A 42,240-nucleotide genomic window follows, 5' to 3' on the forward strand; every position below is an offset into this window, starting at 1 on the left:
GAGGTCGCCGGCCCCGGCTGGTCGCGGACGGGCGCGGGCGCGGGGCCCGCGTCCCGGGCCGGGGGCTCGTCCGCGGCCGGCGCCCCGAGGGGTGCCTGGTCCGGCCGGGCCGGGTCCGCCGGCTTGTCCAGGGAGACCCGGGGTATCCCGGACCGGTGACCGGCGGTCCGCTCCCCCGGTGTGGACTGCGGCACCTCGTCGGACATGGTGAAAGGCCCCCTCTGCTGGACGTCCCGTCATGCTACGGGCACGCCGGGACCGCGCGGCGCGGGGCCTACGATGAAGCCGCGCCACCGATCAGCCGATCACCGGCGCCCCGGCCGCGGACCGCGGACCGCGGGCGCCCTTCCCGGGGAGGACCCCTTGACCGACACCGCCGTACCCGCCACCGGCACCGCCGACCGCGATCTGCGCGCCTTCATCGCCGGACTGCCCAAGGCCGAACTGCACGTCCACCACGTCGGCTCCGCCTCCCCCCGCATCGTCTCCGAGCTGGCCGCCCGGCACCGCGACTCCAAGGTGCCCACCGACCCCGAGGCCCTGGCCGACTACTTCACCTTCACCGACTTCGCGCACTTCATCGAGGTCTACCTGTCGGTCGTGGACCTCATCCGCACCCCGGAGGACGTCCGGCTGCTCACCTACGAGGTGGCCCGCGACCTGGCCCGGCAGCAGGTGCGGTACGCCGAGCTGACCATCACCCCGTTCTCCTCCACCCGGCGCGGCATCGACGAGCGGGCCTTCATGGACGCGATCGAGGACGCCCGCAAGTCCGCCGAGGCCGAGTTCGGGACCGTACTGCGCTGGTGCTTCGACATCCCCGGCGAGGCCGGTCTGGAGGCGGCCGAGGTGACGGCGCGGCTGGCCACCGAGGACCGGGTCCGCCCGGAGGGCCTGGTGTCGTTCGGGCTCGGCGGGCCGGAGATCGGCGTACCCCGGCCGCAGTTCAAGCCGTACTTCGACCGGGCCATCGCCGCGGGCCTGCGCTCCGTCCCGCACGCCGGGGAGACGACCGGCCCGGAGACGGTGTGGGACGCGCTGACCGAACTGCGCGCCGAGCGCATCGGACACGGCACCAGCGCGGCGCGGGACCCGAAGCTGCTCGCCCACCTCGCCGAGCACCGCATCCCGCTGGAGGTGTGCCCGACCTCGAACATCGCCACCCGCGCGGTGCGCACCCTGGAGGAGCACCCGCTCAGGGAGTTCACCCGGGCCGGGGTGCTGGTGACGATCAACTCCGACGACCCGCCGATGTTCGGCACCGACCTGAACAACGAGTACGCGGTGGCCGCCCGCCTGCTGGAGCTGGACGAGCACGGTCTGGCCGGGCTCGCGAAGAACGCCGTCGAAGCCTCCTTCCTGGACGCGGCGGGCAAGGCGCGCATCGCCGGGGAGATCGACGCCTACACCGCCGCCTGGCTCGCCGGCTGAGCCCACGCGGCCCCGCGGACCCGGGGGAGCCGCCGCGGCGGCCACAATGGGGGCCATGCAGACCGTGACCGCCGTGGCCCACCGCGGCGACCCCTACCGCTTCCGTGAGAACACCCTCGACTCGCTGCGTTCCGCGCTCGGCCGGGGCGCGGACGCCGTCGAGATCGACGTACGGCTCACCCGCGACGGCGTGCCCGTGCTGCTGCACGACGAGAGCCCGCACCGGCTGTGGGGGGTGGACAGACCGCTGCGCGCGCTGTCCGCCGAGGAGTTGCGCGGGCTGACGGCCGGCGGTGTGCCGACGCTGGCGGAGGCCCTGGCCGCGACCGGGGAGAGCCGGGTGATGGTGGACCTGTGCGGTCCGGTCGGCCGCCGGACGGTGCAGCGGATCATGGACGTGGTCCGGCGGAGCGACGCCCGGGAGCGCGTCTACTACAGCGCGGGCGCCGAGGCGATGCTCGCCGTCCGCGCCGCCGACCCGGCCGCCGAGATCGCGCTGACCTGGACGAGCCTGGCCCCGCCCCGCCCCGCGCTGCTCGCCGCGATCCGTCCGCGCTGGCTCAACTACCGCTTCTCGCTGGTGAGCCGGGAGCTGGCCGCCCGCGTCCACCGGGACGGCTGCCTGCTCTCCGTGTGGACCCCGGACACCCGCCGCTCCATGGACCGCCTGCTGGACCTGGGCGTCGACTCCATCACGACGAACCGGATCGACGTCCTGCACGCCCTGCGCTCCCGGTAGCCGCCGAGGGCGGGGCGGCCGGGGAGCGGGAGCGCCGCGCCGCGGGCGCCCCGATGCGTGCCCGTAGGGGCGATCCCGTACAACGCCCCGAGCGGGAAGGCCCGTTGGTCGGGGACGAGCAAGGGTCGAAAGCCCTCCTCGGTGAGGATCCGGGCGGCGGCGCACCGCCGGAGGATGGTCACGCGACTTCACCCGATCCTCCCGAGGAGCCCGTCATGCGCCGTACCGCCCGCTCCGCCCTGGTGGCCGCCGGTCTCGTGGCCGCGCTGGCCGCCGGCCCGCTGGCGGCCGTGCCCGCGTTCGCCGCGTCCGTGCCCCCCGCGTCCACCGCGCCCCGCGCGTCCGCCGCCGAGGGGCCCGACGCCGAGGCCCTCGCCGCCGCGCTCTCCGGGCTGCCCGACCACGACGCCACCGCCGCGCTGCTCCGGGTCGGCGGCGACGGCACCTGGCGTGGGACGGCCGGGGTGCGGGACGTCCGTACCGGGGCGCCCGCCCTGGAGAACGCGCGGTTCCGGGCCGGGTCGGTGACGAAGGTGGTCACCGCGTCGATCGTGCTGCAACTGGCCGCGGAGGGCCGCGTCGACCTCGACGGCACCGTGCAGCACTATCTGCCGGGGCTGCTCACCGGGGACTTCGCACCGGTCACCGTGCGGCAGTTGCTGAACTACACCAGCGGCCTCCGGCCGGGGGCGTCGCTCGGTGACACGGTCGAGGACGGTTACGCCCACCGGTTCGAGACCCTGACGCCCCGTGAGGTGGTGGCGGCGGCCGTCGCGCAGGGCCCCGCGTACCCGCCGGGCACGCGGCAGACGTACGGCAACATCCACTACACGGTGCTCGGCATGCTCATCGAGAAGGTGACCGGCGACTCCTACGCGCACCAGGCGCGGGTGCGGGTCTTCCGGCCGCTGGGCATGCGGCACAGCTCGTTCCCGGCCGGGGCGGACCCCCGCGTCCACGGGCCGCACAACCGGGGTTACGACTGGATCGACGGCAGGCTGGTCGACGTCACCGACTGGAACATGACCGACCGTTTCGCGGCCGGCGACCTGATATCGACCACCGCCGACCTGGAGCGGCTGCTGGTCGGGGTGTTCCGCGGCCGGGTGGTGCCGGAGCCGCAGCTGAGGGAGATGTTCACCCTGCCGGACGTGCCCGGCGCGCGGTACGGGGCGGCGCTGGAGCGGTTCGAGGTCGACGGCAAGGTGATCTGGGGCAAGACCGGCTCGCGGCCGGGGTACGCCACGGCGATCGCGGCGACCTCGGACCTGTCCCGCACCCTGGTCTACTCGGTCAACTCCGCGGACGCCAAGGGTGACGGACTGGGCGTCGCCCAGCGCTTCGCGTTCCCCGCCTTCAACCGCTGACGTACGGCGGCGGGGCGCGGCTTCAGCGGGCCGGTACGGGGGCCGGGGGCACGGTCGGTGCGCCGAGCGCCTCCAGCCGCTTGATCTTCTTCCGTACGAGGTACAGGGGGACGATGCCGAAGACCCCGAACGCGATGTCGATCAGGCTCCACCAGAACGGGATGCCGCGGACGGGTCCGCAGACGAGGGCGAGCGGGATGATCCCGGCGCACGCGATCATCCCGAACTCGACGACCCAGACGTTGCGGACGGGGTCGCGGTACGGGCCGTGGAACGCGACCGCGATGACGAGGTGGGCGAAGGCCAGCCAGTCGGTGCCGTACAGGAGGAAGGGGTAGTCGGCGTCGGCGGTGTCCAGCCCCTCGCGCACCCGGGAGATCCACGCGGCCGGTCCGGGCAGGTGCTCCGGCACGGACAGCGCGCGCAACGCGCCCTCGGTCCAGCGCAGTTCGTGCACCAGCGGAAAGGCGGTGGCCCCGCTGAGGACGAGGCACACCACGAAGCAGACCAGCCAGACGCGGATGCCCTTGAGCAGGGCGGCTCTGTCGCTCATGACAGCAGCCTACGCCTGGAATTGAACATGTTCAAAACTGGTTCCAGTGCAGCACCCTCTCCCGTGGGATGCGCCGCGCCGGCCGGAAGTCGGTGCCGATGGTGTACGCGACGGGGAGGAGCGCCGCCTGCATCACGTCGTCGTACGGGATGCCGAGCACCCGGGCCGACTCCCGCTCGTCGACGAGGTTGCCGGTGGTCCAGCAGGTGCCGAGACCCCGGGCGCGGGCGGCGAGCATGAAGCTCCACACGGCGGGCAGGATGGAGCCCCAGGTACCGGCCTGGCGTAGCACGGGCGCGTCGTCGGTACGCCCTTCCACGCACGGGACGACGAGTGCCGGCACCTCGTGGAGGTGCGCGTACAGATGCGCGGCGCCGGAGTAGACCCGGTCCATCCGCGCCACGTCCGCCCGGCGCACGTCCCGCTGCGGCAGCGGGTCACTCGCGCCGGGCGTGCTCACCCCGGCCCGCCACACCTCGGCCAGGGCGGCCCGCCGATCCGGGTCGGTGACGACGACGAAGTGCCAGCGCTGCCGGTTGCGTCCGCTGGGCGCCTGGACGGCCAGGTCCACGCACTCCTCCAGCAGCCGTCGCGGCACCGGGCGGGTGAGGTCGAGACGGTGGCGGACGGCACGGGTGGTGGACAGGAGCTGGTCGGAAGTAAGCCCGAGAGTCATGCGTTGACCCTGGCGGGCGGTGCCGGCCGGTGCCAAGGCCCGGCTTTCACTGAGCGAAAACCGCGCGGGAAGTGTGGAGGAACGGATGGCCGAGAGCGTCGCCGGGCGGGTCTTCTCCGTGCTGGACGCGTTCGTGGACGCGCCCGGCACACTGCGCCTGACGGAGATCGCCCGCCGCACGGGGCTGCCCGTGCCGACCGCGCTGCGCCTGGTGCGGGAACTGGTGGCCTGGGGCGGGCTGGAGCGGGCGGCCGACGGTTCCTACCGCCTCGGGACCCGTGTCCGCACCCTCGGCGCCGCGGCCCCCTGCCCCCGCGGCCTGCTGAGCACAGCGCTGCCGGCCCTCACCGTCCTCACCGCGCGTACCGGCGGACACGCGGACGTGGCGATCCCGGCCGACGGCACGGCGCTGTGCCTGGTCACCGGCGAACGGCTCCCGCTGCACGCCACGGCGGCCGGCAAGGTGCTGCTGGCCCACGGCCTCGGCACCCCCCGGACCGACGGCGACCCCACCGGAACGGACACCGTCACCGGCACCGACTCCGGCAGCAGGACCGGCAGCGGCCGGGGCGTCGGCGTCCGGCACACGCCCTACACCGTCACCGCCCCGGGCGTGCTCGGCGCCCAGCTGGCCCGTGTCCGAGCGACCGGGCTGGCCGAGGCGCACGAGGAGTACCGCCTCGGCGAACTCTCTCTGGCCGCCCCCGTGTTCCGCGACGGCACCGCGCTGGGGGCGCTGTCGCTGACGGCGCCGACGGCCGCCCGCCCCGGCCGCCTGGCACCGGCCGTGCGCGAGGCGGCGGCGACGGTGAGCCGGGCACTGGCCGGCTGACGGGAGGCGCCGCGGCGCTAGAGGCCCGCGATCCGGTTCCACCGCTGGGCGAACTCCGGGCGTTCGCCGGGCGTGATGTCCCGGGCGACGGCCAGGCGGCGGCGCATGACGGGGTCCGGGAAGATCAGGGGGTTGTCGGCGAGGGCGGCGGTGTCCTTGTCCCGGGACGCGGCCAGGACCTCCCGCGCCGCCGGGACCGGGCAGACGTAGTTGACCCAGGCGGCGAGTTCCGCGGCGACCTCGGGTTCGTAGTAGTAGTCGATCAGCCGCTCGGCGTTGGCCTTGTGGCGGGCCCGGTTGGGGATCATCAGGGAGTCCGACCACAGCTCGGCGCCCTCCTCGGGGACGACGAAGCGGATGTCGGGGTTGTCCGCCTGGAGCTGGATGACGTCGCCGGAGTACGCCTGGCAGGCCAGGACGTCCCCGCTGACCAGGTCCTTGGTGTAGTCGTTGCCGGTGAAGCGGCGGATCTGGCCCCGGTGGACCTCCCGCTCGACCTGGTCGCAGACCTGGTGGAAGTCGCGCGCCGTCCAGCGGGTGATGTCCACGCCGTTGCCCTGCATCAGCAGCGCGAACGACTCGTCCAGGCCGGACAGCAGGGTCACGCGGCCCTTGAGGTCCTTCGCCCAGAGGTCCTTCACGTGCCGGATCTCCCGGCCGAGCTTGCGGTGGTTGTAGGCGATGCCGGTGATGCCCGACTGCCAGGGCACCGTGAAGCGGCGGCCCTTGTCGAAGGCGGGCGAGCGGAGCAGCGGGTCGAGGTTCTCGGCCACGTGCGGCTGGCGGGCGCGGTCCATCTCCTGGACCCAGCCGAGCCGTACGTACCGGGCGCACATCCAGTCGCTGATGACGATCAGGTCGCGGCCGGTGGGCTGGTGGTTCATCAGCGAGGGGCTGATCTTGCCGAAGAACTCGTCGTTGTCGTTGATCTCCTCGACGTAGTCGACGGAGATCCCGGTGCGCTTCTCGAACCCCTCCAGTGTGGGCCGCCGGTCGGGGCTGTCGTCGTCGGTGTCGATGTAGAGCGGCCAGTTGGCCCAGGTCAGCTTCTTGTCGGCCGCGGACTCGTCGGCGGCGGCCCGGTCGCCGGGCTTGACGTAGGCGGCGGGCACCCCGCAGCCGGCCAGGGCGCCGAACGCGGCGGTGCCGCCGAGGGCGGCCAGGAAGGAGCGGCGGGACGGCGCGGAGGCGGGGGAGGAAGTCTGGGGCACCCCGGAAGGATGCCGCTCCACCGGCCGCCGGGACAATCGACGCTGCGTCGAGCGGACCGCCGACGCTCCGACACCTTGTCGATCACCGGCCGGGGCGGACGCGGAGCGGCCCGGACAGGAGGGTGTCCTGTCCGGGCCGCTCCGGGCGGGCACGGCGATCAGCCGTCCAGCGAGGTCATGACGTGCTTGATGCGGGTGTAGTCCTCGAAGCCGTAACCCGACAGGTCCTTGCCGTAGCCGGACTTCTTGAAGCCGCCGTGCGGCATCTCGGCGACCAGCGGGATGTGGGTGTTGATCCACACGCAGCCGAAGTCGAGCTTCTTGGACATGCGCATCGCGCGGGCGTGGTCCTTGGTCCACACCGAGGACGCCAGGGCGTACTCGACGCCGTTGGCGTACGCGACGGCCTGGTCCTCGTCGGTGAAGGTCTGCACGGTGATGACCGGGCCGAAGACCTCGTTCTGGACGATCTCGTCGTCCTGCTTCAGGCCGGAGACGACGGTCGGGGCGTAGAAGTAGCCCTTGTCGCCTACCTGGTGGCCGCCCGCCTCGACCTTGGCGTGGTCCGGGAGGCGGTCGATGAAGCCGGAGACCTGCTTGAGCTGGTTGGGGTTGTTCAGCGGGCCGAAGAGCACGTCGTCGTCGTCCGGCTGTCCGGTCTTCGTCTCGGCCGCCGCCTTGGCGAGCGCGGCCACGAACTCGTCGTGGATGGACTCGTGGACGAGGACGCGGGTCGCGGCCGTACAGTCCTGGCCGGCGTTGAAGAAGCCCGCGACGGAGATGTCCTCGACGGCCTTGGCGATGTCGGTGTCCTCGAAGACGACGACCGGGGCCTTGCCGCCCAGCTCCAGGTGGACGCGCTTGACGTCCTTGGAGGCGGACTCGGCGACCGAGATGCCCGCGCGGACGGAACCGGTGATGGAGGCCATCGCCGGGACCGGGTGCTCGACCATGGCACGGCCGGTGTCGCGGTCGCCGCAGATGACGTTGAAGACGCCCTTGGGGAGGATCGAGCCGATGATCTCGGCGATCAGCACGGTGGAGGCGGGGGTGGTGTCCGAGGGCTTCAGGACGACCGTGTTGCCCGCCGCGATGGCCGGGGCGAACTTCCACACCGCCATCATCATGGGGTAGTTCCAGGGGGCGACCTGGGCGCAGACGCCGACCGGCTCGCGGCGGACGATCGAGGTCATCCCGTCCATGTACTCGCCGGCGCTGCGCCCCTCCAGCATCCGGGCCGCGCCCGCGAAGAAGCGGATCTGGTCGACCATCGGCGGGATCTCCTCGGAGCGGGTCATCCCGACCGGCTTGCCCGTGTTCTCCACCTCGGCCGCGATCAGCTCCTCGGCGCGCTCCTCGAACGCGTCGGCGATCTTCAGGAGGGCCTTCTGCCGCTCGGCCGGCGTGGTGTCGCGCCAGCCGGGGAAGGCGCGGGCGGCGGCCTCCATGGCGGCGTCCACGTCCGCCTGCCCCGACAGCGGCGCCGTGGCGTACGCCTCGCCCGTCGCGGGGTTGACCACCTCGGTGGTCCGTCCGTCGGCGGCGTCCCGGAACTCACCGTCGATGTAGTTGCGCAGACGACGCAGCTCGGTGCTCACTGCCGGCCTCCTGGTGTGGTTCTGGCTGTCCGATAGCTGAGACACCCACCCTAATCGCCGCACCGACGTTTTCAACACCCCCACCGCCATGCGATCTGCGAAATCCGCAAGGTGTAGTCCCTCAAACAACGGATTTCATCGCTTGGGCCTTGCAAAACTGTCGATACGTCGTGCAGAGTGAGGCCGTGGCCAGTCGAAGCGCAGACCAGAGGGACTCGTCCCGCGAGTCCAGGAACGGCGGCAGTCCCCAGCTGGACGCCGTCTCCCTCGCCATCATCCAGCAGCTCCAGGAGGACGGCCGCCGGCCGTACGCCGCGATCGGCAAGGCCGTCGGCCTGTCCGAGGCGGCCGTGCGCCAGCGCGTGCAGAAGCTGCTGGACCAGGGCGTGATGCAGATCGTCGCCGTCACGGACCCGCTGACCGTGGGCTTCCGCAGGCAAGCGATGGTCGGGATCAACGTCGAGGGCGATGTCGAGTCGATCGCGGACGCGCTGACCGCCATGTCGGAAGTCGAGTACGTGGTGATGGCCGCGGGCTCGTTCGACATCCTCGCCGAGATCGTCTGCGAGGACGACGACCATCTGCTGGACGTCATCAACAAACGCATCCGGGCGCTGCCCGGGGTGCGCTCCACCGAGAGTTTCGTCTACCTGAAGCTCAAGAAGCAGACCTACATGTGGGGAACCCGATAACCGTGAGGACCCGATAACCGTGAGCACCAAGGACCTCAGCCGCACCGCGTACGACCACCTGTGGATGCACTTCACCCGCATGTCCTCGTACGAGAACGCGCCCGTGCCGACCATCGTCCGTGGTGAGGGCACCTACATCTACGACGACAAGGGCAAGCGCTACCTGGACGGTCTCGCGGGTCTGTTCGTGGTCCAGGCCGGTCACGGCCGCACGGAACTCGCCGAGACCGCCTTCAAGCAGGCCCAGGAGCTGGCCTTCTTCCCGGTGTGGTCGTACGCCCACCCCAAGGCCGTCGAGCTGGCCGAGCGCCTCGCCGACCACGCCCCGGGCGACCTGAACAAGGTCTTCTTCACCACCGGCGGCGGCGAGGCCGTGGAGACCGCCTGGAAGCTCGCCAAGCAGTACTTCAAGCTGGTCGGCAAGCCCACCAAGCACAAGGTCATCTCCCGTGCGGTCGCCTACCACGGCACCCCGCAGGGCGCCCTGTCCATCACCGGCCTGCCGGCCCTGAAGGCTCCCTTCGAGCCGCTGGTGCCGGGCGCGCACAAGGTGCCGAACACCAACATCTACCGCGCCCCGATCCACGGTGACGACCCGGTCGCGTTCGGCCGCTGGGCCGCCGACCAGATCGAGCAGCAGATCCTCTTCGAGGGCCCGGACACCGTCGCCGCGGTCTTCCTGGAGCCGGTGCAGAACGCCGGCGGCTGCTTCCCGCCGCCGCCCGGGTACTTCCAGCGGGTCCGCGAGATCTGCGACAAGTACGACGTGCTGCTCGTGTCGGACGAGGTCATCTGCGCCTTCGGCCGCCTGGGCACGATGTTCGCCTGCGACAAGTTCGGCTACGTCCCGGACATGATCACCTGCGCCAAGGGCATGACCTCGGGCTACTCCCCGATCGGCGCCTGCATCGTCTCCGACCGGATCGCCGAGCCGTTCTACAAGGGCGACAACACCTTCCTGCACGGCTACACCTTCGGCGGTCACCCGGTGTCGGCCGCGGTGGGCCTCGCCAACCTCGACCTGTTCGAGCGCGAGAACCTCAACCAGCACGTGCTGGACAACGAGGGCGCCTTCCTCCAGACCCTCCAGAAGCTGCACGACCTGCCGATCGTCGGCGACGTCCGCGGCAACGGCTTCTTCTACGGCATCGAGCTGGTGAAGGACAAGAACACCAAGGAGTCCTTCAACGACGAGGAGACCGAGCGCGTCCTGTACGGCTTCCTCTCCAAGGCGCTGTTCGACAACGGCCTGTACTGCCGTGCCGACGACCGCGGCGACCCGGTCGTCCAGCTCGCCCCGCCGCTGATCTCCAACCAGGAGACCTTCGACGAGATCGAGCAGATCCTGCGGGCCACCCTCACGGAGGCGTGGACCAAGCTCTGATCATCCGACCGGATGACCGACGCGGCCCCGGCGCCGTCCGTTCGAGTGAGAACGGCGGCCCGGGGCCGCGTGCTGTCCGGGCTCCCGTCCGGGACCTGCCTAGCGTTCCAGTGACCGACCGGCCCCGCCTTCGTTCCCCCGGACGGGGGAACAGGCACGGGAAAACGGACCAGAACCGAGGTGTACGCCCATGGAGGCCCCGCCGGACAACGACGTGCTCTGGGCACGCTCCCTGCACTTCACCCACCGCGACGGCTCCCCCGGTCTCGCCGGGGTCTCGCTCGGCGTACGGGAGGGCGAGATCCTCGCCGTCAGCGGGCCGCGCGGCAGCGGCAAGACCACCCTGCTGCGCTGTCTGTCGGGCGTGGTGCCGGTGGGCGGCGGCGAGGTGTGGTTCAACAGCTCCCCCGTCCACACCCTCGGCCCGATGGCCCGCGAGCGGCTGCGCCGGGACCGCTTCGGCTGGATCGACCCCGAGCCGGTCCTGGTCCCCGAGCTGAACGTCTGGGAGAACGCCGCGCTCCCGCTGATGCTGCGCGGCGCCGGCCGCCGCCACGCCAAGGTGGCCGCGCTGGAGTGGCTGGAGCGGCTGGACGTCGGCGACAAGGCCCGCTGCCGTCCGGGCCGGCTGCGGCACGCCGAGCGGCAGCGCGTCGCCATCGCCCGCGCGCTCGCCCCCGGGCCCGCCGTGCTCTTCGCCGACGAGCCCACGGCGCCGCTGCACCGCGCCGACCGCAACCACGTGCTGCGCACCCTGACCTCGGCCGCCCGCTCGCACGGCATCACGGTCGTCCTGGCCACGCACGACCCCGACACCGCCGCCCTCGCCGACCGTTCGGTGGCCATGCTGGACGGGCGGCGCGTGCACACCGTGCACCTGCCGGACGCCCCCGACGCGGAAGGCCGGGCCGCGTGCTCGCTCTCCGTCTGACCCGCGCCGCCCGTCCCGCCGTCCAGCTGCGCCGCCTGCTGGTGGCCGGGGCCTCGGCGGGCACCGGCTTCCTGCTGCTGTCCAGCCTCGGCTACGCCCTGCACCACCCGGAGGCCCCGGACGCCGCCGCGCTGCACCTGGCCTGGTGCGCGGTGCCGCTCGCCGCCACGGTGCACCTCGCGCTCGCGGTCGCCCGCACCGACCCCGGCACCCGGCCGCGCCCCGGCCTGTCCGCCGTCGGCCTCGGCCCGGCCCGCCTGATGGCCGTCTCCGCGCTGACGACGGCCCTGTCCTGCACCCTGGGCTCCCTGCTCGCCCTGCTCGTCTTCCTCCACCTCCGCGGCGACCTGCGGGGCCTGCCGTTCGACGGCGCGGCGGCGGACTTCCTGGCGGCGGACCTGCCGCTGCCGGCCCCGGCGGCGCTGACCCTGCTGGCCCTGCTCCCGGCCACGGCGACGGCGACGGTGGCCCTGGCCCTGCGCCCCCGGGACCCCCGCCCGGTGTCCCGGGGCCCCCGGGTGTCCGGCCGCTTCGGGACGTTCGGCGGCACGCCGGCCCGGGAGACGTTCGGGGCGTACGGCCGGTTCGGCGCCCGCTCCGGCGGCCGGAGCGGGCGGAAGGCCACCGCCGGCGCCGAGGGGCGGCCCGGCCGGCGCCCGGCGGGCGGTGGCGGCGCCGCCACGACCGCCGTCCAGGCGGAGGACGGCGCGAACGCCCCCGAGCCACCGGTCCCGGACGCCGTCCCCGCCGCACTCGACCCCGCCCGGACCCCCGTGGGCCTCCCCTGGGGGATCGCCCTCGTCACCGCGGGCCTCGCGGCACAGGCCTACGCCGGCCGCCCCGCCACCGTCCCCGCCCCCGCGGTGCTCCTCGGCTGGCTCCTCACCGGCACCGGCCTCGTGCTGGCCGCCCCCGGCCTCGTCCACCTGTGCGGACTGCTCCTCCAGTGCACCCGGCCGGGCGCGCTCCGGCTGCTGGCCGGGCGGGTCCTGATGACGGAGGCCGGCCGGATCGGCCGCCCCCTCGGCGTGGTCTGCGCGGTGGCGTGCGCCGGTTACGCCATGACCGTCCTGCACCACGGTCCGGCCTCCGCCTTCGGCCCGCTCTCCGCCGTCGGCGCGCTCGTCGTCGCCGGCTCCGCCGTCGCCACCCTGCTGACGGCGGCGGTGGAGGCCCGCCAGTGCCGGGCCGGCACCACGGCCGCGCTGCTCCGCCTCGGCGCGCCCGCCACCGTGCTGCGCGGGGCCGCCGCCCTCCGCGCGGCGGCCCTGCTGGCCCTGTTCGGCCCGCTCACGCTGGGGATCGCCGCGCTGTCGGCCCTGCCCCTGGCGCGCTGACCGCCGGCCGGGACAGGCCGGCCGGACCGCGCCGGAAAAAAGATCGTCCGCCGCCGATGAGTTCGGGGCGGGCCGCCGGTCCACCCCTCGAACGCGAACCACCGCGCACCACCCCGACGGGAGAGGCCCGCATGTACCAGCAGATGATCTTCGTGAACCTGCCCGTGAACGACCTCGACGCCTCGAAGAAGTTCTTCACGGAAATCGGCTACACGATCAACCCGCAGTTCAGCGACGAGAAGGCGGCCTCCGTGGTGATCAGCGACACCATCGTCGCGATGCTGCTGACGAAGCCGTTCTACGCGACGTTCACCAAGAAGGAGATCGCGGACGCGAGGATCACCAGCGAGGTGCTGGTCTGTCTGAGCGCCGAGAGCCGGCAGCAGGTGGACGAGCTGGTCGACAAGGCGATCGCGGCCGGCGGCACGGCGAGCGGCGAGACCCAGGACCACGGCTTCATGTACGGCCGCGCCTTCGACGACCTCGACGGCCACACCTGGGAGGTCATATGGATGGACCCGGCGGCCGTCCAGGGCTGATCGTCACGGCTCGAACGTCCGTGCCAGCATGGGCGGGTGCATCCGACACCCGCCCAGCCGCACCGCGCCGCCCACGACCGCGAGATAGAGTCGCTCGCCGAGTTCGACGAGGTGGTCGCCGAGCACGGCTCGCTCGCCCGGTTCCGCGTCCAGGCCGTGGACCTGACCGGCCGCACCGCCGACCTGCTCCGCCTCGACACGACCGGCGCCGTCTTCCTCGGCTGCCCGATGGACGCCGAGGCCGCCGCCCACGTCCGGTCGGCCGGGGCGCTCGTGTTCCCGCCGGTCCCCGGGCTCCCCTTCGATCCGTACCGCGGATTCGTCTACACCCCCGACGAGTTGTTCGAGTCCCTGGACGAGGGGTACGAGAGGACACCGGACGCCCTGGCCTACGCCTGGTTCCGGCGGACGAAGGACGACGGTGACGTCTTCGCCTCGATGCTGCGCGCGATCCACGACGACTCCGTCTCCGACGCGCTGGACGAACTCCTGGTCGGCGCGCGGGTGGTGGGCGTCATGGGCGGCCACGCGACGGCCCGCGGAAGCGCCGACTACGCCGGCGCCGCCCGGCTCGGCCGCGAGCTGACCCGCGCCGGTTTCACCGTCGCCACCGGCGGCGGGCCGGGGGCGATGGAGGCGGCCAACCTCGGCGCGTACGCCGCCCCGTTCACCGGCGAGATGCTCCAGGACGCGCTCCGGCTGCTCGCCAAGGCGCCCTCGTTCCGGCCGTCCGTCACGGACTGGGCGCGGGCCGCGTTCGAGGTGCGCGAACGCTGGCCGGGCGGCGGGGCGTCGGTGGGCGTCCCCACCTGGTTCTACGGCCACGAGCCGCCGAACGCCTTCGCCGCGCACTGCGCCAAGTACTTCGCCAACGCCACCCGCGAGGACGGCCTGCTGGCCCGCTCCACCGCCGGGGTGGTGTTCCTGCCGGGCGCCGCCGGGACCGTACAGGAGATCTTCGACAACGCGACGCCCAACTACTACGAGTCGCGCGGTGAGCCGGCCCCCATGGTGCTGGTGGGCGTCGAGCACTGGACGCGGGAGCTGCCCGCCTGGCCGCTGCTCCGGTCGCTGGCGCGGGGACGGGGGATGGAGTCCCGTATCGCCCTCGTTGACCGGATCGAGCAGGCCCCGGAGGCGTTGAAACGTCTCGGCGGTTAATGAGCGGGCAAAGTCAACGACCGTGTGGCGGCACCTGCGTTGACACTTCTTATGGAGCGCTTATAAACCTGTGAGCCTCCCGGGGGTGCTGGGGCCTGGCCTGACGCGTCGCCCCAACTCCCCCTCCACCCCCCGCGATTGCACTCTGTAAAGGACAAACGTTGTCCATCACTCGCCGTAGCGTACGCCGTTCCGCGGCCGTTCTGGGCCTGGCCTCCGGATCGGCGGCCCTGGTGCTCGGCCTGGCCGGCTCCGCCCTCGCGTGCGACATCAAGGACTTCTCCGCCGAAGCCAAGTGCGACGGCGACCAGGGCGTCATCGTCGTCACCGACACGGACGCCTCCGCCGAGGACGCCACCGTCACCATATTCCTCAAGGGCGCCGGCGGCGTCGAGACGAGGGTCGGCGAGCAGCCGGTCACCGGGTCGAAGGCGGGCACCTCGATCACCTTCACCGAGGACTGGAAGCCGAACGCCACCTACCGGGTCCACGTCAAGGCCGGCCAGGCCGTCGACGAGGACGTCCGGCCCGACCTGGTGACCCCGGCCACCGCCTGCGCGACCGGGAGCCCGACCCCGACCGCCACGACACCTTCCTCGTCCGCGTCCCCCGTCCCGTCCGCGTCCACGCCGGCCCCGGCCGAGCCGGTGACCCCGGTCCCGTCGGCCTCCGCATCGAGCCCCGCTCCGGCGGGCGGCGCGGACAACGCGCCGTCCCCGGCGGCCGGTGACTCCGGCCTCGCCGAGACCGGCGCCGACTCCCACACCGGCCTGATCGCCGGGCTCGCGGCGGCCCTGGTCGTCGTCGGCGGCGGCGCCGTCTGGTTCGGCATGCGCCGCCGCGGCGCCGACCGCGACGGCTGAGCCCGGGCGCCCTACCGCGCCGCGGCCCGTCCCCCTGTCCCCAGGGGACGGGCCGCGGTCACGCCCGGCCCGCGCGTGTCAGCCGAACGTGGCCCGCTCCAGCCGGAACTCCGGCAACTCCCGGTCGCCCAGGACCTCCAGGCCGGGGCCGTCCAGCGGCAGCCGACGGCAGAAGGCGAGCAGCACCCGGGTGAGCGGACCCCGCAGGGCGGCCGTGGTCTTCTCGTGCCCACGCCGCCGGCGCACTCCGTCCGCGCCCGGTTCGACCAGTCCGCCGGGACGCGCTCCGCCGGGATGTTCTCCCGCGCCCGGGCACGCACCAGGGCGTCCACCCGGCGCAGGGCGCCGCCCACATGCCGTACGAGGTCCTCCAGCGACCGGTCGGGGCAGGTCGGCACGGTCGCCGACAGGTCGGCGCCGGAGGCCACCACGTCCCTCAACTGCCCGATCCGGTGGGCGATTTCGTCACAGCAGCGGTCATGTGTGAGCACGGACATGACCTCACCCCAGGGTGCCCGCCCCGTCCAGTACCGCGATCTCCGCCGCGTCGAACTCCACGCCGACCGGGGCGCCGGGCTCCGGCGCGTCCCGGAGCGCGCAGGCCGCCTCCAGCCGCGGGGCGTCCGCCGGCTGGAGGTGGACGGCCACATGGGTGCCCTTGAAGGTGCGGGCGGTCACCGTGCAGGGCAGTCCCCGGTCGGCCGGCACGAGACGGACCCCGGCCGGACGGACGAGGACCGTGCGGTCGCCCTGCGCGGAGCCGTCGGGCACGGGCAGCTTGCCCCACGGGCTGTCGGCGGCGGTGCCGGCGACGGTCGCCGGGGCCACGTTCCGGAAGCCGAGGAAGCGGGCCACGAACGCGTCGGCGGGCCGCTGCCACACCTCGACCGGTGTCCCGGACTGCGCGATCCGCCCGTCCCGCATCACCACCACCCGGTCGGCCAGCGCGAACGCCTCGCCCTGGTCGTGGGTGACGGCGAGCACGGTCGTACCGAGCCGGCCGAACAGCTCCCGCAGCTCGACCACGAGCCGTTCGCGCAGCGAGCGGTCGAGCTGGCCGAGTGGTTCGTCCAGCATCAGCAGGCGGGGCCGGGGCGCGAGCGCCCGGGCGAGGGCCACCCTCTGCTGTTCGCCGCCGGACAGGGAGGTCACCGCCCGCCGGGCGGCCCCCGGCAGACCGACCAGTTCCAGCAGCCGACCCACCTCGCCTTCCCGTTCCGCCCGGCCGACTCCGTGCATGCGCGGCCCGAACGCCACGTTGGCGCCGACGTCGCGCTGCGGGAAGAGCTGGTGGTCCTGGAACATCAGGCCGACGTCGCGCCGGTGCGCGGGCACCCCCGCCTGGTCGCGGCCGTCCAGCAGCACCCGTCCGGAGGCCGGCGGCTGGAGTCCCGCGACCACGCGCAGCAGCGTCGACTTGCCGCTCCCGCTGGGTCCGAGGACGCACACCACCTCGTGCTCGGCGACGTCGAGACCGACCGTGTCGAGCACGGTCCGCCCGCCGAGGCGCACGGTCGCGGCCTGAAGGCTCAACAGCATCTAGAACTCCCCCGTCCGGTCGGTGCGCAGCCGCTCCAGGACGAGCAGCGCGGCGGCGCACACCACCATCAGAATGGTCGAAAGGGCCATCGCCTGGCCGTAGTTGAGCTCGCCGGGGCGGCTGAGCAGCCGGGCCACGGCGACCGGGAGCGTGGGGTTGTCGGGCCGGGCGATGAACACGGTCGCCCCGAACTCGCCGAGCGACACGGCGAACGCGAAGCCGGCGGCGACCAGCAGCGCCCGCCGCACCAGCGGCAGGTCCACCTCCCGCCACACCCGCCAGGGCGACGCCCCGAGGACGGCCGCCGCCTCCCTGAGCCGGGTGTCCACCGCGCGCAGCACCGGCAGCATGGTCCGTACCACGAAGGGGGCGCCGACCAGTGCCTGGGCGAGCGGCACCAGGATCCAGGACTGGCGCAGGTCCAGCGGCGGTCTGTCGAGGGCGATCAGGAAGCCGAAGCCGACGGTCACGGCGGACACGCCGAGCGGCAGCATCAGCAGCGCGTCGAAGCCCCGCACCAGCCGTCCGGCGTCCCGGCGGGCCAGCGCCGCCGCGGCCAGGCCGCCGATCACCACGGCGATGGCGGTGGCGGCGACGGCGTACTCCAGCGAGGTCCACACGGCGTGCACCGGCGCCACGAGGAACGTACCGCCGTCGGAGTCCGCCAGCGCCCGGTAGTAGCCGAGGCCGGGCGCGTCGAGGGAGCGGCGGACCAGGACGCCGAGCGGCAGCACCAGGAGCAGGGCGATGGTGCCGAGGACCACGGCGAGCAGCGTCCACTGGCCGGCGCCGCGCGGCCGGCGCGCGGTCGTCCCGGCGTCGACCAGGCGCAGCGCGGTCTCCCGCCGCCGTACGGTCCAGGCGTGCACGGCGAGGATCGCGCCGACCGCCGCGAACTGGACGAGGGTGAGCACGGCGGCCGCGGACAGGTCGAAGACCTCGGAGGTCTGCCGGTAGATCTCCACCTCGATGGTGGAGAAGGCGGGCCCGCCGAGAATCTGCACCACCCCGAAGGAGGTGAAGGTGAACAGGAAGACCATCAGGGCGGCGGCGGCCACGGCGGGCGCGAGCGCGGGCAGGGTGACCTGGCGCCAGGCGGTCGCCGGGGAGGCGCCGAGCATCCGCGCGGCCTCCTCCTGACGGGGGTCGAGCTGGGCCCACAGCCCGCCGACCGTGCGGACGACGACCGCGTAGTTGAAGAAGACATGGGCCAGCAGGATCGCCCACACGGTGGTGTCCAGCCGCACCCCCCACAGCTCGTCCAGCAGTCCGCCCCGGCCGACGAGCGCCAGGAAGGCGCTGCCGGCGACGACGGTCGGCAGCACGAACGGAACGGTGACGACGGCCCGCAGCACCTGTTTGCCGGGAAAGTCGAGGCGGGCGAAGACATAGGCGGCGGGCAGGGCGAGCAGCAGGGTGAGCGCGGTGGAGGCGAGCGCCTGCCAGGTGGTGAACCACAGCACGTGCCGGATGTCCGGCTGCGTGACGACGTCCGCGATCCGCCCGAACCGCCAGGCGCCGTCGGTCCGCAGCCCGCGCGTGACGATCGCGGCCACGGGCCAGGCGAAGAACACCGCGAAGAACGCGACGGGCAGGGCCATCAGCCCGAGCCGCGTCGCGTTCCCGCGCCGGGCGCCGGTCACTTCAGTACGAGTGACGTCCACGACTTGACCCACTGGTCGCGGTTGGCGGCGATCTTCTCGGGCGCCATGGTCTCGGGGTCCTTGGCGGCCGGGCCGTACTGCGTGAACTCGGCGGGCACGGCGGCACCCTTCACGACCGGGTACACGAACATGTTGAGCGGCATGTCCTGCTGGAACTCCTTGGTGAGCAGGAAGTCGATGAACGCCTTGCCGCCCTCGGCGTTCCGCGCGTTGCTCAGCAGCCCGGCGAACTCGGTCTGCCGGAAGCAGGTGCCGGTGGCCACACCGGTCGGGGCGGTGGCGGGCCGCTTCTTGGCGTAGATCACCTCGGCGGGCGGGGAGGAGGCGTACGACACCACGAGCGGCCGGTCCCCGCCGGCCTTCCTGCCCTCGGAGGAGCCGGAGAACTCCTGGTAGTAGGCCTGCTCCCAGCCGTCGACGACCTTGACGCCGTTGGCCTTGAGCTTCTTCCAGTAGTCCGGCCAGCCGCCCGCACGCTCGAACTTCGCGGCGCTGCCGAGCAGGAAGCCGAGGCCCGGCGAGGAGGTGGCCGCGTTCTCGGTGACGAGCAGGTTCTTGTAGCGCGGATCGGCGAGGTCTGCGAAGGTCTGCGGCGGGGTCAGCTTGTGCTCGGAGAACCAGGACTTGTCGTAGTTGACGCAGATGTCGCCGTAGTCGACGGGCGTGACCCGGTGCTTCGACGGGTCGAGCCGGTGGGAGGCGTCGACCTGGTCGAGTCCCTTGGCGGCGTACGGCTGGAACAGCCCGTTGTCGAGGGCCCGGGACAGCAGGGTGTTGTCGACGCCGAAGAACACGTCGCCCTGCGGGTTGCCCTTGGTGAGGATGGCCTTGTTGACGGCCTGTCCGGCGTCGCCGTCCTTCAGGACCCTGACCTTGTACCCGGACCGCTTCTCGAAGTCCTTGAGGACGTTCTTCGAGACGGCCCACGAGTCGTGGCTGACGAGGGTCACCGTCTTGGTGTCAGCGGAGTCCTTGGCGTCGGACGATCCGCACCCGGTCAGCGCGGGCAGGGCGAGCAGGCCGAGTCCCGCCGCGACGGCCACGAGGGTCTTGTTGTGCACTGGTTGTCCTCCTGGGTGGGCCAGGAAGAGACGCGGCCCTGCGCGGGCTCCGCGGACGGAACCCGGGCAGGGCGCAACAGCTTGAGTGATGACCGAACTTCCTACCCAGAATGACCTGGGCGAGGTTCAGAGGGTCTGCGGCCCGATCGCCGCACTCTCAGCGCTGTGGCGCTCCCCTGTCGGAATATGAAGATATGTGGACGTGGCCAGATTACCGCTCGGTGGCCGCGAGCTGACCACAGGCTCCGTCGATCTCCTGACCACGGGTGTCCCGGACCGTGACGGGCACCCCGTGCGCGGCGATGGCCTCGACGAACGCCTTCTCGTCCTCCGGCCGCGACGCGGTCCACTTCGACCCGGGCGTCGGGTTCAGCGGGATCAGGTTGACGTGCACCGGCTTGCCCCTGAGCAACCGGCCGAGCCGGTCGCCGCGCCACGCCTGGTCGTTGATGTCCCGGATCAGCGCGTACTCGATGGACAGCCGGCGCCCGCTCTTCTCGGCGTACTCCAGTCCGGCGTCCAGCACCTCGCGCACCTTCCACCGCGTGTTCACGGGGACCAGGGTGTCGCGCAGTTCGTCGTCGGGGGCGTGCAGGGAGATCGCCAGGCGGCACTTGAAGCCCTCGTCGGCGAACCGGTGGATGGCCGGCACCAGTCCGACGGTCGACACGGTGATCCCGCGCTGCGAGAGCCCGAGTCCGTCCGGGGCGGGGTCGGTGAGCGCCCGGATGGCCCCGACGACCCGCTTGTAGTTGGCGAGCGGTTCGCCCATCCCCATGAAGACGATGTTGGACAGCCGCGCCGGACCGCCCGGCACCTCCCCGTCCCGGAGCGCCCGCATGCCGTCCACGATCTGGTGGACGATCTCGGCGGTCGACAGGTTCCGGTCCAGACCCGCCTGGCCGGTGGCGCAGAACGGGCAGTTCATGCCGCAGCCCGCCTGCGAGCTGATGCACATGGTGACCCGGTCCGGGTACCGCATCAGCACGGACTCCACGAGGGTCCCGTCGAACAGCCGCCACAGCGTCTTGCGGGTGGTCCCCTGGTCCGTGGACAGGTGGCGGACGACGGTCATCAGCTCCGGGAAGAGCGCTTCCTGGAGCTTGGCACGCGAACCGGCGGGGATGTCGGTCCACTGCTCCGGGTCGTGCGCGTACCGCGCGAAGTAGTGCTGCGAGAGCTGCTTGGCACGGAACGGCTTCTCCCCGGCCTCGGCCACCGCGTCCTTGCGTTCGGCGGGCGAGAGATCGGCGAGGTGCCGCGGCGGCTTCTTGGCTCCGCGCGGGGCGACGAAAGTGAGTTCTCCGGGCTTGGGCATGGTGGTACCAGTGTCGCAGATCCAATCGGGTGACCCGGGATGTCGCTCCGGACGCCGGTCTCGGGTGCTCCCTCGGGGGCGGGGAGAGAGCGGGCTGGCAAAGCCGGGGAGCGGAAGACGGGCCCGTCGGCGCCGACCGGGCTCACCAGGTCACCGGCAGTGTCCGCGGGCCGCGGAGCAGGCCCCGGCGCTGGAACTCGACCTCCCCGGGGGGTACGGCGAGACGGATGCCGGGGAAGCGGGCGAGGACGGAGCCGATCATGACCTCGGCCTCCATGCGGGCCATGACGGCGGCCGGGCAGTGGTGCGGGCCGTGGCCGAAGGCCAGGTGGGCGGTGTGCTCCCGGTCGAAGTCGAGGCGGTCGGGGTCGGGGAACGCCTCCGGGTCGCGGTTGGCGGCCAGGTAGGCGTTGTAGACCACGTCACCGGCGCGGATCAGCCGGCCGCCGACCTCGACGTCCTCGACGGCGACCCGGGGGATGCCGACGCCGTTGCGGTGCGGGACGTAGCGGAACAGTTCCTCCACGGCGCGGGGCAGCAGTTCCGGCTCGCGGCGCAGCCGGTCCAACCGCTCGGGGTGGGTGAGCAGCGCGTACATCATCGAACCGCTGTTGTTGCGGACCGCGTGCCCGCCGCTGACCTGGACGGCGATCGCCAGGGAGACCGCCTCGTCGTCGGTGATCCGGCCCGTGGCGGCGGCCCGCGCCAGCACCCCGGCCAGGTCGTCGCGGGGCTCCGCGCGGCGGCTCAGGAGCAGTTCCACGATCCGGGCGCGGGTGGCCCCGGCGACCTTCCGGGCACTGCTGTCGGCGGACTCGGCGCCCGCCGACAGCAGGGCCTGACCGGACGCGGCCCAGTGCCGCCAGTCCTCCTCGTCCACCCCGAGGAAGTCGCGGAGCACGGCGAGCGGGAACGGGCCGTGCAGGTGTGTCATGAGGTCGGCCGGTGCCCCGGCGCGCGCCATGGCGTCCAGCAGCCCGGCGGCCCGGCGTTCCGCGAGCGGACGCAGGCGCCGCATGCTCCGCCCGGTGAAGGCTTGGGCGACGACCCGGCGCAGCAGGGTGTGCCGGGGCGGGTCGATGTACTGGAGACCGGCCGTCTGCGAGGCGACCGGCACCGGGCGCATGGTGGTCACGTCCCGGCCGACGACCCGGGCCCGGGAGAAGCGCGGGTCGGAGGTGACGCGGCGGACGTCCGCGTACCGCGTCACCAGCCAGGCGTGTCCCTCGCCGTACGGCAGCTCGATCCGGGTGACGGGCTCCTCGCGCAGCACCTCGTCCAGGAACGGGTCGGGGTCGAGCGCGGGCAGGTCGTCGACGGGCCAGAACCGCACCTCCGGGAGGGGCGGGGCCGGGGCCGGGGCCGATATCGGTGCCGGGGGCGGGTCGAGGGGCATTCGGGCACACTCCCTGCTGCATGGCCGGGGGCGGGCGGCGGGGACGCGCCGTCCTGCCAGGGAGTCTGCGGCCCGCGCGCCCGCCGGGCGACTTCTGCTACGGCATCCGGAGCCCGGTGGAATGACGACGGGCCTCCTTCCCGCGCGCGGGAAGGAGGCCCGGAAGCCGTACGGCACGCGGCTCACGCCGAGCCGACGAACACCACCATCAGCAGCCACACCACCGGGGCCGTCGGCAGCAGGGAGTCCAGCCGGTCCATGATGCCGCCGTGACCGGGGAGCAAGGTGCCCATGTCCTTGATGCCCAGGTCCCGCTTGATCATGGACTCGCCGAGGTCGCCCAGCGTGGCGCTGGCCGCGACCGCCAGGCCCAGCAGCAGACCCTGCCACCAGACGCCGTCGTCGATCAGGAACTGCATGCACAGCGCGCCCGCCACCATCGCGAACGTCACCGCGCCGAACAGGCCCTCGCGGGTCTTGCCGGGGCTGATGCGCGGGGCGAGCTTGTGCTTGCCGAAGCGCCAGCCGACCGCGTAGGCGCCGGTGTCGCTGACGACCGTCAGCAGCAGGAAGGTCAGCACCCGCCAGGGGCCGTCGTCGGCGGTGAGCAGCAGCGCGACGAACGTGGCGAGGAAGGGGACGTAGAACGCGGCGAAGACGCCGGCGGTGACGTCCTTGAGGTAGTCCTCGGGCGGTTCCGTCATCCGCCAGACCAGGACGGCCAGGGCGGTGAGGGCCATGGCGACCCACGCGCCCTCGGCGCCCCGCACGTACCCGGTGACGACCATGGCCGCGCCGCCGACCGCGAGCGGCACGAGCGGCGCCTTGATGCCCTTGCGCTCCTGGAGCCTGCTCGTCAGCTCCCACAGCCCGACGACGACGGCGAGCGCTATCACGCCGATGAACACGGCCTTGACGATGAACAGGGACGCGACGATCACCACACCGAGCCCGACGCCGACCCCTATGGCCGCGCTCAGGTCACGGCCCGCGCTCTTCTTCTGCGGTGCCGGCGGCGTCTGCGGGACGTCGGGCATGGGCTCCGGGTTCTGGGTCTCGGCCGGGAGTTCCCGGGCCTGGAACGTCTCGTCACGGAACAGGGGGCCGCTCAGCCGAGCGGTCCCCCGGCCCGCGTCCTGGTGGTCCTGCTCTCCGCCGTAGACGGGGCCGTCGGGCACGATGGGCATGGGGCGAGTCTGCTGCGCCTGAGGCGCATCGTACGCGGGACCCGCCGGGGCAGCCCCCTGGACAGGTCCACCCGCGGTGGACCCCCAGTAGCCGGCCTGCCCCGCCGATGGCGGCGCCCCCCAGGAAGAGTCGCTCATCAGACTTCGAGCAGCTCCGCTTCCTTGTGCTTCAGGAGCTCGTCCACCTGCGCGACGTACTTCGCCGTCAGGTCGTCCAGCTCCTTCTCCGCACGGCGGCCCTCGTCCTCGCCGGTCTCGCCGTCCTTGATCATCTTGTCGATGGCGTCCTTGGCCTTGCGGCGCACGGAGCGGATCGACACCTTCGCGTCCTCGCCCTTGCCCTTGGCGACCTTGATGTACTCGCGGCGGCGCTCCTCGGTCAGCTCGGGGAACACCACCCGGATGATGTTGCCGTCGTTGCTGGGGTTGACGCCCAGGTCGGAGTCGCGGATCGCCTGCTCGATGTTGCGCAGCGCGGTCTTGTCGAACGGGGTCACGACCGCCATCCGCGGCTCCGGTACGGAGAACGAGGCCAGCTGGTTGATCGGCGTCGGGGCACCGTAGTAGTCGGCCACGATCTTGTTGAACATCGCGGGGTGCGCACGGCCGGTGCGGATCGCGGCGAAGTCCTCCTTGGCGACCACGACGGCCTTCTCCATCTTCTCCTCGGCTTCGAGGAGGGTCTCTTCGATCACCACTTGCTCCTGCGTGTCTTGAGTAAGGCCCGGCTGCGGTTCCTTGCGGGGCGGCGGCCGGCTGCGTCGCGTCTTCTTCCTGCACGGTTCCCGACCGGCAGGACATTGTCCATCCCCCGGCCAGGGCGCGTCCCGTCCGTCCCCCGGACAGGCGGTGCGCCCCGGGCGACGGGGGCGTGCCGGTCAGTCCCGGCTGCCCTGGTCACCCACCAGCGTGCCGATCTTCTCACCCTTGACGGCGCGGGCGATATTGCCCTCCGCGAGGAGCTCGAAGACGAGGATCGGGAGCTTGTTGTCACGGCACAGCGTGATGGCGGTGGCGTCGGCGACCTTGAGGTCACGGGTGATGACCTCGCCGTAGCCGAGCGCGTCGAACTTGACGGCGTCGGGGTTGGTCTTGGGGTCGGAGTCGTAGACCCCGTCCACGCCGTTCTTGCCCATGAGCAGCGCCTCGGCGTCGATCTCCAGGGCGCGCTGGGCCGCGGTGGTGTCGGTGGAGAAGTAGGGCATGCCCATGCCGGCGCCGAAGATGACCACGCGCCCCTTCTCCAGGTGGCGCACGGCGCGCAGCGGGATGTACGGCTCGGCGACCTGGCCCATGGTGATGGCCGTCTGCACGCGGGACTGGATGCCCTCCTTCTCCAGGAAGTCCTGGAGGGCGAGGCAGTTCATCACGGTGCCGAGCATGCCCATGTAGTCGGAGCGGGCGCGGTCCATGCCGCGCTGCTGGAGTTCGGCGCCGCGGAAGAAGTTGCCGCCGCCGATGACGACCGCGATCTGGGCCCCGTCGCGCACGACGGCCGCGATCTCACGGGCGATCTTGTGCACCACGTCCGGGTCGACGCCCAGGCCCCCGCCGCCGGAGAAGGCCTCTCCGGACAGCTTCAGCAGAAACCGGCCGCGTACTTTGCCGTCGTCGCTCTTCTGGGCCTTGGTGGTCATGGGGGATCCCGCCTCTTTCACGTGTTGCACATACGAAGAAGGCCATTGCCGGTGGGGTCGCTTTTCGCTCCCATGCGCGGCAATGGCCTCCTCGTCAGATCTGCTGCCGTCCGCCCCACGCCGGGGTGTGGCGGTGTGGACGGACGACTGCGGTCGACCCTATCGGGATTTCCTCGGGGATTTCTCCGTGGGTCGCGCGTCGATCGCGGTACGGACTCAGATGCCGACCTTGATGCGCGAGAAGCGCTTCAGGGTGACACCGGCCTCGTCCAGAACCTTCTGGACCGACTTCTTGTTGTCCAGCGCGTACGGCTGGCCGAGCAGCGTGGCGTCCTTGAAGAAGCCGTTCAGACGACCCTCGACGATCTTGGCGATCGCGGCCTCGGGCTTGCCCTCGGCGCGGGTCGTCTCCTCGGCGATGCGACGCTCGGACTCGACGACGTCCGCCGGCACGTCGTCCTTGGACAGGTACTTCGGCGCGAAGGCGGCGATGTGCTGCGCGACGCCCTTGGCGACCTCGGCGTTCGGCTTGTCCAGCTCGACCAGGACACCGATCTGCGGGGGCAGGTCGGGCATGGTGCGGTGCATGTAAGCGGTGACGTAGCCGCCGGTGAACTGCGCGAAGCGGTCCAGGACGATCTTCTCGCCGAGGTTGGCGTTGGCCTCGTCCACGTACGCCTGGACGGTCTTGCCGGGCTCGATCTCGGAGGCCAGCAGGGCCGCGAGGTCGGCCGGGTTCGTCTTGGCGGCGTGCTCGGCGATGGCGTTGGCCACGGACTGGAACTTCTCGCCCTTGGCGACGAAGTCCGTCTCGCACTTCAGCTCGACCAGGACACCGGTGGAGTTGTCGTCGGCGATGATGGAGACCACGGCGCCGTTCTCGGCGGAGCGGCCCTCGCGCTTGGCGACGCCCTTCTGGCCCTTGATACGGAGCGCCTCGACGGCCTTCTCGACGTTGCCCTCGGCCTCGTCCAGCGCCTTCTTGCAGTCCATCATGCCGGCGCCGGTCAGCTCACGGAGCGTCTTGACGTCGGCGGCGGTGTAGTTCGCCATGAGTCTGTGAGTCTTTCTCGAAGTCTGGAAGATCTTCAGATCCGCACGGTGTGCGTTCCCCATACGAGCGTGGAACCCGTACGCCGTGCCGACCTGCGGGTGAACAGCGGGGGCGGACTTCACCGCGCCAGGGGCGCTGGTGGTTGCCGTACCGCCCCCGCCGTCGAACGCTGACGGACCTGCGTCAGGCCTGCTCGGCCTCGGCGGCCGGGGCGGCCTCGGGGGCCTGCTCGGCCTCGGCGGCCGGAGCAGCCTCGGCCGGGGCAGCCTCGGCCGGAGCGGCCTCGGCCTCGGCGGCCGGAGCCTCGTCCTTCTTCTCACCCTCGAGCAGGTCGCGCTCCCACTCGGCGAGCGGCTCGCCCGCGGCCTTCTCGCCCTTGTCGCCGGTGGCGACGCCGGAACGGGCGATGAGGCCCTCGGCGACGGCGTCGGCGATCACGCGGGTGAGCAGGGTGACGGAGCGGATCGCGTCGTCGTTGCCCGGGATCTTGTAGTCGACCTCGTCGGGGTCGCAGTTGGTGTCGAGGATCGCGACGACCGGGATGTTCAGCTTCCGGGCCTCACCAACGGCGATGTGCTCCTTCTTGGTGTCCACGATCCAGACGGCGCTGGGCACCTTCTGCATCTCGCGGATACCGCCGAGGGTCTTCTCCAGCTTGGCCTTCTCGCGGGAGAGGACCAGCAGCTCCTTCTTGGTCAGACCGGAGGCCGCGACGTCCTCGAAGTCGATCTGCTCCAGCTCCTTGAGGCGCTGGAGACGCTTGTAGACGGTCGAGAAGTTGGTGAGCATGCCGCCCAGCCAGCGCTGGTTGACGTAGGGCATGCCGACGCGGGTGGCCTGCTCGGCGATGGCCTCCTGCGCCTGCTTCTTCGTGCCGACGAACATGACCGTGCCGCCGTGGGCGACGGTCTCCTTGACGAACTCGTAGGCGCGGTCGATGTACGACAGCGACTGGAGCAGGTCGATGATGTAGATGCCGTTGCGCTCGGTGAAGATGAAGCGCTTCATCTTCGGGTTCCAGCGACGGGTCTGGTGACCGAAGTGGACGCCGCTCTCCAGCAGCTCCCGCATCGTGACGACGGCCATGGCCGTATCTCCTTGATTCTCGGTTGTGCCGCGTCCGCCGGACGGCGGACGCGCCTGACGCCCGAGGTGCGCCGTGCCGCGAAGGACCGAGGGGCGCTTGGTACGAACCGTTGCCGGCTGTCGTACCCGGGCGTGCGAAGTCGACCCGGTGACCCGGATCGCCAGAAGAAGTGTACGGGACCGACGGGGCGGCGGGTGACGGCGCTGTCCACAACCGGCGGGTGGTCCACAGGGTCCAGCCATGATCGGCGGGGGTGCGGCACGGTGTCGGGCATGCGATACGTGATGGTGCGGGCGGCTTCGCTGCTGGTCTCGGCGGGTGCGGCGCTGACCCCTCTGGCCTGGGCGGACGCCCCGCCCCCGGCCCCTTCGCCGGCCCCCTCGGCACCGGTTCCCGCCGTGGCCCGCCTCTGGCCGGTGGGTGTCCGTCCGCCGGTTGCGCGCGGCTGGGAGCCACCGGCTTCCGTGTACGGTCCCGGCCATCGCGGCGTGGACCTGGCCGCTCCGGCCGGGGCCCCGGTGCGGGCGGTGGCGGCCGGACGGGTGACGTTCGCCGGACGGGTGGCGGGGCGTGGAGTGGTGTCGGTGGGGCTGGCGGGGACGGATCTGCGCACCACGTACGAGCCGGTGCGTCCGTCGGTGCGGACGGGGGACGCGGTGGCGGCGGGCGCGGTGGTGGGGACGGTCGAGGCGGCGGGGTCGCACTGTTCCGCCGTCTGCGTGCACTGGGGGCTGCTGCGCGGCGGGACCTACCTGAACCCGCTGGCGCTGCTGCCACCGTGGCTGCTGGCCCGCGGACCGTCGAGACTGCTGCCGGTCACGCCTTGACCGGGGCGGTCAGCCCGGCCGGGCGGCGGCCCGGTTGGCATTCGGTCGTTTCCAGCCAGTTCCAGCCGTTCCCGGTCGTCCGAGGCGGGCCCCGTGTCTCCTCGGAGCGGGCTCCGTGTCTCCTCGATGCGGGCTCCGTCGGGCCCCGTGTCCCTCGGGCCGCCCGCCGGTCTCAGCCCCGCACGCCCCGCAGCGCCATGCCCACCGCGGCGTCCGTCACGATCGCCGGATCCTCGGCCGCGCCCAGCTCGATCCGCCGTACGGCCGCGTCCACGACCCCCTGCAACAGCATCGCCGCCAGCCGCGGCTGCTCGTGCCCCAGCTCCCCCAGCGCCTCGACGATCATCGCGACCAGCCCGCCGTGGGCCGCCCGGATCTTCTCCCGGGCCCCGGCGTCCAGCTCACTGGCGGAGATGGCCACGACCGCCCGGTGCCGCCGGTCGCCGACCAGCGCCAGCTGCCGCCGCACATACGCCTCGACCTTGCCCTCGGCCGAGTCGGCGCGCTCCATCGCCGCCTCGACCTCCGCCGCCCACACCGGGAAGTCGACCTCGCACAGCTCCTCGACCACCGCGGCCCGCGACCGGAAGTACTCGTACACGGACGAGCGCGCCAGCCCCGTCCGCTCGGCCAGCGCGGGGAAGGTCAGCGCTTCCGTGCCGCCCTCGGAGAGCAGTGACCGAGCCGCGTCCAGCAGGGCGGCTCGCTGCATCGAACGGTGTTCGGCCACGGAGGCCGCTCGAATCCTTGGCACGTCGACCACTTTACGGACACACCCTCCCGGGAGGGAGGAGTCAGCGGCCGAAGCTCGCCAGCTTCGCCCGGAGCTGGAGCACCGACTTGGTGTGGATCTGGCTGACCCGGCTCTCGGTGACACCGAGCACGTTGCCGATCTCGGCGAGGGTGAGGCCCTCGTAGTAGTACAGGGTGACCACGGTCTTCTCCCGCTCGGGCAGCGTGTTGATCGCCCGGGCCAGGAACCGGCGCAGCTCCCGGTCCTCGGCCACCTCCACCGGGTTGTCGGCGGCGGTGTCCTCCAGCGTGTCCATCAGGCTGAGCCGGTCCCCGCCCTCGCCGCCGACGTGCAGCAGCTCCTCCAGGGCGACCACGTTGGCCAGCGACAACTGGCTGAACACCGCGTGCAGTTCGTCGACCTCCATGCCCAGCTCGGCGGCCACCTCCCCTTCCGTCGGGGTGCGCCGCAGCCGCGCCTCCAGGGTGGCGTAGGCACGCTCGACGTTGCGCGCCTTCTGCCGGACCGAGCGGGGGATCCAGTCCAGCGCCCGCAGCTCGTCGATCATCGCGCCGCGGATCCGGGTGATCGCGTAGGTCTCGAACTTGATCTCCCGGTCGATGTCGAACTTCTCGATCGCGTCGATCAGCCCGAACACCCCCGAGGAGACGAAGTCGGCCTGCTCCACGTTGGGCGGCAGCCCGACGCTGACCCGGCCCGCCACGTATTTGACCAGCGGCGAGTAGTGCAGGATCAGCTGCTCCCGCAGCCGGTCGTCCCCCGTCGCCTTGTACGACCGCCACAGCTCGTCGAGCGTCGAGGGGGCGGACGGTCGCACGCTGCCACCGTCGCGGGCGGCTGGGGGGATCGCCGCCCGGTCGGACCCGGAGGTGTGCTGGGGCATTCGTCGCCTTGTGCCGTTCTGCCGTGAAGTGCGGTGAAGTGCTGTGGAGCGGACGGGAGTGGGGGTCGTACGGGGAAGGGGGCTGACTGGGTGAGGCGTCGGTCTGGTGTCGGGGTGACGCGTTCTGCGCCGTCATCGTCGTGAGCGTAGCGTGACTGAAGAGTCGCGGTGTGCGAACAATGCGGCTCCACCCTCGCGCGGGGGGCTCGCGCCGGGGGCGTGACCGCGTACGGCGGCTCGCTCTGCGTGACCGGCCGCCGGTGCCAACTCCGGGAAAGGCAGGGGGCGTCGGGGTTCCCCCGGACGGCCGAACACGGTCGGTCAGCACGGGCGCCGGCCGGCTTGCACCGAGGTCATCGCCTGGCGTGTCAACTTCCAGCCGTCGCCGTGTCGTTCGACGTAGCCAAGTGCTCGGAGTTCGTACAGCCTCGCGATCGCGTCGTCCCGGGTGGTGCGCGCGTCGAGCGCGATCTCCTCGGCGGGGGCCGCCCGATCGCCGGGCAGGGCGGCGAGCACCCCGCGGGCCCGCGGTTCGAGCAGGTCGCGCGGGAGGACCGGGCCCCGTCGGGCCGGGGCCAGCTCACCCATGTCGCCGACGAGTTCCACGACCTCGGTGACATCGGTGACCAGGGTGGCCTCGCCGCGCAGCAGGTCGTGCACGCCCGCGGAGAGGGCGCTGGTGACCGGGCCGGGAACGCCCATGGTGAACCGGCCGAGGCGCTGGGCGGCACGCGCGGTGGCCAGGGAACCGCTGCGGCGGGCGGCCTCCACGACGACGGTGCCCCTGGTCAGGGCGGCGATCACACGGTTGCGGAGGATGAACCGGCTGGGGGTGGGGTGGTCGCCGGGCGGCAGTTCGCCCACCACCAGTCCCTGGTCGGCGATCCGGCCGAGCAGGGCGGCATGGCCGCGCGGGTAAGGCTGGTCCACGCCGCAGGCCAGGACGGCGACGGTGGCGCCGCGGGCGGCGAGGGCACCGCGGTGGGCGGCGCCGTCGATGCCGTACGCCCCGCCCGACACCACGACCCAGCCCCGCTCGGCGAGGCCGGAGGCGAGGGTGGCCGCCGCGTGGGTGCCGTACTCGGTGCAGGCGCGGGCGCCCACCACGGCGACGGACCGCAGCGCCCACATCCGCAGGCTCGGCCGGCCGCGCACCCACAGTCCGAGGGGCCGTGCGTCGCCGAGGTCGTCGAGCTGGCGGGGCCACTCGCCGTCCCCCGGGCGGACGAACCGCGCCCCCGCGGCCCGGGCCACCGCGAGGTCCCGCTCCGGCTCCGCCCGCCCGGCCCGTGCGACGAGCCCCGCCCACCGGGTGGCGGTCACTCCCGGCAGCGCCGCGTGCCCGTGGCGCAGCCGCCGCACCACCTCCGCCGGCCCGAACTCCCGCACCCACCGTCCCCCGGCCTCGTCCCCCGGCTCGATCACCCGCCCGAGGAAGACCCGGCCGAGCAGGTCGTCGTCCGCGTCCCACGCACAGGTCATGCCGGCGCCCCGATGGCCATCGGCACTCCCCGGGGGACACCGGTGCGCAGGTGCAGGGCCAGGGCGACGTCGGCGGCGTCCGGGCGGTCGTGTCCGCGGAGGTCGGCGACCGTCCAGGCGACGCGCAGGACCCGGTCGATCCCGCGGGCGGTGAGCACGCCCCGCTCCAGGCCGCGTTCGGCCTCGTCCATGGCGCCGGGGGCGGCCTGGTAGCGGCTCCGCAGCTCGCGGCCGGGGATGTCGCTGTTGGTGCGCCACGGGGTGGCGGTGAGGCGGTCCGCCGCCCGCTGCCGGGCCTGGCGCACCCGGTCGGCCACGGTCGCCGTGGACTCCCCGCGGGCGCCGGGCGCGGTGAGCTGGGCGCGGGTGACGGGATCGACCTCCACGCGCAGGTCCACCCGGTCCAGCAGCGGGCCGGACAGCCGGGACTGGTAGCGGCGGATCACCGACGGCGGGCATTCGCACAGGGAGTCACGGAGCGAGAAGCGCCCGCAGGGGCAGGGGTTGGCGGCCAGGACCATCAGGAACCGCGCCGGGTACCGGACCACGCCGGCACTGCGCGCGATCACCACGTGCCCCGACTCCAGCGGCTGCCGCAGGGCGTCCAGGGTCTGGCTGCGGAACTCGGGCGCCTCGTCCAGGAACAGCACTCCGCGGTGGGCGAGGGACACCGCGCCGGGCCGGGCGACGCCCGGGCCGCCGCCGACGAGGGACTGCATCGTGGCGGAGTGGTGCGGCGCGCAGTAGGGGGCGACGTCGACGAGCGGCTTGCCCGCGGGCAGCAGCCCGGCGACCGAGTGCACCGCCGTGACCTCCAGCGACTCCTCCCGGGTGAGCCGGGGAAGGACGGCCGGGAGGCGTTCGGCGAGCATGGTCTTGCCCGCCCCGGGCGGCCCTTCCAGGAACAGGTGGTGCCCGCCGGCGGCGGCCACCTCCACGGCCGTGCGGGCGGAGACCTGCCCCACCACGTCCGCCAGGTCGTGATCGTGGTCGTGCTGTGCGGCGCCGGCCGCGTGGACGCCGGTGGCGGCGCCGGTGCCCGGCACCCGCAGCCCGGCCAGCAGGGGGTCGGGCCGGCCCGGTTCGTCGGGTGCCTCGTCCGGGACGGGCTCCTCGGCCAGCACCGCGATGAGCTGCCGCAGGCTGCGGATCCCGAGCACGGAGACACCGGGGACGAGGCCGGCCTCGGCGGCGGCGCACTCGGGTACGACGACCTGTTCGTACCCCGCGTCGGCCGCCGCGAGGACGGCCGGCAGGATGCCCCGGACCGGCCGTACGCGGCCGTCCAGGCCCAGCTCTCCGATCATGACGATGTCGGCGAGGACACGGGGGTCGATGCGCTCGGCGGCGCCGAGGACCGCGCAGGCGACGGCCAGGTCGAAACCCGAGCCGGCCTTGGGCACCGAGGCGGGGCTGAGCCCGACGGTGAGCTTCTTCTGCGGCCACTCGCCGCCGGAGTTCACCACCGCCGCCCGCACCCGGTCACGGCTCTCGATCAGGCTCTTGTCCGGCAGGCCGACCAGGGTGAAGGCGGCCACGCCGGGTTCGAGGTCGGCCTGGACCTCGACGACCACGCCCTCGACACCCACCAGGGCCACCGAGCACGTACGGGCGAACCCCATTCAGGCCACCCCCCGCGCGTGCTCGACCGTGGGCGCGCCCCGGCGGGGCAGGAGCACGCCGACGAGGTCGATCCGGACGCCGCCCGGCGGGGCTCCTCCGTGGGCCTGGATCCAGTGCTCGGCGAGCCGGCGGAGCCGGGCGGCCTTCTCGGGGGTCACCGCGGCCATCGGGTGCTCGTACCCGCCGCCCCTGCGGGTCTTGACCTCGCAGACGACGAGCGCGTCACCGTCCCGCGCCACGATGTCGATCTCCCCGGACCGGCCGCTGCGCCAGTTGCGCTCCAGGACCGTCATACCGGCCTCGGCGAGCCGCCGGGCGGCCAGGTCCTCGCCGTACTTGCCGATCGCCTCTCGTGCGTTCATGTCGGCACCACCTCCGGTGCCAACCGTCACGCGTCCGGCCCTCAGCTGTTGATCTCGGGGCACTACTCGGCGGTTGTGGAAAACTCCGTCACCCGGTCGGGTGGGGGCGCGCGGAGCCGCAGGTCATCAGCCGCCCGGCAGCTCCAGATCGCTCTTGTTCAGCTCCTCGATGTTCACGTCCTTGAACGTCAACACGCGGACCTGCTTGACGAAGCGAGCTGGCCGGTACATGTCCCAGACCCAGGCGTCGGCCATGGTCACCTCGAAGAACACCTCGCCCTGCACCGAGTGCACCTGCATCTCGTAGTCGTTGGTGAGGTAGAAACGCCGCTCGGTCTCGATCACGTATTTGAACAGACCGACGACATCTCGGTACTCCCGGTAGAGCTTCAGCTCCATCTCGGTCTCGTACTTCTCGAGGTCCTCGGCGCTCATGGCATGTTCCCCTTCAGCCGTGCGATCCCACCATTGTGCGCCAGGTGCCGGGGCTCTCAGACGATTTCCGTGTCAAGGGTCACGGGCCTGGCCGGGGGACCTTCGACGAGCAGCGTGCGCAGCAGCTCGGCGAGTCTGGTCGGATACACCGTCTCATGAGCCCGGGTCAGTTCCCGACACGTCCACCAGCGCGCTCCGGCGACGCTGCGCCGCTCCAGCTCCGTCAGCCCCGTCGGCGCGGTCGCCGTCTGGCTCGTACGGGCCAGGTAGTACCACTCGTCCTGGTCCCAGCGGCGGCCCGCGAACGGGAACGAGCAGCGCCGCCGCCAGAGCACGGGCCCCAGTTCGACGTCGGTGATGCCGGTCTCCTCCCGGAGTTCGCGCAGCGCGGCCTCCTCGCGTGTCTCGGCACCCTCCAGACCGCCGCCGGGCGTGAACCACCAGTCGTCGGCCGGGTCGTCCGGTTCGTGGCCGTGCAGGAGCAGGATGCGGTCCTCGGGGTCGAGGAGGACCACCCGGGCCACCTTGCGCGGGCCGTCCTCACCCGGGTGCGCCCCTCCGGCCGCCGCGTCCGGCCGGTCGTCCCCGTCCCCGTACGACTCCCCCGCCGGCCGCGTGGTCTCAGCGGACACCGGCGGCCTCCGGGCGGGCCGCGACGGTGCGGGAGCGGGTCAGGCGTCCGGCGATCGGGCCGTAGGCGCCGCCGCCGAGGACCAGGATCGCGCCGGCCACGACCAGCACCTCGATCGTGCGCAGCGGACCGGGCCCGGAGAGCGCGCCGAGCGTCTCGAAGCCGGTGGGGCGCTTGAGCATGCCCTTCCAGGGCCAGACGACGGCGTCCACGCGGGCGGAGACGGCGGACCGGGAGACGGTGCCCTGGGCCGCGTCGGTGAGGTGGGCGGTGGAGTCCAGGGAGCCCTGCCGTTCGTCGCCGAGGAGGAAGAGCCGGCCCCGGGGCACGGTCACGGTGGTGAAGCCCTTGATCTCGGCCAGGCTCCCGGCGGGCAGGTACGGCTCGTCGATCTGCTTGCCGTTCACGGTCAGCTTGCCGTCGGTGCAGCAGGAGACGGTGTCACCGCCCACGGCGACCACGCGCTTGACCACCTTGGCGTCGTCCACCCAGCTCTTGTCCTCGAAGACGACCACGTCACCGCGGCGTACCTCGTCGCCGTCGACCCGCTGGGCCAGCACCCGGTCGCCGACGGCGATGGTCGGGGACATGGAACCGGTGGGCACGGTGTACGGCCGGTAGGCCAGCGCTCCCCATGCGAAACCGCCCAGGAACAGCACCAGTCCCAGCGCCACGGCCACTCCGGACAGCCGCTGTCCGAGCCGGCCGCCGCCGGCCGGTGCCGTGCCGGTGCCGCCGCCCTGCGGGGCCGTACGCGTCATGCTCTCGCCACCCATGGACCCGCACCCTACCCGGCGGTACCGAGCGGGGGCAGCCCCCTCTTCGACGGCCGAATCCCCCGGGGCCGGGCGGCCCGGGCCGCCGGGCGCGGTGGCCCGGGCGGCGGGGTCAGCGCTGTCCGGCGGAGGTCGTCCGGGCCGGCTCCGGGCGGTCGGCGCACCGGCGCCGCCACAGCGCCACCGGCAGCACCGCGGCGACGGCCACGCCCTGCGGGGCCACCGTCAGGGACGCGGCGGCGGAGGACTGCTGGTCGAGGCCCGGCTGGTCGAAGGTGTCCGGGACGGGCAGGGTGCCCCAGCGGTTGATCGGCCAGGCCTTGACGATGGCACGGCCGACGACCTTGTCGACGGGGACCATGCCGTGGTTCCGGTCGGACTGGTTGTAGCGGGAGTCGCGGGAGTTCTGGCGGTGGTCGCCCATCACCCAGATGAAGCCCTTGGGGACCTTCACCGTGAACTGGCCGCCCTGGTCGTCCACGCTGCACGGGGTGTTGCCCGGGTAGACGTACGGCTCGTTCAGCGCCTTGCCGTTGACCTTCAGCGGGCCGCTGTTCTTGCACTCGACCGTGTCGCCGCCGACGCCGATAACCCGCTTGATGAGGTCCTTCTCCTCCGCCGAGGGCATCAGACCGATCCAGCTGAGGACCTTCTGCACCGGGTTCGGGGTCGGCGTGGGCTCGCCCGCCAGCCAGTCGTCCGGGTCGTGGAAGACCACGACCTCACCGCGCTCGGGCTTGGACCCGAACCACGGGGTGAGCTTGTCGACCAGGACGCGGTCACCTTGCTGGAGGGTGTTCTGCATCGAGTCGGACGGGATCGAGAACGCCTGCACCAGGAACGTCTTGATCAGCAGCGCCAGGACCAGCGCGATGCCGATCAGGATCGGCAGTTCCTTCCAGAACGAGCGCGGCCGCTGCGGCCGGTGCGTCCCCTCGTCCGCGAACGCGGCGTCCGTGCGGGGCCGCCGCTCGCCCGCCGGCGGGCCCTCGTCGCCCGCCGGGTCATTCCCCGAGGTCATGGCGCCGTCCGAACCGGGACCGTTCGGTTCCACGGGGTGCCCGCGGTGCTCCTCGCCGTCGTGTCCCGACCGTGCGCCAACCGCCACATCCCCCACGCCAACTCCTCACTCCGTGCCGCCGCCCGCGCCGTACACGGCGCAGGCCCACCACTCCCATAACGAGCGGGAGTTCCGCAGGGGTCGGGAGCTGTGTCATTCCGTTCGCATTCTCGGGGGCAACCCTATGCGACGGCGCGTGCGCGGCAGTCGTCCCCGACGCCGAGTCGGTGACGCTTGCGAAGGTTTTAGGTTCCGTCAGGCGGGTCCAGTGGCCGAGCGGCCAGCCGATCACCATGGCCCGGCCGACCACCGACTCCACCGAGACCGTGCCGCCGTAGGGGGTGTCCTGGTGGAAGCGGGAGTCCGCGGAGTTGCCCCGGTGGTCGCCCATCACCCACAGCCGGCCCCGGGGGACGGTGATGTCGAAGGGCGTGGTGGAGGGCTCGTCCCCCGGATAGATGTAGTCGCCCTCGGTGAGCGGGACGCCGTTGACGGTGACCCGGCCCTGCGCGTCACAGCACCTCACACGGTCGCCGCCGACCCCGATGACCCGCTTGATCAGGTCTTTCTCGTTGTCGGACGGCAGCAGGCCGATGAAGCTGAGCCCTTCCTTGAACTGCTTGACGACGACGGGGTCGTCCTTCTTGGCGGTCTGCTCGTCCTGGAGCCAGCCGCCCGGGTCGTGGAAGACGACGACGTCACCGCGGTGCGGCTCGGAGCCGAACCAGGGGGTGAACTTGTCGACCAGGACCCGGTCGCCGATCCGGATCGTCTGCTCCATGGACCCGGACGGGATCACGAACGCCTGGACGAGGAACGTCTTCAGGACGAGTGCGATGAGGACGGCGACGCCGATCAGGAGGGGGACCTCCCGGGCGGCCGAGCGCCTGCGTTTGCGCTTGACCTTGCGCTGGAGTTCGCGGCGCTCCGCGCGCGTGCGGCCGCCGCCGGGCGCGGAGGCGCGGCGCGCCCCGGTGGGCAGCAGGTTGTCGGAGGGGCCGCTGGGCACCCCGCGCGGCTTGCCGCGGTTACCCATGGGCGGCCTCCGCCGGGGCGTCGGGCACGCGCGCGTAGGCGGACGGCCGGGTCAGGTGCGTCCAGTGGCGGTACGGCCACACGATCCAGTCCGCCCGGCCGACGACGTCGCCGACCGGGATCATGCCGCCGCCCGGCGAGCCGAGGTGGTCGCGGGAGTCGCTGGAGTCGCCGCGGTGGTCGCCGAGCACGAACAGGCGGCCCGGGGGGACGACGACGTCGAAGGGCACGCTGGAGGCGCTGTCCCCGGGATGGAGGAACGCCGTCTCGTCGACCGGCCGGTCGTTCACCTCGATCCTCCCCTTCGCGTCGCAGCACACCACGTGGTCCCGCCCCACTCCGACCACACGTTTGACGTAGTCGGCGTCCCCGAAATACCCGGTGCCGTCGAAGACAATCACGTCGCCGCGGCGCGGCTGGGCACCGAAACGGTACGCCAGCTTGTTGACGAGCACCCGGTCCCCGATCCGCAGGGCGGGCTCCATGGATCCGCTCGGGATCTGGAACGGCTGTATGACGAAGACGTTGAGGACGAGCAGGAACGCGAGGCAGGTGAAGAAGGTGAGGGTGATCCGGCCGCCCGGCAGCCAGTCGGCGGCCCGTGCCACCAACGCGAAACGCGACCGGCCCTCCGGCCCCGGGCTACCGGGGTGGGAGGAGCGGTCGCGTTCCGTCGGCTGTGCTTCGGTGTCCATCGGAGCAGGATGCTATCCCGCTCCGCCGTGACCCCGGGAAAGCGCTCAGTTGTCGCGCTTCTCCTTGATCTTCGCGGCCTTGCCGCGCAGGTCACGGAGGTAGTACAGCTTGGCGCGACGCACGTCACCGCGGGTGACCAGCTCGATCTTCTCGACGATCGGGGTGTGCACCGGGAAGGTGCGCTCGACGCCGACGGAGAACGAGACCTTGCGGACCGTGAAGGTCTCGCGGACACCGGAGCCCTGGCGGCGGATCACAACGCCCTTGAACTGCTGCACACGGGAGCGGTTGCCCTCGATGACGCGGACGTGGACGTTGACGGTGTCACCCGGGCGGAAGGCCGGGACGTCGCTGCGCAGCGACGCGGCGTCGACGGTGTCGAGCAGGTGAGACATTTCGTCTGCTTTCTTCGCTGATGCCACAGGTCATCAACGGGAACTAGGGGTTTTCGAAGGGTCTGCCGTGCGGGTCGGGACGGGCGTCGTCTCCCCCTGTGGCAGGGGCGCACGCCGGACGGGCGCACAACAGCGGTCTATTGTTCCATGCCCTCGGCCCGCCGCCAAAATCGGCCGTAGGGGTGACCGTCGGGGTCCGGCTCCCAGCCCAGGATGGAGAGCATCTCGCGGTCCTTCTTGTCGAAGGACTTCGGGTCGCAGCGCTCGATCAGGTCGGGCCGGCTGGCGGTGGTGCGCCGCAGGGCCTCGTCGCGCCGCCAGCGGGCGATCTTGCCGTGGTGGCCGCTGAGCAGCACGTCCGGGATGTCCCGGCCGCGCCAGACGGGCGGCTTGGTGTAGACGGGGCCTTCGAGGAGGCCGGCCATCGCGCCGGGGGCGAAGGAGTCGTCGCGGTGGGACTCCGCGTTGCCGAGGACGCCGGGCAGCAGCCGGGCGACGGCCTCGGTGACGACGAGGACGGCCGCCTCGCCGCCGGCCAGCACGTAGTCGCCGATGGAGACCTCGTAGACCGGCACGCGGGTGGCGTACTCGTCCATGACGCGCCGGTCGATGCCCTCGTAGCGGGCCGGCGTGAAGATCAGCCAGGGGCGCTCGGAGAGTTCGACGGCGAGTTCCTGGGTGAAGGGACGGCCGCTGGGGGTGGGCACGATCAGCGCCGGGGCCCGCGCGCCGGTCTCGTAGCCGTCGGCGAGGACGGTGTCGAGGGCGTCGCCCCAGGGGTCGGTCTTCATGACCATGCCGGGGCCGCCGCCGTACGGCGTGTCGTCGACCGTGTTGTGCCGGTCGTAGGTCCAGTCGCGCAGGTCGTGCACATGGACGTCCAGCTGTCCGCGCGCGCGTGCCTTGCCGACGAGGGAGACGTTCAGGGGTTCCAGGTACTCGGGGAAGATCGTGACGACGTCGAGGCGCATCAGGACTCTTCTCCGGAGGCTTCCCGGGAGGAGGCGATCTCCGCGCGGTCGTCGATCAGGCCCGGCGGCGGCGCGATGACCGCCTTCTGCTCCTCCAGGTCGATGTCGGTGACGATCTCCTCCACGAAGGGGATCATCACCTCGCTGCCGTCCGGGCGCTCCACGATGAACAGGTCCTGGGTGGGCAGGTGCGAGATCTCGGTGATCCGGCCGACCTCGGTGCCGTCCTCGGTGACCACGTCGAGGTCGATGAGCTGGTGGTCGTAGTACTCGTCCTCGCCCTCGGGCAGTTCCTCCGGGTCCACCTCGGCGATCAGCAGGGTGTTGCGCAGAGCCTCGGCGGCGTTGCGGTCGGTGACGCCCGCGAAGCGCAACAGGAGGCGGCCGCTGTGGACCCGTCCCGTCTCGATGGTCAGCGGTCCCGCGGAGGCGGGGTCCGTGGCGAGTACGGCGCCGGGGGCGAGCCTGAGCTCCGGCTCGTCGGTTCGTACCTCGACGGTGACCTCGCCCTTGATGCCATGGGCACGGCCGACCCGTGCGACTACCAGCTGCACCTGTCCAAATCTCCTGTCATACGACTGCGGGCCGGGGACGGCCCAGTGGCCCTCCCCGGCCCGAGCCGGTTGCGATGAAGCGTCAGCGAACGTGGTCCACGTCGACCAGGTCGACGCGGACACCGCGACCGCCGATGGCACCCACGACGGTGCGCAGGGCGCGCGCGGTACGGCCGTTGCGGCCGATCACCTTGCCGAGGTCGTCGGGGTGGACCCGGACCTCCAGCACGCGTCCGCGGCGCAGGTCGCGCGAGGCGACCTGCACATCGTCAGGGTTGTCGACGATGCCCTTCACGAGGTGCTCAAGCGCCTCTTCGAGCATGCTGCTCAGGCCTCGGTCGAAGCGGACTCGGCAGCAGCCTCGTCCTTCTTCTCAGCCTTCTTCTTCTGGGTGATCGCCTCACCCTTGCCCTCGTCGTCACCGCCGAGGGCCTCGAACGACGGACGCGCGGCCTTCGGCTCCGCGACGAGCAGCGGCGCGGGGGCCGGCTCGCCCTTGAACTTCTGCCAGTCGCCGGTCTTCTTCAGGATGGCGAGGACGGGCTCGGTCGGCTGCGCGCCGACACCCAGCCAGTACGCCACGCGGTCGGCGTCCACCTCAATGACCGACGGGTTGTAGGTCGGGTGGTACTTGCCGATCTCCTCGATGGCCCGGCCGTCACGGCGGGTACGGGAGTCGGCGACGACGATGCGGTAGTGAGGCGAACGGATCTTGCCCAGACGCTTCAGCTTGATCTTGACTGCCACGGGAGTGGGTTCTCCTGGTTTTGACGTGGTTGGGCACGGCGGGACGCCGCGTGGGGTTGCGGTACCCGAGTGCCCGACGGACGCGTCAGCCGGAGGAGAGAGGGGTCCTGTGCGGCTGTCGAGTACAGCTAGCCATTCTGCCACACACCGCGGACCGCATCGGGCCCCGGGGGTTCCGGCCGGGGCCGGGCACACCGCGGCGGCACCCGGCGTGGAGGTGAGGACACGTCGGGTGCGCCGCCCGGTGCTGTCCGGCCGTCGGCCGGGACGCCGCCTCCGGCATCCACGAGATGCCGGTGTTCCCGCGGCCCGCGGCTACGCCGCGCCCACGACCTCCGGGATCCGGAACGGCTTGCCGCAGCCGCCGCAGACGATGGGCGCCTGGGCCAGGACCGAGGGGACCACCCGGACGTTGCGGCCGCAGTCGCACACCGCCTTGACCCGGACGCCGCCGCCGGAGGAACCGTGCCGGGCGGCCGGACCGCGGAAGGTGCGGGAGGTGTCGGCCGAGGTGGCCGCCGTGTGGGCCTTCAGCGCCCGCTGGAGCCGCTCGATGGTCGGGCGGTAGCGACGCTTCGCCTCGACGTTGAGGGTGACCAGCGAGAATCCGCTGCTCGGATGGGGTTCCTCGGGGTGGTCCAGGCCCAGTTCCTCGGCGATCGCGAGGAAACGGCGGTTGTGGTAGCGGCCGGCCCGGGAGGTGTCACGGACGCCGCGGGCGGCGGCGATGCCGTGGACTGCCTCGTGGAGCAGGCGCTCGAAGGAGAGTTCGTGCCCGCACGCGGACGACGACTCCCCGATCAGGGACTCTGGTGCGGCAAGGTCGGGCAGCTCGGGGTGGTGCCGCTGAATGTCGGCCCACGCCTGCGCCAGCTCTGCGGCCAGAACAGGTGGTGTCTGTGTCGTGCTCACGTAATGACAACGAGCGGGGGTGCCGCTGTGTTCCTATTCCAGGGCATCCCAAATAATTTGCACGTACCCGTCAGTTGCCGCTGATGCGCCCTGACGAGGGCGGGTGCGCAGATCTGCGGAGAAGCGGCGCAGCTCCTACCAAGCTGGTGCGTAGTCCGCGCTACGTCCGGCTCCTGAGGCTCGGCGCGACGCCGGCGGGCCGCTGCGCAAGGGGAGTTTCGGCCGCTCTCGGTCGGCGCTCCGCCCCGGTCGGCATCCCTGGTCCGCGTGACGCTACCGCGTTCCGTCCGGGCTCCCGCCACCGCTCCGCCTTCCGTGCCCCGTACGGGCACCAGAACTGCCCGGAAGTGAAATCCCGCCACTCCCCGCTCCGGCCCCAAGCCGGGGCCCACGCCCCCTGGACGCCGCCGCGAGCCGGGAGTTAGGTGGCATACGTGGGACGTGCGAGCGCACGGCACGCACGGCACGGGGGCCACGCGATCGGGCACAGCGGCGAACTGTCGGCGGATTGGAGCGCTTCCATGACACCTACGCTCGTGCGGCAGCACGTCTCTCGCGCGGACTCCGCGCCGCGCGTGGACCTGAGCGCACGCGCGCGTGACTGGTCCGAGATCCAGGAGCGGATGCTCGTGCCGCTCTACGACGCCGTGTACGACCGGCTCGACGTGGGCCCCGCCACCCGGCTGCTGGGCCTGCGCTGCGGTTCCGGGCTGGCCCTGCTGATGGCGGCCGGCCGGGGCGCCGCGGTCACCGGCGTCGACCCCGCCTCGCCCGAACGGCTCGCCCTCGCGCGCCGGCGCCTGCTGCCGGACACCCGGCCCGGCGGCGGCCGTGGCGGG

Annotated in this window: 42 protein-coding genes, 4 pseudogenes and 1 riboswitch; of the genes and pseudogenes, 13 read left to right on the forward strand and 33 right to left on the reverse strand. The window is 72.6% G+C overall.

What is annotated here, in order from left to right; translation table 11 throughout:
* Positions 1 to 206: pseudogene (locus tag IF37_RS39750) on the reverse strand (hypothetical protein); the annotation flags it as partial.
* Between the two features lie 18 nt (positions 207 to 224).
* On the opposite strand from IF37_RS39750, the pseudogene IF37_RS0127225 reads away from it, so the two are divergent.
* The 3 genes and pseudogenes from IF37_RS0127225 to IF37_RS0127235 all read left to right on the forward strand — a co-directional run bounded on the left by IF37_RS0127225 (position 225) and on the right by IF37_RS0127235 (position 3,537).
* A pseudogene (locus tag IF37_RS0127225) lies at positions 225 to 1,431 on the forward strand (adenosine deaminase).
* A 55-nt stretch (positions 1,432 to 1,486) separates the two neighbouring features.
* Positions 1,487 to 2,170: a glycerophosphodiester phosphodiesterase gene (locus tag IF37_RS0127230; protein WP_079165900.1), complete on the forward strand. Its 684-nt coding sequence runs from the start codon at positions 1,487 to 1,489 to the stop codon at positions 2,168 to 2,170.
* 215 nt (positions 2,171 to 2,385) lie between these two features.
* Positions 2,386 to 3,537, forward strand: coding sequence for a serine hydrolase (locus IF37_RS0127235; RefSeq protein WP_030747939.1), 1,152 nt, complete (start codon positions 2,386 to 2,388; stop codon positions 3,535 to 3,537).
* A 22-nt stretch (positions 3,538 to 3,559) separates the two neighbouring features.
* On the opposite strand, the gene IF37_RS0127240 is transcribed toward IF37_RS0127235, so the two are convergent.
* Both IF37_RS0127240 and IF37_RS0127245 read right to left on the reverse strand, forming a co-directional pair.
* Positions 3,560 to 4,090 (reverse strand): hypothetical protein, encoded by a 531-nt coding sequence (locus tag IF37_RS0127240; protein WP_030747941.1) that lies wholly within the window; start codon positions 4,088 to 4,090, stop codon positions 3,560 to 3,562.
* A gap of 31 nt (positions 4,091 to 4,121) precedes the next feature.
* Positions 4,122 to 4,766, reverse strand: coding sequence for a nitroreductase family protein (locus tag IF37_RS0127245; RefSeq protein WP_030747943.1), 645 nt, complete (start codon positions 4,764 to 4,766; stop codon positions 4,122 to 4,124).
* An 85-nt stretch (positions 4,767 to 4,851) separates the two neighbouring features.
* On the opposite strand from IF37_RS0127245, the gene IF37_RS0127250 reads away from it, so the two are divergent.
* Positions 4,852 to 5,598: an IclR family transcriptional regulator gene (locus tag IF37_RS0127250; protein ID WP_030747944.1), complete on the forward strand. Its 747-nt coding sequence runs from the start codon at positions 4,852 to 4,854 to the stop codon at positions 5,596 to 5,598.
* A 17-nt stretch (positions 5,599 to 5,615) separates the two neighbouring features.
* Here the strand turns inward: IF37_RS0127250 and IF37_RS0127255 are convergent, their stop codons facing one another.
* On the reverse strand, positions 5,616 to 6,809 hold the full coding sequence (locus IF37_RS0127255) for an extracellular solute-binding protein (RefSeq protein ID WP_030747945.1): 1,194 nt from the start codon (positions 6,807 to 6,809) through the stop codon (positions 5,616 to 5,618).
* 158 nt (positions 6,810 to 6,967) lie between these two features.
* Complete coding sequence (locus IF37_RS0127260) at positions 6,968 to 8,407, reverse strand: gamma-aminobutyraldehyde dehydrogenase (RefSeq protein ID WP_030747947.1); 1,440 nt, start codon at positions 8,405 to 8,407, stop codon at positions 6,968 to 6,970.
* Between the two features lie 170 nt (positions 8,408 to 8,577).
* Here IF37_RS0127260 and IF37_RS0127265 point away from each other — a divergent pair, with 170 nt between their 5' ends.
* The 7 genes from IF37_RS0127265 (at position 8,578) to IF37_RS0127295 (ending at position 15,314) form a co-directional block, all read left to right on the forward strand.
* The gene (locus IF37_RS0127265) at positions 8,578 to 9,099 is read left to right on the forward strand and encodes an Lrp/AsnC family transcriptional regulator (protein ID WP_030747949.1); all 522 of its coding nucleotides are present in this window, start codon (positions 8,578 to 8,580) and stop codon (positions 9,097 to 9,099) included.
* 19 nt (positions 9,100 to 9,118) lie between these two features.
* Complete coding sequence (locus IF37_RS0127270) at positions 9,119 to 10,483, forward strand: aspartate aminotransferase family protein (protein WP_030747957.1); 1,365 nt, start codon at positions 9,119 to 9,121, stop codon at positions 10,481 to 10,483.
* A 190-nt stretch (positions 10,484 to 10,673) separates the two neighbouring features.
* Positions 10,674 to 11,414, forward strand: coding sequence for an ABC transporter ATP-binding protein (locus IF37_RS0127275; protein WP_030747960.1), 741 nt, complete (start codon positions 10,674 to 10,676; stop codon positions 11,412 to 11,414).
* Positions 11,396 to 12,751: a hypothetical protein gene (locus IF37_RS0127280; RefSeq protein ID WP_030747962.1), complete on the forward strand. Its 1,356-nt coding sequence runs from the start codon at positions 11,396 to 11,398 to the stop codon at positions 12,749 to 12,751. Before IF37_RS0127275 ends, IF37_RS0127280 begins: the two co-directional genes overlap by 19 nt.
* Positions 12,752 to 12,882: 131 nt before the next feature.
* Complete coding sequence (locus IF37_RS0127285; RefSeq protein ID WP_030747965.1) at positions 12,883 to 13,290, forward strand: VOC family protein; 408 nt, start codon at positions 12,883 to 12,885, stop codon at positions 13,288 to 13,290.
* 36 nt (positions 13,291 to 13,326) lie between these two features.
* Positions 13,327 to 14,451: an LOG family protein gene (locus tag IF37_RS0127290; RefSeq protein ID WP_030747967.1), complete on the forward strand. Its 1,125-nt coding sequence runs from the start codon at positions 13,327 to 13,329 to the stop codon at positions 14,449 to 14,451.
* Between the two features lie 161 nt (positions 14,452 to 14,612).
* Positions 14,613 to 15,314 carry an LAETG motif-containing sortase-dependent surface protein gene (locus tag IF37_RS0127295; RefSeq protein WP_030747969.1) on the forward strand — a complete coding sequence of 234 codons (702 nt, stop codon included), beginning with the start codon at positions 14,613 to 14,615 and terminating at the stop codon, positions 15,312 to 15,314.
* Between the two features lie 78 nt (positions 15,315 to 15,392).
* Here the strand turns inward: IF37_RS0127295 and IF37_RS42580 are convergent.
* The 11 genes and pseudogenes from IF37_RS42580 to rpsB all read right to left on the reverse strand — a co-directional run bounded on the left by IF37_RS42580 (position 15,393) and on the right by rpsB (position 27,257).
* Positions 15,393 to 15,811 (reverse strand): annotated as a pseudogene (locus IF37_RS42580) (maleylpyruvate isomerase N-terminal domain-containing protein).
* Positions 15,812 to 15,815: 4 nt separating this feature from the next.
* Positions 15,816 to 16,853, reverse strand: a complete 1,038-nt coding sequence (locus tag IF37_RS0127305; RefSeq protein WP_030747971.1) for an ABC transporter ATP-binding protein — start codon at positions 16,851 to 16,853, stop codon at positions 15,816 to 15,818.
* Positions 16,854 to 18,455: an iron ABC transporter permease gene (locus IF37_RS0127310; protein WP_030747974.1), complete on the reverse strand. Its 1,602-nt coding sequence runs from the start codon at positions 18,453 to 18,455 to the stop codon at positions 16,854 to 16,856.
* Positions 18,456 to 18,493: 38 nt separating this feature from the next.
* Positions 18,494 to 19,579, reverse strand: a complete 1,086-nt coding sequence (locus IF37_RS0127315) for a thiamine ABC transporter substrate binding subunit (protein WP_030747977.1) — start codon at positions 19,577 to 19,579, stop codon at positions 18,494 to 18,496.
* 80 nt (positions 19,580 to 19,659) lie between these two features.
* Positions 19,660 to 19,767, reverse strand: a riboswitch (TPP riboswitch).
* A gap of 23 nt (positions 19,768 to 19,790) precedes the next feature.
* Positions 19,791 to 20,897 (reverse strand): 23S rRNA (adenine(2503)-C(2))-methyltransferase RlmN, encoded by a 1,107-nt coding sequence (gene rlmN / locus IF37_RS0127320; RefSeq protein WP_030747980.1) that lies wholly within the window; start codon positions 20,895 to 20,897, stop codon positions 19,791 to 19,793.
* Between the two features lie 142 nt (positions 20,898 to 21,039).
* A complete protein-coding gene (locus tag IF37_RS0127325) occupies positions 21,040 to 22,293 on the reverse strand; it encodes a cytochrome P450 (protein ID WP_030747983.1) in 1,254 nt (417 codons plus the stop codon).
* A gap of 182 nt (positions 22,294 to 22,475) precedes the next feature.
* Complete coding sequence (locus IF37_RS0127330; protein ID WP_079165901.1) at positions 22,476 to 23,618, reverse strand: phosphatidate cytidylyltransferase; 1,143 nt, start codon at positions 23,616 to 23,618, stop codon at positions 22,476 to 22,478.
* A complete protein-coding gene (gene frr / locus IF37_RS0127335; protein ID WP_030747989.1) occupies positions 23,618 to 24,175 on the reverse strand; it encodes a ribosome recycling factor in 558 nt (185 codons plus the stop codon). The genes IF37_RS0127330 and frr overlap by 1 nt, the downstream gene beginning before the upstream one ends.
* Positions 24,176 to 24,358: 183 nt before the next feature.
* Positions 24,359 to 25,117: a UMP kinase gene (gene pyrH / locus IF37_RS0127340; protein WP_014675284.1), complete on the reverse strand. Its 759-nt coding sequence runs from the start codon at positions 25,115 to 25,117 to the stop codon at positions 24,359 to 24,361.
* A 216-nt stretch (positions 25,118 to 25,333) separates the two neighbouring features.
* Positions 25,334 to 26,170: a translation elongation factor Ts gene (gene tsf, locus IF37_RS0127345; RefSeq protein WP_030747992.1), complete on the reverse strand. Its 837-nt coding sequence runs from the start codon at positions 26,168 to 26,170 to the stop codon at positions 25,334 to 25,336.
* Between the two features lie 184 nt (positions 26,171 to 26,354).
* Positions 26,355 to 27,257, reverse strand: coding sequence for a 30S ribosomal protein S2 (gene rpsB, locus IF37_RS0127350; protein ID WP_030747995.1), 903 nt, complete (start codon positions 27,255 to 27,257; stop codon positions 26,355 to 26,357).
* Positions 27,258 to 27,530: 273 nt separating this feature from the next.
* Between rpsB and IF37_RS0127355 the strand changes: the two genes are divergently transcribed.
* Positions 27,531 to 28,085 carry a murein hydrolase activator EnvC gene (locus IF37_RS0127355; RefSeq protein WP_030747999.1) on the forward strand — a complete coding sequence of 185 codons (555 nt, stop codon included), beginning with the start codon at positions 27,531 to 27,533 and terminating at the stop codon, positions 28,083 to 28,085.
* A gap of 172 nt (positions 28,086 to 28,257) precedes the next feature.
* Here IF37_RS0127355 and IF37_RS0127360 read toward each other — a convergent pair whose 3' ends face one another.
* The 17 genes from IF37_RS0127360 to IF37_RS0127440 form a co-directional block, all read right to left on the reverse strand.
* Positions 28,258 to 28,815 (reverse strand): TetR/AcrR family transcriptional regulator, encoded by a 558-nt coding sequence (locus IF37_RS0127360; protein WP_030748002.1) that lies wholly within the window; start codon positions 28,813 to 28,815, stop codon positions 28,258 to 28,260.
* Between the two features lie 64 nt (positions 28,816 to 28,879).
* Positions 28,880 to 29,722 (reverse strand): RNA polymerase sigma factor WhiG, encoded by an 843-nt coding sequence (gene whiG, locus IF37_RS0127365; protein ID WP_030748005.1) that lies wholly within the window; start codon positions 29,720 to 29,722, stop codon positions 28,880 to 28,882.
* Between the two features lie 321 nt (positions 29,723 to 30,043).
* Complete coding sequence (dprA, locus tag IF37_RS0127370; RefSeq protein ID WP_030748007.1) at positions 30,044 to 31,204, reverse strand: DNA-processing protein DprA; 1,161 nt, start codon at positions 31,202 to 31,204, stop codon at positions 30,044 to 30,046.
* Positions 31,201 to 32,826, reverse strand: coding sequence for a YifB family Mg chelatase-like AAA ATPase (locus IF37_RS0127375; protein WP_030748010.1), 1,626 nt, complete (start codon positions 32,824 to 32,826; stop codon positions 31,201 to 31,203). Before IF37_RS0127375 ends, dprA begins: the two co-directional genes overlap by 4 nt.
* Entirely contained in the window at positions 32,827 to 33,219 is a 393-nt protein-coding gene (locus tag IF37_RS0127380; protein WP_106981861.1) for a YraN family protein, read from the reverse strand. It abuts the gene before it with no gap.
* Between the two features lie 96 nt (positions 33,220 to 33,315).
* Positions 33,316 to 33,624 (reverse strand): DUF2469 domain-containing protein, encoded by a 309-nt coding sequence (locus IF37_RS0127385; protein WP_014675276.1) that lies wholly within the window; start codon positions 33,622 to 33,624, stop codon positions 33,316 to 33,318.
* Positions 33,625 to 33,680: 56 nt separating this feature from the next.
* Positions 33,681 to 34,148 carry an NUDIX hydrolase gene (locus tag IF37_RS0127390; protein ID WP_173456999.1) on the reverse strand — a complete coding sequence of 156 codons (468 nt, stop codon included), beginning with the start codon at positions 34,146 to 34,148 and terminating at the stop codon, positions 33,681 to 33,683.
* 97 nt (positions 34,149 to 34,245) lie between these two features.
* A complete protein-coding gene (gene lepB / locus IF37_RS0127395; RefSeq protein WP_030748017.1) occupies positions 34,246 to 35,031 on the reverse strand; it encodes a signal peptidase I in 786 nt (261 codons plus the stop codon).
* 112 nt (positions 35,032 to 35,143) lie between these two features.
* Positions 35,144 to 36,148 carry a signal peptidase I gene (gene lepB, locus IF37_RS0127400; RefSeq protein ID WP_106981862.1) on the reverse strand — a complete coding sequence of 335 codons (1,005 nt, stop codon included), beginning with the start codon at positions 36,146 to 36,148 and terminating at the stop codon, positions 35,144 to 35,146.
* A complete protein-coding gene (lepB, locus tag IF37_RS0127405) occupies positions 36,036 to 37,127 on the reverse strand; it encodes a signal peptidase I (protein WP_030748020.1) in 1,092 nt (363 codons plus the stop codon). The genes lepB (IF37_RS0127400) and lepB (IF37_RS0127405) overlap by 113 nt, the downstream gene beginning before the upstream one ends.
* Positions 37,120 to 37,821, reverse strand: coding sequence for a signal peptidase I (gene lepB, locus IF37_RS0127410; protein WP_030748021.1), 702 nt, complete (start codon positions 37,819 to 37,821; stop codon positions 37,120 to 37,122). The genes lepB (IF37_RS0127405) and lepB (IF37_RS0127410) overlap by 8 nt, the downstream gene beginning before the upstream one ends.
* Before the next feature lie 45 nt (positions 37,822 to 37,866).
* Entirely contained in the window at positions 37,867 to 38,217 is a 351-nt protein-coding gene (gene rplS, locus IF37_RS0127415) for a 50S ribosomal protein L19 (RefSeq protein ID WP_030748022.1), read from the reverse strand.
* A 137-nt stretch (positions 38,218 to 38,354) separates the two neighbouring features.
* On the reverse strand, positions 38,355 to 39,188 hold the full coding sequence (gene trmD / locus IF37_RS0127420) for a tRNA (guanosine(37)-N1)-methyltransferase TrmD (RefSeq protein ID WP_030748023.1): 834 nt from the start codon (positions 39,186 to 39,188) through the stop codon (positions 38,355 to 38,357).
* A complete protein-coding gene (gene rimM / locus IF37_RS0127425) occupies positions 39,188 to 39,742 on the reverse strand; it encodes a ribosome maturation factor RimM (protein WP_030748024.1) in 555 nt (184 codons plus the stop codon). Before rimM ends, trmD begins: the two co-directional genes overlap by 1 nt.
* 82 nt (positions 39,743 to 39,824) lie before the next feature.
* Positions 39,825 to 40,064 (reverse strand): RNA-binding protein, encoded by a 240-nt coding sequence (locus IF37_RS0127430; RefSeq protein ID WP_005479813.1) that lies wholly within the window; start codon positions 40,062 to 40,064, stop codon positions 39,825 to 39,827.
* A gap of 5 nt (positions 40,065 to 40,069) precedes the next feature.
* On the reverse strand, positions 40,070 to 40,489 hold the full coding sequence (gene rpsP / locus IF37_RS0127435) for a 30S ribosomal protein S16 (RefSeq protein WP_030748027.1): 420 nt from the start codon (positions 40,487 to 40,489) through the stop codon (positions 40,070 to 40,072).
* A gap of 315 nt (positions 40,490 to 40,804) precedes the next feature.
* Entirely contained in the window at positions 40,805 to 41,401 is a 597-nt protein-coding gene (locus IF37_RS0127440; RefSeq protein WP_030748029.1) for a hypothetical protein, read from the reverse strand.
* A gap of 521 nt (positions 41,402 to 41,922) precedes the next feature.
* Between IF37_RS0127440 and IF37_RS0127445 the strand changes: the two are divergent.
* Positions 41,923 to 42,240, forward strand: a pseudogene (locus tag IF37_RS0127445) (SAM-dependent methyltransferase); the annotation flags it as partial.

The sequence above is a fragment of the Streptomyces sp. NRRL S-31 genome (assembly GCF_000718775.1).
Taxonomy (GTDB): domain Bacteria; phylum Actinomycetota; class Actinomycetes; order Streptomycetales; family Streptomycetaceae; genus Streptomyces.

Coding starts and splice junctions, on each gene's coding strand:
- IF37_RS0127230 (WP_079165900.1), top strand. CDS start 1,487: ATGCAGACCGTGACCGCCGTGGCCCACCGCGGCGACCCCTACCGCTTC.
- IF37_RS0127235 (WP_030747939.1), top strand. CDS start 2,386: ATGCGCCGTACCGCCCGCTCCGCCCTGGTGGCCGCCGGTCTCGTGGCC.
- IF37_RS0127240 (WP_030747941.1), bottom strand. CDS start 4,090: ATGAGCGACAGAGCCGCCCTGCTCAAGGGCATCCGCGTCTGGCTGGTC.
- IF37_RS0127245 (WP_030747943.1), bottom strand. CDS start 4,766: ATGACTCTCGGGCTTACTTCCGACCAGCTCCTGTCCACCACCCGTGCC.
- IF37_RS0127250 (WP_030747944.1), top strand. CDS start 4,852: ATGGCCGAGAGCGTCGCCGGGCGGGTCTTCTCCGTGCTGGACGCGTTC.
- IF37_RS0127275 (WP_030747960.1), top strand. CDS start 10,674: ATGGAGGCCCCGCCGGACAACGACGTGCTCTGGGCACGCTCCCTGCAC.
- IF37_RS0127285 (WP_030747965.1), top strand. CDS start 12,883: ATGTACCAGCAGATGATCTTCGTGAACCTGCCCGTGAACGACCTCGAC.
- IF37_RS0127305 (WP_030747971.1), bottom strand. CDS start 16,853: ATGCTGTTGAGCCTTCAGGCCGCGACCGTGCGCCTCGGCGGGCGGACC.
- IF37_RS0127310 (WP_030747974.1), bottom strand. CDS start 18,455: ATGGCCCTGCCCGTCGCGTTCTTCGCGGTGTTCTTCGCCTGGCCCGTG.
- rlmN (WP_030747980.1), bottom strand. CDS start 20,897: ATGCCCAAGCCCGGAGAACTCACTTTCGTCGCCCCGCGCGGAGCCAAG.
- IF37_RS0127325 (WP_030747983.1), bottom strand. CDS start 22,293: ATGCCCCTCGACCCGCCCCCGGCACCGATATCGGCCCCGGCCCCGGCC.
- IF37_RS0127330 (WP_079165901.1), bottom strand. CDS start 23,618: ATGAGCGACTCTTCCTGGGGGGCGCCGCCATCGGCGGGGCAGGCCGGC.
- pyrH (WP_014675284.1), bottom strand. CDS start 25,117: ATGACCACCAAGGCCCAGAAGAGCGACGACGGCAAAGTACGCGGCCGG.
- tsf (WP_030747992.1), bottom strand. CDS start 26,170: ATGGCGAACTACACCGCCGCCGACGTCAAGACGCTCCGTGAGCTGACC.
- rpsB (WP_030747995.1), bottom strand. CDS start 27,257: ATGGCCGTCGTCACGATGCGGGAGCTGCTGGAGAGCGGCGTCCACTTC.
- IF37_RS0127355 (WP_030747999.1), top strand. CDS start 27,531: ATGCGATACGTGATGGTGCGGGCGGCTTCGCTGCTGGTCTCGGCGGGT.
- whiG (WP_030748005.1), bottom strand. CDS start 29,722: ATGCCCCAGCACACCTCCGGGTCCGACCGGGCGGCGATCCCCCCAGCC.
- dprA (WP_030748007.1), bottom strand. CDS start 31,204: ATGACCTGTGCGTGGGACGCGGACGACGACCTGCTCGGCCGGGTCTTC.
- IF37_RS0127375 (WP_030748010.1), bottom strand. CDS start 32,826: ATGGGGTTCGCCCGTACGTGCTCGGTGGCCCTGGTGGGTGTCGAGGGC.
- IF37_RS0127385 (WP_014675276.1), bottom strand. CDS start 33,624: ATGAGCGCCGAGGACCTCGAGAAGTACGAGACCGAGATGGAGCTGAAG.
- lepB (WP_030748017.1), bottom strand. CDS start 35,031: ATGGGTGGCGAGAGCATGACGCGTACGGCCCCGCAGGGCGGCGGCACC.
- lepB (WP_030748020.1), bottom strand. CDS start 37,127: ATGGGTAACCGCGGCAAGCCGCGCGGGGTGCCCAGCGGCCCCTCCGAC.
- lepB (WP_030748021.1), bottom strand. CDS start 37,821: ATGGACACCGAAGCACAGCCGACGGAACGCGACCGCTCCTCCCACCCC.
- rplS (WP_030748022.1), bottom strand. CDS start 38,217: ATGTCTCACCTGCTCGACACCGTCGACGCCGCGTCGCTGCGCAGCGAC.
- trmD (WP_030748023.1), bottom strand. CDS start 39,188: ATGCGCCTCGACGTCGTCACGATCTTCCCCGAGTACCTGGAACCCCTG.
- IF37_RS0127430 (WP_005479813.1), bottom strand. CDS start 40,064: ATGCTCGAAGAGGCGCTTGAGCACCTCGTGAAGGGCATCGTCGACAAC.